This window comes from Veillonella sp. VA139, assembly GCF_003992005.1.
Taxonomy (GTDB): domain Bacteria; phylum Bacillota; class Negativicutes; order Veillonellales; family Veillonellaceae; genus F0422.
Genome location: NZ_RQVL01000010.1, coordinates 1 through 57,671, shown reverse-complemented (window position 1 = coordinate 57,671; position 57,671 = coordinate 1). Strand labels below are relative to the sequence as shown.

The following is a 57,671-nucleotide window of genomic DNA, read 5'->3' as shown; positions in this document are numbered from 1 at the left end:
TATTATATTCTGGTGGAGGACATTTCTATATACTATCACCTGCTACGGAAACTACTGTAGAGATTGTGAATTCTGTAGAAGCCTCTGTGAATCAATGGTTACTTGAGCATGTAGGTACAAAACTATATATCGCATTTGGTATGGCCACATGTACAGGGAATGATTTAATTAACGGAGAAAAACAGCATAAACTATTTGGTGATGTTCGACAGAATAGTGATAAAGGTAAAATATCACGGTATACCGAAGAGAATTTGGTTGATTTATTTAACCCTAATAGTTCTATTAATTTAGTGAAAGATGGAGATAAAGAATGCTCTATATGCCATACTTCATCAGTATATTTAAAACCTTATGTAGATACAGGAGCGTTGGCTTGCTGTATGTGTGATTCTTTATATAGGTTAGGAGAAGTATTGGTTCAACCAGAAGAATCTGTGCTAGGAATTGCAGAAACACAAGCTGTATTAGAGAAGACACCTTCGATTCCGATATATTCTAATTATGATGCGAATTTATATGTTATATCAAAACGTAATTTAGAAGAATTAGGTGACAGTGCAGAGTGGAAACGGTTATATGTTATTAATGGATCGGAAGTAGGCGGACCGGTTGCAAATCGTTTGTGGATTGCAGATTATGTAACTCGTAAACCTGATGGCTCTGTATATACTTTTGAAGAATTAGCAAATCTTAGTGGCTCAAAAACGGCAGGTATACAGCGCTTAGGGGTATTAAGAGCTGATGTTGATAACCTAGGAGCAGCCTTTATTAGTGGATTTATTAGTGATAACAAAGAAGCATTGTTTCAATTTAATAGATTTTCTAGATATGCTGATTTATCCAGAACTTTATCTATGTTCTTTAAAGTAGGGGTTAATAAAATTGTATCGGGTAATGTCAATGGTGTAGAAGATATAAAAGATACTTATCGCCTCTGGAGTGGAGATACTAGCGAAAAGGGGCATATTCATATTATCTATTCTGGCGGGGATGATGTTTTTCTAGTAGGACCTTGGGACGAATTGATTGAAGTTGCTATTGATATTCGAAATAGACTTAAGGATTTGACGGGTGGAAAAATTACAATGTCTGCGGGGTTAGGGATGTTTACCCATCACTTTCCAATCACAAAAATGGCAGAAATAACTGGTAATTTAGAGTCGACAGCAAAAGATATGCCTAAAAAAGATAGTATTGCCTTGTTTGGCTTTGATACACATAATGACGGACAGCCTTTAGTTTGTCATCATGTGTATACATGGGATCAGTTTATTAACTCTGTATTGGGAGAAAAGTTTAAACTACTACAGTCATTATTAGGTATATCTAAAGAAGGAATAGTAAGTGATATGGATAAAATTCCTTTTAGATTAAGTTTTATGTATCGGATTATGGAATTGCTAGAAGAGCTTGTAAAAGAGAATTCAGATGGAATTCACAGAGCAAGATTGCTATATACTTTGGCTAGAATGGAGCCTCAAAGAGCTAGTGAATTACAAAAAGAAGCATATCAGAAATTTGTTACTAAAATGTATGAGTATACTCAATCTAAAGAGGTAATCAAAACATCAGGAAAAGAGTTACTTACGGCATTGCATATATTGATTTATTGTTTGCGTGGTAAAGAAAAAATGGAGGAACAGAATGTTTGATTATGTAGCAGAAGCAGAATCAGTGATTAAGCAGTTGGGGAAAACAGATCAAGGCATAATTGCATTAAATACCAATCAACTTAGAAAAATTTTTTCTGCAATTACTGATGTAAAAAACAAGGTAACTGTTGAGGTAGCTAAAAATAAAGATCGAGTAAAGACTATTTCACCTGAATTACAGATGGAAATTCGTTTTCTTAAAACTTTATTTCGATATCAAGCCGGTCGAGAAATTGAAGAGAATAATAAAAAGTATAATGCAATTAATGCAGTTGATGACTTTATTGAAAAAGCAAATTTAATTCCTCTCTTAGAAGATATTAATGGAGATATTGAAAAATTTAATGAATATTGTAAATACGTAGAGGCATTAGTTGCTTTTCATAAGTATTATTCAGCAGTATCTACAAGAAAAAAGAAAAATAATTATACTAATCAAAATTATAATAAAAGAGGGAGTAAATAAGTATGAGTGAAACTACTAAGAATGCAATTCGAGGAAAAATTATTATCCAAGGAGATTTAACAATAAAAACAGGTATGCACATAGGTGGCGGTAGTGACTATGCTCCGATTGGAGCAGTAGATAGTCCGTTTATTCGCGATTCTTTAACACAAGAACCCATTATTCCGGGGAGTTCGTTAAAAGGGAAAATTCGTACCTTACTAGCTCGCTATAGAAGTGAAGAACATATTGTAAATTCAATAGATAAGGATGATGATGTTATTAAGAGATTATTTGGTTCTACAAAGCCACAAACTATTTCTCGATTGCAATTTCAAGATTTATTTATTTCAGAAGAAACCAAATTGTTATTTGAGTCGATTGATACAGATACCTATATGGGAGAAGTAAAATTTGAAAACACTATTAATAGAGTGACTAGTGTTGCTATGCCGAGACAAATAGAGCGTGTACCCGCAGGAACTAAGTTTGCATTTAAGCTTGTATATACTTTAATAGATAAAGATGAAGCGGAAGAAGATTTACAAACATTACGAACAGGTTTAGAGTTATTGCAATTAGATTACCTTGGAGGACATGGTACAAGAGGGTATGGACGTATATCTATTGATAATGTGACAATAAAAACATTCTCGGTTGATGCTGAATTAAGTAAACGTTGTGAACAGGTTTTACAAGGTTAAGGTGATGTAATGAAATATTATATATTTCCTTTTACATTTACAAGTTCCGTACACTTTGGAAATACGAGTGAAGGCGGTTCGTTAGATAAAGTGCAACTCACAATATCCTCAGATACATTTGTATCTGCCTGTGTGAATGAAATTGGTCATAATCAAGCAGAAATAGAATGGCTACTGCAATCTTTACGAGTGGATGATATAAAAATCTCTAGCTTGTTTCCTTTTACAAATCTACATAAGCAAATTGAGTTATTTGTACCACGCCCAATTTGTGAAACTCAGAAAAAACATATATCTATCATAGACAAAGATACGTTGCTAAAGCGTGTAAAAGACCAGAAAAAACTAAAAAAGATAGGATATATTCGTGCATCCAATTTGTATAATAAGGTTGGTGCATATTCACTATTTTCTATGATTGAAGATCCTTTTTTTGGACAGTATTTAACAGCGCATCGTGTGGCGTTGCGTGAAGAGAAGAGCAACCCATATGTTGTAGGTTCCTTTAAATTTGCTAAGAATGCGGGATTATACTGCATTGTGGGAGTTAAACGGATAGAAGATTTGGATAGAGTTAAAAGAATTTTTGAAAGTCTCAGTTATACCGGTATTGGAGGAAAGAGAAGTTCTGGTTTTGGACAATTTATTGTAGAAGACGAGTTTGAGTTAGATACAATACCTACATATGGAACTGATGCAGTTGCATTATATAATTTATTGCAGCAAAAAGGTTCTATGTATATGTCGATTAGCGCTATAACACCAAAAATAGATGAGATTAATATAGTATCAGAGGGTACGTATAAGATCATCAAAAGAAGTGGCTTTGTATATAGCGAATCTATTTCTGCACCATATAAACGAAATTCTTTTTATGCTCTACAAGAAGGTAGCTGTATGCCGTATCCATTAGAGGGACAAATGGTAGAATTGCACTACGATAAAAGTCCTCATTCAATTTATAAAAATATGAAAGGTTTTTGGTTAGGGGTGAATATTGATGAGTAAAAAATCCATGCCAACTACAGTTTCTTTTACATTAGAAACGATAACCCCAGTATCCATAGGAAGCGGGCGAGATGTGAATGTACTTGACTACATTTTAGATACAGCTAATCGTGATGTATATATTTTAAACCACAAAAAATGGTTTCAATATTTATATTCAATTGATAAACTATCTGACTATGAGTCGTATGTAGAAAACCATACAAAAGGACAAAAAGAGACTATTTACGAATGGATGGAACGAACAATAGGTATTCCTGAAGATAGCGTATTGTTGAGTGTTTCTAAACGTCAATTGCATTGTGTACCAAGTTCTATTTCAAAAATGTCATTGAATGATATAAAACTATGCATGTCATTACCTGATGGAACACCGTATATACCTGGTAGTTCCTTGAAAGGTGTCATAATCGCATCTATAGTAGCCCATATTATAAAGAATGATGAAGACTTTCGTAAAGAATGGAGAGATAAACTCGTAAAGGCTTTAAAAAATCAGAATGATCTTAATGGATGTATAAAAGCATACAGAAAAGGTCTGGATACATTGATACTATCTAGAATAAAGAAGTCTACTGGAAAAGATGTTCGAGATGGTATAAAAAAGTTGTTTCATGCTATTTCAGTATCAGATATTATGTTATCAAATAATGATAGTATGGCTACGTATATCTTACCTAGGTATGACTCTTTAGCAGATACAAAAGAAATAAAATCATTACCTATATATAGAGAGTGTATCATTCCAAATACTAAGCTAAAAGGCATGTTAAGTGTAAATCTTCATGAATTGAAAAATATTGGAATCGATTCTACATCTGATCTTATCAAAATTATTGAAGAACATACGCAACGACTAGTAAGACGATGGAAACTTGCATTTAAAGAGACTATTGAGGAATCATGCATACAAGAATTGGAACAGGTCACTTGTTTACTGGGCAGTAGTATTGGTTTTTTACATAAAACATTACTATTGCCACTATTTGATAATTCTAAAGATGAAGTTAATGTCGTGAAATCAATACTAAAATTGCAGAAGCAGTTTGAAGACCATCGACATAATGAAGACAAAATTATATCTCCCAGAACGCTAAAGCTAACGAAGTATAAAGGAAAAGATTATATATTTGGAGGAGTAAAGTTACATCTTGAAGAAAATTGAAATTAAAGTAATAGAATTTGATATTCACTTAGATAATAGGCAGAAAATTGTTCAATCATTAGGGAGTGTATTACATGGTGTGATAATGTCATGTATTTCTACGGAATATGCTACATTTCTGCATACTACACAAATACCACCGTATCATCAATATGTGTACTATGATAAAGAACGCAATACTAGTGTATGGAGAATTGCTGCTTTAACTAAAGAAAGCATAGAAGAAATGATTCATCCTTTGTGGAATATAAAGTCCAAGATAGGGCTAACACAAAAGAATGGTAGCTTAATCATAGACGATAGACGAGTTGTGTTAGAAACAGATTATGCCAGTATTGCAAAATCATTTTTAGGAGATATTAAGCAATATAAGAAAATAGATATTATATTTGTAACGCCAACTTCATTTAAGGTAAATCAAGCCTATGCTATTTTTCCTGATATTGAAAAAATTATGAGGAGTTTTCTAAAAAAGTGGAATGCATTCAGTTCATCAGATGTATATGATGATGAAGAGTTATTTCAGGTCATGTGCGACAACATGTATGTAGCAGAGTACCGTATGCGGTTACAAAAGTTTTATTTAGAAAAAACTAAGATACCAGGCTTTCAAGGGAGCTATACATTAATCTGTAAACGAAATATGATCCTTTCAAATCTAGCGGCTATGTTGTGCTACTTTGGCTCTATTGCTGGGTGTGGCATTAAAGTTGCCCTAGGTATGGGAGCCATGCAGGTAGAACTAGAAGAAAGCGAATAAAAACTTAATACATATGTAACAATATCCCCACATGGAATCACTTCTAATGTGGGGATATTTTATTAAAATTTTATTAGAATTCCCCCATTTCATGCTATAATAAATTCATACAGATATTTTTCTATCTATCACAAGGAGGAACTATATGTCAGCGATTGCTATTATTGGTGGTACTGGTGTGTACGACCCAAATATGTTTGAAACTATGACGGAATCGTTTTTGATGACGCCTTATGGTGAGATTCACTATGTGTGCGGTACCTATGAGGGCAAGACGGTGTATTTCTTAGCCCGTCATGGTCGAGATCATTCGATTCCACCGCACAAGATTAATTATCGTGCAAACATTTGGGGCTTGAAAAAGTTAGGTGTTAAGTTCATCGTATCTACTACAGCGGTAGGTTCTTTGGATGAGAACTTTGGACCGGGTCATTTTGTGTTGACGGACCAATTCCTAGATTTTACGAAAAACCGTGTGAATACGTTCTACGAAGGTGGCGATCGTCCGGTTGCTCATGTGGATGTTACAGATCCATATAGCCCTGAGTTGCGAAGTATTGTTGAAAGTGCTGCAAAATCCCTAGGCTTAACGGTTCACAATGGTGGCACCTACGTATGTACAGAGGGCCCTCGTTTTGAATCGCCGGCTGAAATTCGCATGTATGCTATGTTAGGTGGCCAAACGGTGGGTATGACGAATGTACCGGAAGTGACCTTAGCCAATGAAGCGGAAATGGCATATATGACAATTTCCATGGTCACAAACTATGCAGCAGGCATTTCCGAATCTGCTTTGACCCATGGCGAAGTGGTAGACATGATGAAAGAAATGGCTGAGCAATTACAAGCGCTTGTAAAAGAAGTTATCAAAGGCATTGATATGAATGCAGACTATCCAGCTCATCATCGTATGTCAGAATATGGTGGCTTTCAATTATAATCTATGGTGAAGAATCTAAAAGGAGAACGCCAATGCAATCTTTAATTCGAGATATTTCCTTAGCCGCTGAAGGTCGTAAAAAAATCGACTGGGTAGCTAATTTCATGCCTACTTTAAACACATTAGGTGACCGTTTTGAAAAAGAGCAAACTTTCAAAGGTCAAACCATCGTTGTGTCCGTTCACTTAGAAGCGAAAACTGCGTACTTATCTACTGTTTTAAAACGTGGTGGTGCGGATGTGATCGTCACAGGGTCCAATCCATTATCGACCCAAGATGATGTAGCAGCAGGACTTGTCGACATGGGTTTAACTGTATATGCTTGGTACAACTGTACAGACGAAGAATATACGATGTTCCTGAACAAAGCGTTGGATCATAAACCGCATATCATCATCGATGACGGCGGCGATTTGGTGAGCTTGTTACATACAACACGAACTGATGCAAAAGAACGTTTGTTGGGCGGTAGTGAAGAAACTACAACAGGTGTACACCGTTTGAAAGCCTTGGCTGAAGCGGAACAGTTGACATTCCCGATGATCGCTGTGAACGATTCTAACTGTAAATACTTATTCGACAATCGTTATGGTACTGGTCAATCTGTGTGGGACGGTATCATGCGTACCACGAACTTAACAGTAACAGGTAAAAACGTGGTGGTTGCTGGTTACGGTTGGTGCGGTAAAGGCGTAGCACTTCGTGCAAAAGGCTTAGGTGCCCACGTGTATGTCACAGAAGTGGATCCAATCAAAGCCATCGAGGCTGTATTCGATGGTTTCAAAGTATTACCAATGGTAGAAGCAGCTAAAATTGGCGATATTTTCTGTACGGTCACAGGCTGTAAAGACGTCATCACAGAAGAGCATTATGCAGTGATGAAAGACCGCGCTATACTTTGTAATGCAGGCCATTTCGATTGCGAAGTGAATGTAAAAGATTTAGAAGCGATGGCTGTATCTCATGAACGAGTGCGTCAAAATATCGAGGCCTACCATATGCAAGATGGTCGTCAATTGTATGTACTAGCAGAAGGTCGCCTTGTGAACTTAGCAGCAGGGGATGGACATCCGGCAGAAATTATGGACTTGTCCTTTGCTATGCAAGCACTAGCAGCAGAATATATCTTGCACCATGGTGCAGACATGGCAGATGATGTGCATGTATTGCCATATGAAGTGGACGCAGAAATTGCGAAATTGAAATTGCAATCCATGGGCTATGACTTAGATACATTAACACAAGAACAATATGATTATTTGTATACAGTGAATTAACATCTTACATAGGTAACTAAAAAAACTAATCTACACATAATTTGGTGATGAGAGTGTTAACTTTCATCACCAATTTTATTACCCACTAATATTAAAATAGACAGCAAAAGGATAATCGTATAATCACAGAACATGAGAGCCCAGTAGGCGTATATCCCAGTGGTAGTGGTGATACATTGACAACAAATGTTTAAAAAGATGTTTGTCCTCCTTAAAAATACAAAAATAAGGAAAATATACGTTATAGGTTTACTAAAAAAACTCATAACTAAATTCTTATATTTATATTTGACAATGTGCTCATGTTACATTCATAATAGGAAAGCATAGATTTTCTATAGGAGTATATATTTCTCCTATGCTAATGAAGTGAAATGGTAAAGGTGACTTTCACGGTGAGAAAATCCAAACGAGGAGTTTTTAAAAAGAAAGGGTGTAACATGAAAAAATCCATGTTCAAACGTGCACTAGCATTGGGTGCTACGGCTATTTTGGCTGCGGCGATCGCTGGTTGCGGTGGCAATAGTTCATCAACAAACAATGCAAATGAAGCAAAAGTAGCCTTATTGACGACTACGTCTGGCGCAGCAGCTGCCTATGGCGAGTCTATTAAGAATGGTGCAGAGTTAGCGGTAGCACAAATTAACGGCGATGCTAACAATGTAAAAATTAATTTGTTAGTGGAAGACACAAAAGGTGACAAGAACGAAGCCATCAACGCGATGAACAAAGTGATTGCAAAAGATAAAGTCGTAGCTGTCATTGGACCTATGTTATCTGGCGAAATGATGGCAGCAGGACCGATTGCTAATAAAAATAAAGTGGTAGCATTGGGTACTTCTACAACTGCAGAAGGCATCACAGATATCGGAGATTATATTTTCCGTAATGCTGTACCAGAATCTTTGGCAGTAGACGCAGCGATTCGTCAATCTCATAAAGTATTAGGTTTCAAAACAGCAGCGATTATGTATTCCAACAACAACGACCAAATGGTTTCTGTAAACAACACAGCGAAAAAAGCATTGGAATCTGAAGGGGTTCAAATTGTAGCCACAGAAACGTTTGCTGATAAAGATACAGATTTCTCTGCACAGTTGACTAAAATTCAACAAGCAAAACCTGATATCATCATCGTTGCATCCTTGTACCAAGAAGGGGCATTGATTATGAAAAAAATGCGTGAACTTGGCATGAACCAACCAGTAGTAGGTTCCAATGGTTTCAACAGCCCAGCTTTCATTAAAAATGCAGGTGCCGCTGCTGATGGTGCGATCGTAGGTACACCTTGGTTCCCTAACAAAGATGACCAAAAAGTTCGCGACTTCCGCAAAGCTTATGTAGAAAAATATGGTCATGAACCAGATCAATTTGCAGCACAAGCATATGATGCTGTGTTCTTGTACGAAGCCGCTTTAAAAGCAGCTGGCTCTACAACAGATCGCGAAAAATTCCGTAATGCCTTAAAAGGTATTACAGACTTCGTAGGGGTAACTGGTAAATTCCAATTTAACGAAAAACGTGACCCATCTATGGAAGTTCAAGTTTTACAAATTAAAAACGGTCAGTTCGACGCATTACAAAAATAGGAGTTACACGATGTTTTTACAGCAATTAGTGAATGGCCTTACTTTAGGCAGTCTCTATGCAGTATTAGCGATCGGATTGACACTTGTGTTTGGTGTGTTGAACATCATCAACATGGCTCACGGAGGCATCTTTATGATAGGTGCCTTCGTGGGTTTATTTATGGTGACAGTCTTTGAAGCTAATATATTCGTAGCTATTTTTGTGGCTATGCTGGTAGGGGCAATTCTTGGATATCTATTAGAGTTTGTGGCACTTCGTCCACTTCGCAAAAAAAATGTATCCCATTTGGCGCCATTGATTTCCACAATTGGCGTATCTATTTTTATTGAAAGTGTAGCCTTACTTGTGTGGGGTCCACAAACACGTTCATTTCCACCAGATTTCATTGGTGGACTCATCGATTTTGGTATGTTCAAAATTTCCATGGTTCAAATCATTGGACTTGGCGTATCCATTGTGTTAATGTTGATTTTAAATGTACTCATTAAAAAAACTAAAATTGGTAAAGCTATCCGTGCTGTATCCTTGAGCACAGAAACGGCATCCTTATTGGGTATCAACCCGACACTAGTTATTTCTGTAACAGTGATGCTCGCTTCTGCATTAGGATCTGCCGCTGGTGTGCTGGTTGGTTTATCCTTCGATGCCGTAGAGCCTATGATGGGTGTTGTTATCGGATTTAAAGGATTAGCAGTGTTAATTCTTGGCGGGCTTGGAAACATCACTGGTGCGATGGTTGGTGGATTCATCTTAGGTGTATCTGAAGTATTCTCCGTAGCCTATGGGGCATCTTCTTACCGTGATGCTGTAGCCTTTGGGTTAATCATTCTCTTATTGTTCTGGAGACCACAAGGGTTATTCGGATCCAAAGATAAGGGGGGACGACCATGAGTGAAATTTTAAATCCATATTATCTACAAATTGTGATGTTCTTCATCATCAATGCTATTATGGGTATTTCCATTTTCTTCACCCTTTCTACAGGACAGTTGACATTGGGTGCGGCTGGTTTTATGAGCGTGGGTGCCTACGTGGGTGCTTTGCTCACTCTGAAAGCTGAGTTACCGATTCCGATTGCTATCTTCATTGGTGGTGTCGTGGCGGCCTTAGTAGCTATTGTGATTGGTTTACCAACTACACGCTTGAAAGGTTTATACCTTGCCATTGCTACCTTGGGCTTTGGTGAAGTAGTACGTGTTATCTTTTTGAACTTAGAAGTGACCAATGGAGCCTTGGGCCTTTCAGGAATTCCAGCGATTGCTCAAGAATTGACGAACTATATCTATGAGTTTGATATGGACGGTTTGTTAGACATTGATGCATTAACATGGGGTAACTTGTTGACCATCATTATTTTGTTGGTGATTTTAGCACTAGTGATATTGTTCTGCTTACGCATCCACAATAGTCGTGTAGGGCGTGCATTCCAAGCCATTAAAGCAGATGACCATGCAGCAGAGTTAATGGGTATCAATGTGGTGTATTACAAAATGTTAGCCTTTGTCATCGGTGCTTTCATTGCTGGTATTGGCGGTGGTTTGTATGCACATATTACAAACTTCATCAACCCTACAGATTTTAGCTACCACAAAGTAGTGCAAATTTTATTGTTCCCTGTGTTTGGTGGTTCCAATGTAGTATGGGGGTCTGTACTAGGCTCTTTCATTTTGACATTGTTACCAGAAGTATTGCGTTTCTTAGCAGATTACCGGGATATTATTTATGGCGCATTACTAGTTATCTTGATGGCTGTTCGCCCAGATGGTATTTTGACAGAAGATTTAATGGACAAAATTTATCGCAAATTGGGTGTGAAAAAGAAAGCATATATTCCAGAAACGCAAGTATTAACAGAACGCTTTGAAGCTTATAAAACACAAAGCAAGTCTGGTCAAGAATAGGAGGTAACCATGCTATTACAATTAGATGATGTAAGTAAAAGCTTTGGCGGTGTGGCTGCCTTGACAGGGGTTACCTTCCAAGTGAACCAAGGGGAAGTCTTTGGTGTCATCGGACCGAATGGGGCCGGTAAAACAACGCTGTTCAACTTGATTACTGGCGTATTCCCTGTCAGTACTGGCAATATTGTCTTCGATGGTATGAATGTAGTGGGCATTAAACCACATCGTACGGTGGAGATGGGGATTGCGAGAACGTTCCAAAATATCCGTTTATTCGGTAATATGACGGCCTTGGAAACTGTATTGACCGGTATGCATTGTCGTACAGGTTCTGGTGTGTTGTCTAGCTTCTTCCGTACAAAACGCCAACGCATTGAAGAAGAGCGTTGCCGTGGTATTGCCTATGAGTTTTTAAAACTGGTTGGCTTAGAAGAAGATGCGGAAGAAGTAGCTACATCTTTACCATATGGTAAGCAACGTCGTTTGGAAATTGCTCGTGCCTTAGCAACGCATCCACAATTGATTTTATTGGATGAGCCTGCGGCAGGTATGAACGATAGTGAGACAGAGGTGTTGCGCCAATTGATCGGGAAAATCCGTGATTTAGGTATTACCGTGGTGGTCATCGAGCATGATATGGCGTTGATGATGAATATTTGTGACCGCTTAGCAGTGTTGAACTTCGGCAAAAAGATTGCAGAAGGAACTCCACAAGAAATTCAAAACAATCCAGATGTAATCGAAGCGTACTTAGGAAAGGAGGAATAATATGTTAAAAATTGAAAATGTAGTAGCTGGTTATGGTCATATAACAGCCTTAAAATCTATTAACTTAGAAGTTCCTCAAGGTTCTATTGTATCTTTGATTGGTGCCAATGGTGCTGGTAAATCGACAACCATGCGTTCTATCATGGGTTTAGTAAAACCTACAGAAGGTCGCATTACCTTTGAAGGTAAAGATATTACATCTATGAAAACCCATGATATTGTGAAATCTGGTATTTCCCTCGTCCCAGAAGGTCGTCAAATATTACAAGATATGAGTGTTTACGAAAATCTAGAAATGGGAGCCTATATTCGTAAGGATGCTGAAATCAACGATGATATTAAAAAAGTGTTCAAACGATTCCCTATTCTTGACGAACGTAGTTACCAATTAGGTGGTACTTTATCTGGTGGACAACAGCAGATGCTTGCCATTGGTCGTGCTTTAATGGCTCGTCCTAAACTGTTGTTACTAGATGAACCATCCATGGGTTTGGCGCCGTTGGTAGTGAATGAAATTTTTGAAGTTATCAAAGAGATTAGCGCCGAAGGAACGACAGTATTGTTAGTAGAGCAAAATGTACGTCAAGCTTTGAAAATAGCTGACTATGCATATGTATTAGAAACAGGTAAAATCGTTCTTTCAGGACCAGCCGAAGAAATTCGCCACGACCCTAGAGTCATGGAAGCGTACCTAGGGGGTAGAGTAGAATAATGTCAAGGTTCATTCCTGACTATTCTAGATAGTAAAAGGTACATATAGGATCAAATACAAGGATATTGTCTTTGATAGATAACTGTATAAAGATAGACAGCAGATATACAATCCATTGTGGTTGCGTATCTGCTTTTTATTTATATACTTTGAATGTATAGATGCTACATATAGAAATGGCGTATACCTGAGTATAAATACTATCATAAGAATGTACAGAAATGACTGTATAGGGGTGCAGACTTTCATAATGTAAGACATCTTGTATGATGATATACTTTCATAAGATAAAAATTGAAAAGCACTAAAATCTATTGTGTATACATGAGCTCTATGCCTTGTAGGAGAATCAAATTTCTTGTAAACTAATAGTATACCAACATAATATATTTTTATATTCATATAGGAAGGTGTAACTATGAGTATAGCAGCAAAACAAGCCCGTGGAAAAAAAGCAAATGATGTGATTTTTGCGATTAACTCACAGGCACAAGAAGCAGCGAAACAATATGGCAAAGAAAATGTGTTAATTGGTACGGTAGGATCAATTTTAGATGAAGAAGGAGAAATTGTATTCTTAAAAACAGTAGAAACAGAATTTCGTAATTTGCCAAAAAATGAATATGTTGCCTATGCACCGATTGAGGGGTTAGCGGATTTTGTGGAGGCTTGCAAGCAAGAGTGTTTTGGTCAGTCTAGACCAGATGCCTATATCGAAGGGATTGCCACAGCAGGAGGTACAGGTGGAATTCATCATTTAGTGCATAACTACACTGAGCTAGGTAATAAGGTTATCACTGCCGATTGGTATTGGGGTGCTTATAAACAAATTTGCAATGACAATGGTCGTGAATTGGTAACATATCCATTATTTGATGAGAACTATGGATATAACTTTCCAGCCTTGGAAGAATTAGTTCGTGCCACAGCACAAGAACAGGAAAATGTGTTGATTATTTTTAATACACCTGGGAATAATCCTACAGGTTTCTCCCTATCTGAAAGTGATTGGGATAAGGTATTAGATTTAGTGAAAGAGATAGTAGACACAGGTAACAATAAAGTAATTATTGGAGTAGATGTGGCATACATTGATTTCTCGGGACCTAAGGAAGATGTACGTCGCTTCTTTAAAAAATTTGAACACTTGCCTAAAGATATTTTAACAGTCGCATGCTATAGCATTTCCAAAGGATTTACAATGTATGGTCAACGTGTTGGTTGTATGTTAGGCATTACTTCTGATAAAGAAGTGGCACAGGAGTTTTTTGATATTAACCAAATGACATCTCGTGGTACTTGGTCTAATATTAATCGACCAGCTATGCGTACGGTCGCTAATATCGTGCTTGATCCTGAAAAATTAAAACGCTATGAAGAAGAACGTAATTGTTACTCGCATCTTGTAGAAGAACGGGCAGCTATCTTAGAATGTGAAGGGAAAGGAATCAACTTACCAATGTTGCCATACATGGGTGGTTTCTTTGTAACGATTCCAAGCGATAATCCAAAAGAGTTATCAGATGAATTGAAAAAAGAAAATGTGTTTTTAATTCCTGTAGCAGGTGGTGTTCGTATTGCTGTATGTTCTATTCCAAAGCGACAAATTACAGGGTTAGCACAACGTATTTATGATGCAATGAAACGAGTAGGGCAATTGTAATACCTTGAAAGTTAATAAATAAAATAGATGTATCATGAGAATATAATGATAAGAAAGGGGCTGTAATACCACAGCCCTTATATAATAGAGAGGGAATTTGATTAAATAGCATCAATTTTTCTCTCTTTTTTTATATAAAGCGAGGCTATAACTAAAAGTACTTTTTACTTTTTTGTTATAGTCACTTTTTTTTGCTGTAGTTGGGTTATCTTACCAAATGATAAGAGTAGATTCTCACATTGTAAATTTATTTTGGTGAAAAGTGGAAAAATTTACCCACTTTTTACCACAGTTATAAATACCTAAAAATGTTTGATATAATCGTTAAAGATACGAACAAATATATAATTATTGATATATACATTTGCTGTTACTGTAGAGTTGAAATATTTTTGTATAAATATCTATAAATTGGGTGGTTATTTTGTTGTGAAAAGTGGGGGAATGTGGTAAAATTTACCATATAGTGGTAATGAGGACAAATAGGTGAGAGAAAAGGAGGTGTCCTTGCTATGTTTAAAGGTGAATTTTCACATACAATCGATAGTAAAGGACGCATGATCATTCCCGCCAAAATGCGTGAACAACTAGGAGAAACTTGTGTTGTGACACGATATTTTGATAATACCTTAGCCATTTATACCCAAGAAAAATTTGATGAAATTGCAAAAAAATTAAGTTCTCAAAGCTCAAATAAAGCCAATCAACGTGGGCTAGTTCGTTTTTTTGTAGGGGGTGCAGCTGACCTTGAGTTTGATAAACAAGGTCGAGTGTTGATACCTAGTAATCTACGTGCCCATGGTGAACTAAAAAAAGATGTAGTTGTGGTTGGTAATGGTGAACGCATCGAAATTTGGAGTAAAACTCGTTGGGAAGCATATAACAACGAAATTTACGGCAATATTGAGGCCATGGCAGAAGAACTTGATTTGGATGATATTGGATTTTAAGTGAGGAATTATGGACTTTCATCATGTGAGTGTATTACTCAATGAAACGCTAGAAGGATTGGCGATTAAACCAAATGGAACCTATGTGGACTGTACATTAGGTGGTGGTGGGCATTCCCATGCCATCGGTGAACATTTATCTTCAGAAGGTATGATGATTGGTTTAGATCAAGACGTAGCGGCATTAGAGGCGGCATCTCAACGATTATCTGATTTGTCTTGTCAGGTGAAAGTCATAAAAACTAACTTTTCCAACTTAAAACAAGCTTTGCAAGAGACTGGTATTTATGAAGTGGATGGATTTGTCTTTGACTTAGGTGTATCCAGTCATCAATTAGATACGGCGGAAAGAGGATTTTCTTATATGCAAGATGGTCCTTTAGATATGCGCATGAATCAAACTGGTACGTTGACCGCAGAAACGATAGTAAATACCTACTCTAGTGATGACTTATATCGGATTATTTGGGACTATGGTGAAGAACGATGGGCGAAACGGATTGTCCAATTCATTATAGAAGCTAGAGAGGAAGCACCTATCGTAACTACCTTTCAGTTGGTGGATATCATTAAACGTGCCATACCAGCAAAGGCTAGACAAGATGGACCACATCCAGCCAAACGAACCTTCCAAGCACTTCGTATCGAAGTCAATCAGGAATTGCAGATATTGCATGATGCTTTCGTAGATGCTGTATCTATGTTACACCCAGGTGGAAGAATCGCGGTGATTACTTTCCACTCCTTGGAAGATAGAATTACCAAGCAAACATTTAAAGAATTAGCGCAGGGATGTACCTGCCCACCGAATTTACCAGTTTGTGTGTGTCATCATGTACCTACAGTAAAAGCAAAAAATAAGGCTATAGAACCAAGTAATAAAGAAATAGAAGAGAATCCACGATCCCGTAGTGCCAAGTTGCGGGTGGCTGTAAAATTATAGTTAGGAGGAATACTATGTTAGTACGAAAGTCTACGTACTGGGAGCAATCAGCTCCTTATGTAGAGCCCGTCAGAAGAAAGAAAGTAAAAACACAAGCGTTTATTTGGGATTTAACTCCCGATATGCGTCAGTGTTTATTAACTGTATTACTGGCGATGGTATTAGGTATGACTTGCTTACTCTTAACAGGTGTAACAGAAAATGCACGTAAAGAAACAGTTAATTTACAGGAACAGATTGTATTAGAAAATCGTACTAATTATGAATATAATCTAGGCTTAGCAGAATTAAAGTCTCCTACGCGCATTCAAAAAATTGCGCAAGAAAAACTTGGCATGGTATTACCAGATAATTTCGTTTACACTAGTAAAAATACAGTGGAAGAACGCAATGTGACGATGAAAAAGGATATTAGAGAATGATGAAGGCAGTCCTTTTTGGGCTGCTTTCACTATGATTGGAGGAATCAATATGAAACGAGTGGAAGAAATTGTAAAGGTGGTATCTCCTACGAAAGTGGAAGGTCCTTTGACATCCGTTGTTAGCCATATTACGGCTGACTCTAGAACTGTACAAGAAGGTAGTTTGTTTATTTGTTTAGTGGGTGCTACAGTGGATGCTCATAATTTTGTAGATAGAGCTGTAGAAGATGGTGCAGTAGCGATTATTGCGTCTAAACCTGTGACAGTGCCAGAACATGTAGCTGTACTATATGTTGAGGATACAAGACAAGCCTTGCAAGATGCTGTTCCATTTTTTTATGATTATCCAGCATCTAAAATGCGTATGATTGGTGTCACAGGTACAAATGGTAAAACTACAACAACACATATTATTGGACATATGCTACGATCCCAAGGTCACACAGTGGGAATTATTGGAACAGTACATATCTTAATTGATGACCAATCGTACCCAATTCACAATACGACTCCAGATGTAGCGGATTTACAGCAAATATTACAACAAATGGTGGATGCTGGCGTCACACATTGTATTATGGAAGTATCTTCTCATGCCTTAGCATTAGGCCGTACAGAGGGTGTAGAATATGATACAGCCGTATTTACCAACTTGACACAAGACCATTTGGATTTTCACAAAACATTTGAGAATTATTTAGCAGCAAAAGCTAAGTTATTTAAACAGGTGAGTGACTCCTATCAAGTGAAAGAGGGTAAAGGGGCTGTCATCAATATAGATGATGCCTATGGTCAAGCCATTGTGGATGTTACCACGGCACCTATGATTACCTATAGTACAGAAGATAAAGGTACAATGAATGCGTCTGACTTAGCGATTACGGCTAAATCTTCCCAATTCACTTTATCTTATGAAGGAAACACCTATCCGATTTCTACAAAAATTGCAGGTATGTTTAACGTCTATAATACCATGGCAGCCGTAGGAGCAGCGTTGTATGAAGGGTTGACGATGGAACAAATTGTAACAGCATTGTCTACTTTCACAGCCGTACCAGGACGTTTCGAGCTCATTGAAGAAGGACAAGATTTTGCTGTCGTTGTGGATTACGCACATACGCCAGATGGACTAGAAAATATTTTACAAACAGCAAAGAAGATTGTAGAGAATCGTATTTTAGTTGTCTTTGGTTGCGGTGGTGATAGAGATGCAACAAAACGCCCAATTATGGGGCGTATTGCAGCCCAATTTGGTGATCGTGTATTTGTGACTTCCGATAACCCTCGTACGGAAGACCCTGTACAAATCGTAAAAGATGTAGAGGTAGGTGTGAAAGAAGGTTTACATGATGGTGTAACCTATGAAGTGATTGTAGACCGTCGTGAAGCTATTCATAAGGCAATTAAAGAGGCCACTACGGGAGATGTGGTTATCATTGCAGGTAAAGGGCATGAAGATTATCAAATTTTAAAAGATGAAACTATCCATTTTGATGATCGTGAAGTGGCAAGAGAAGCCTTGAAGGAGAGATAATATGGCACAATTTACAGTGCAAGAAGTACTAGAGGCAACACAAGGGATCTATAGAGGAACAAGTACGTACACCTTTGCTGATGTATCGACAGATACAAGAACAATCGGAGAAAATGGTCTGTTCGTGGCATTGGAAGGAATGACATTTAATGGTCATGATTTCTTAACAGTAGCTAAAGAGCGTGGTGCTACCGGTGCTGTAGTGAAACGCGGTAAAACGATAGAAGGCTTAGTTTGTATTGAAGTAGAAGATACATTACGAGCCTATCAACAGTTAGCAACCTATCATCGTAGACGCTTTCCAATCCCTATTATTGGAATTACTGGTTCTTCTGGGAAAACAACCACAAAAGAAATGATTAGCTCTGTGTTGGAAAAAGCTTTTACAGTATTAAAAACAGAGAAGAACTATAATAATGAAATTGGCGTTCCAAAAATGCTATTGCAATTGACGGAAGACCATGATGTATGCGTTCTTGAAATGGGGATGCGTGGACTTGGTCAAATTGCTGAATTAGCGGAGATTGCAGAGCCAACAATGGGTGTTATCACCAATGTAGGTACTAGTCATATTGAACTATTAGGGTCTCAAGCCAATATTGGAAAAGCGAAACGAGAATTGATTGAAGCATTACCAAGCACAGGAGCAGCTGTTTTGAATCATGATGATCCATTTGTTTTATCTATGAAAGAGGTAACGGATGCAAAGGTGATGACCTATGGTATGCAGGAGGGTTCTAACGTACAAGGAACTCAATTAGAATACACATCGAAAGGGATTACCTTTACTGTTCATGATATGTCTGGTGACTGGAATGTATTTTTGCCGATGATTGGGATTCATAATGTGTATGATGCGTTATCGGCGATTGCAGTAGGGACGATTTTAGGCGTACCGAAAGCAGAAATTGTGGAGGCTTTTAAAGAGTTTCTTGGCATACCTATGCGTCAAGAGATTGTAGCTTTTCCAACTTTCACAGTATTAAATGATGCGTACAATGCAAATCCCAATAGTATGGCAGAGTCCATTCGAGCTATGGGACAGTTGCAAGGGACACGTAAAATTGCTATGCTAGGAGATATGTTAGAATTAGGTGAGCATTCCAAAATAGCTCATGAAGAGATTGGCAGGATTCTCGGAGAAGAGCACTATGATATGGTGTTTACTTTCGGCGATATGATGAAGATAACTGCCTCCGTAGCAAAACAGGCAGGTGTTCCCTATGTCTATGTAGGAAAGAGTCATCTCGATATTGCTAATGCCTATTATGACGTAAAACAAGAAGGCGATGTGATTCTAGTGAAAGGATCCCGTGGTCTAAAAATGGAACGTATTATTGAAGATTTTAAAGAACGACATGAATAAGTAAGGAGACATGTGACATGAATATGGACTATGCATTAGCCTTTGGCTTAGCCCTAGTAAGTACATTAGTATTCGGTAAAATAGGGATTCCTCTATTGCAGCGATTGAAAGCACAACAGTCGATTCGTGAAGATGGACCTCAGGCACATTTAGCGAAAGCTGGAACACCAACTATGGGCGGGTTATTTATGATGCTAGCTTTAGTCATCACAGTTTGCATAGTACCACCCTATTCTGTAACATTGTGGATGCTATTATTTTTAACATTAGGTCATGGTCTATTAGGATTTAGTGATGATTTCATCAAGGCTGTGAAACGCCGTAATTTAGGTTTAACAGCAAAACAAAAATTATTAGGTCAAGCAGTGTTAGCTGTTATATTTTGCTATATTTCTATTGCTTATGCAGCATTGCCAACTACGTTATGGATTCCATTAGTAGATATCACTATAGATCTTGGTTATGCCTATTATGTATTGGCTTTTATTATTATTTTAGGGACAACAAATGCGGTTAACTTAACTGATGGCTTAGATGGATTGGCAACTGGTATTTCTGCTATTGCAGGGGCTGCCTTCGCAGTGGTAGGATTATTAGTAGGCTCCTTAAGTGTTACCTACTTTGGTATTGTCGTGAGTGCGGTTTGCTTAGGATTCTTATATTTTAATGCGAATCCAGCGAAAGTATTTATGGGAGATACAGGTTCCTTAGCACTAGGTGGGGCTTTTGCAGGGATGGCCATTGCTACAAAAACAGAATTGTTGTTAATTGTCATAGGCTTTGTCTTTGTAGTAGAAGCATTATCTGTTATTTTGCAGGTAGCATCTTTTAAAACTAGAGGAGCTCGTATTTTTCGTATGAGCCCCATTCACCATCACTTTGAATTAGGTGGGTGGAGTGAGCGAAAAGTGGTATATGTCTTCTGGTCCGTTTCTTTGGTAATGGCGTTATTAGGTATTGCACTTCTTAGTATGAAATAATATAGATTACGGCTCTACTAGTAAGGGCCGTTATTCTTGCATATAGAGTTAAGGTGGTTAGAATGGATTATTCAGGTTCTCATGTATTGGTATTAGGTGCAGGTCTTAGTGGTATTGGTGTAGCCCACACATTGGCTAAATTAGGCGCAACAGTGACCCTTAATGATTATAAAAAAATTGATTTTAATCCTGCTGAAAGTCAGCGTTTTGCAGAAAATTATATAGAAGTGATTACAGGGCAACAAGATTTTGTGTTGCTTGATACGGCTACGAGAGTGGTTGTCTCACCTGGTATTTCTTTAGAGATACCCATCATTCAAGAAGCGAAAAAAAGAAATATTCCTGTAGTAGGGGAAGTAGAAATTGCCTATGAAGTGTCAAAAGCTCCTATTTTAGGTGTTACAGGTACGAATGGCAAAACAACGACAACCTCTTTGTTGGCAGACGTATTGAAAGAAGCTAAATGGGATGTCTATGTGGGTGGTAATATTGGGTACTCTCTTAGTGAGCAAGCCTTAGTAGTGCCTGAAACAGGTGTGTTAGTGGCTGAGCTTTCATCTTACCAATTGGAGAGTATTGATAAGTTTCGCACTAAAGGGGCTATCTTGCTAAATGTGACACCAGACCATTTGTTGCGTCATAAAACGATGGAACGATACCAAGAGGCTAAGGAAAATATCTTCCGCAACCAAGAGTTAGGGGACTGGACCGTATTAAACTTTGATTATCCTATTGTGGCTGATATGGCAAAACGAGTAAAAGGACATGTGCTAGGAATTAGTCAAGAAAGACCTGTCACAGATGGCGCTTATTTTGAAAACAACACGTGTTATGCCGTGATGCATGGAAATGCTGTACCAGTGATTACGACAAAAGATATCCATATTCCAGGATCTCATAATATTGAAAATATTCTGAGTGTTATTGCTTTAACGTATGCGTTGGGTGTACCAGTAGAAGATATCTATCGGGCTATTGCAAAATTCCATGGTGTGGCACATCGTTTAGAACGCATTCGTACCTTGCATGGAGTTACGTATTATAACGATTCTAAAGCAACTAATACGGATTCTACCATTAAAGCTTTAGAGTCTTTCACTGCACCTCTTGTGTTGATTGCAGGTGGTAAGGATAAAATGACAGACCTAGAAGAAATGATGGAGTTAGTGAAAACGAATGTAAAAGAATTAATTCTTATTGGTGAAGCAGCACAGCGCTTTGCAGAAGCAGCTGTAATAGCCGGTGTAGCACATATTCATCGTTGCGAATCTATGGAAGAAGCTGTATCCTTAAGTGCTCGTATTGCAGAAGAGGGGGATGTGGTGTTATTATCTCCAGCCTGTGCAAGTTTTGACTGGTATGCACGATTTGAAGATAGAGGCGACCATTTCCGAAGATTAGTAGAACGATTGTAAGGGGTCATACATGAATATCATGATTTCAGGTGGGGGTACTGGAGGTCACATTTATCCAGCCCTCACGATTTATAAAACACTAGAAACGATGGTGGACGGTAAGTTTCTCTATGTAGGCACGGAAAGAGGGTTAGAATCAAGAATCGTGCCGAAAGAAGGGATTCCTTTTACTACATTACCTGTACAAGGGTTGCAGCGTAAATTATCTTTAGATACATTGGTAACAGCAGGTAAAACAGTATCCTCCTTATGGAAAGCAAATCAATTAATATCTGATTTTAAGCCAGATATTGTTATAGGTACTGGGGGATATGTATGTGGTCCGTTACTATTAGCAGCGGCTTTGCGTGGCATCCCTACATTAATTCAAGAACAAAATGTAGTGCCAGGCATTACGAATAAAATATTAAGTCAGTTTGTCGATGTAGTAGCTGTAGGATATGAAGAAGCGATTCCACATTTTCCAAAGGCAAAACAAGTGGTATATACAGGAAATCCCGTGCGCCCCAATGTGGTGACTGCGAATCGGGAAGAGGCTAGAGCATACTTCGGTTTACAAGAAGGACAAACAGCTATTTTAGTAGCTGGTGGATCCCGTGGTGCACGGAGTATTAATACAGCTATGCAAGCCGTTCATGAACACTATAAAGGCAGAGAAGATATTAAAATTATCCATGCTACAGGTACGGATGAATACAGTCGAGTTTGTGAAAGCTTGGGTATACAAGAGGGAGAAGTTTACAGCTCAACATCACATATTGTTCCTTATTTAGATAATATGGATACGGCTATGGCTGCATCAGATATGGCGATATTTAGATCAGGAGCCATAGGGCTAGCAGAATTAGCGGTGCGTGGTATACCATCTATTTTAATCCCTTATCCTTATGCAGCTGCTGACCATCAAACATTTAATGCGAAAGCATTTGTAGACGCTGGTGCGTCTACGATGATAGTAGATAAAGAATTAAACGGTACAAGGTTATTGCAAGCGGTAGATGCAATGTTAGAGGATCAGGGATGCTGTCAACGTATGGGTCAAGCTACATTACAATTAGGAAAGCCTGAGGCAGCTATAGAAATTGCTAAGTTGGCACTATCTATTAAGAAATCATAGGAGGGAGTATCTCTATGTTAGATACCTATCAACGTATACATTTAATCGGCATCGCCGGTTCTGGCATGCGTGCCATTGCGCATGTATTGATTGAAAAAGGATTTATTGTATCTGGTTCCGATATTCAAGAATCTGCGATTACAGAAAAATTTAGAAATGCAGGGGCTACTATTTTTATGGGCCATGATGCTACTCATGTAGAAGGAGTGGATGTGGTTATTCGCTCTACTGCGATCCATGATGATAACCCTGAAATTGTAGGGGCTAGAGAGCGAAATATTCCAATTTTACACCGTTCCGACGTGGTAAAAGCAGTGTTAGATGAAACCTATGGTATTGCTGTGGCAGGTGCACATGGTAAGACTACAACGACGTCTATGATTGGACAAATCTTTATGGAAGCACAGCAAGATCCTACTATCATCATCGGTGGAGAAGTAGATTATTTAAATGGTAGTAGCCATGTAGGTAAAGGTAAATATAGTATCGCTGAAGCTGATGAAAGCGATGGGTCTTTCCTGCACTTAAATCCTAAGCGCATTGTCATCACGAATATTGAAAATGACCATATGGACCATTATCGGACAGTGGAAAACTTGTTGCGAGCTTTCACAGAGTTTTCCATGAAATTACCAGAAGATGGTATTGCTGTGGTATGTGGTGATAATCCTTCGATTCGACGGATTATGCCAGATATTAAACGTCAATGCATTACGTATGGTTTAGGAGCAGGCAACGATTATCGTATTGACAACTTACGCATTGAGCAAGGCATAACTACCTTTGAAGTAATCCATAAAGATGCCGTATTAGGTACGTTACGACTAGCGGTACCAGGTCAACATAATGCGTTGAATGCACTAGGTGCACTTGTAGTGGCTTTAGGAGAAGGAATCTCCTTTGAAGTGGTTGCCAGAGCATTGCATAAATTTATCGGTGCGAAACGTCGCTTTGAGACAAAAGGACATGTAAAAGACGTTTGGGTGGTAGATGATTATGCGCATCATCCTACAGAAATTGCGGCTACAATTAAGGCAGCAAAATCTTTGGAAGACCATCGAGTAGTAATTTTATTCCAGCCACATCGGTATAGTCGTACTAAATTGCTACTACGTGAATTTGGTACAGCTTTCAAAGAAGCTGATCTAGTATTTATTACAGACATTTACAGTGCTGGTGAAAAACCAGAAGCAGGCATCGATGGTATGTCCATTCCATTGATGATTAAAGAATTAACAGGTAAAGAGATTCATTATGTGGCGGATGTGAATACACTGCCAGAAACTGTACTAGAGTTCATTCAACCTAATGATTTAGTCATCACTATGGGGGCAGGTAATATTAATCAATTTGGACCTAAACTTTTAGCTTTATTGGAGGAAAAATAAAGTGAAGGATAAACGTATTATTGTCCTCATGGGAGGACCATCAAAAGAAGCTGATGTATCGAGAAGAACGGCTGCTGCTATTGCGGAAGCATTACAAAGAAAAGGGTATGCAGCTACAACATTAGAATGTAATCCGAATACAGTAGTACAAGATTTACAAGATTTAAACTGTGATGTTGTATTTAATGCCATCCATGGCAAATATGGGGAAGATGGCGCCTTACAAGGGGCCCTTGAAATGGCAGGTATTCCTTATACAGGATCTGGTGTAATGGCGCATGCGGTAGGAATGAATAAAAAAATGAGCAAACATGTATTTATAGGGGCTCAGATTCCTACAGCTAATTCAAAATCCTATGATAGTCAATTACAACCTGTGGATATGATTTTAGAAGATATTCATGCTAACTTTACAGTGCCATTTGTTGTGAAAGCAGCTAGTCAAGGTTCTAGTATTGGGGTAGCAATTATTAAGGATGAAGCCACTGTTGATGCGGAAGTAAAACAAGTATTAGACATAGACCATGTCATCGTAGTGGAAGAATTTGTTGATGGTAGAGAATTTACTGTATCTGTATTAGATGGTAAAGCATTACCAGTGATTGAAATTCGACCACATTCGGGTGAATATGATTATGCTTCTAAATACACAACTGGTGCTACTGACTATTTAGTGCCAGCACCGATTACAAAAGAACAAGCTACTACTATGCAACGCATTGGCGAAGCTGTATATCAACAAATGCAATGCGCTGGTGTCATTCGTGTGGACATTATGATGAACAGCACAGATGACATGTTTGTACTGGAATATAATACAGTACCGGGTATGACGGCTACATCTTTGGTACCTAAAGCAGCAAAAGCTATGGGGATTGAATTTCCTGAATTGTGTGAACAAATTCTTCATTCAGCTGGATTGCATAAATTTTAGGAGTCACTATGAATGTAAATGGGTTTCAAACGCAAGAGGAGCAGAGTGTTCCTCCATTTGAGGAACAACCAACGAATGAAAGACAGAGCCATCCTATAGAAGATGGTTGGGAAGTTGTGACCATAGATACACCAGAAGGACCTAAACGTGTACGGCGTAGGCGAAAGTTAAAACCACGTAAACAATCAAAGCCAGCGGTCTGGAAGGTAGTCGTTGGTGCCTGCATATTAATCGGTCTCTTTACATTCCCGTTGCCAATTGGTCAAATTCAGGTGACAGGAACTAGTCAATTAACGTCAGAAGATGTGGTACACATAGGTGATTTAGGGTATCCTGTCAATATTTTACGGGTTAGAACGGGCGCTTTAGAAGAGCGTTTACAAAAGGATATACGTGTGGATACGGCACATGTATCCTATGCATTACCACTTACTTTGCAGGTAGATGTGAAAGAACGGAAAGCTATGGTTGTGGTTCCCTCTCAATTTGGGTTTGTTTCCTTGGATCGACATGGTATGGTCATTGCTAGTAGTGCCACCATTCCTGATACAACGGTACCCATTATTTCTGGAGTGCGGTTAGGGAATGCATTATTAGGTGATACTGTCGAAGCTGAGGGAATCCGTGGACCCATTGCGTATATGGAGGCTTTCACAGAAGATAAACGAAAACAAATTGGTGAAATCAATGTAGGTGATGCCGATAAAATGATTGCCTATACAGTAGAAGGACTGCCAATTCATATTGGTGATCGTAATAATTTAGAAGAAAAAGCAAAAATAACTGCAGATATGCTTGTGGATATTGCACAGCGTCATGTATCCGCTGAGTTTATTGATGTAAATATTAAGTCGCCCTTTATAAAAACGCAATGAGTATATGATGTGTAGAAATATAAAGTCTTTTTGACTTTCATTGAAAAAATATAAAATATATTGTAAAATAAAAGCAAATTATAAATGATAAGATACACTAGTAGAGTAATGTCATTGTATAGTATATGAAATATATCTCTAGTAAAGAGGAGGAGCATTCGATGTCAGAGTTTGCAAAAATTAAAGTTATTGGTGTTGGTGGCGGCGGTGGAAATGCCGTATCTCGTATGATTGGTAGCGACTTGGAAAATGTTGATTTCCTAGTAGCTAATACAGAAACACAAGCATTAGATGGTACGAATGTACCTGTTCGCATCCAAATTGGTGAGAAGGCTACTAAAGGCTTAGGCGCTGGTGCGAATCCAGAAGTAGGTCGTGAAGCAGCGGAAGAAAGTCGCGAAGATATTTTGAAAGCATTACAAGGTGCTGACATGGTATTCGTTACTGCTGGTATGGGTGGTGGCACTGGTACTGGTGCAGCTCCTGTAGTAGCAGAATGTGCTCGTGAAGCTGGTGCATTGACTGTTGGTGTTGTAACAAAACCATTCGGTTTCGAAGGTAAAAAACGTAAAGAACAAGCTGAACGTGGTATTGAAGCATTAACTGGTAAAGTGGATACTATCATCACAATTCCAAATGACCGTTTGTTGGGTATCATTGATCGTAAAACTTCCTTGAAAGATGCGTTCTTAACAGCTGACGAAGTATTGCGTCAAGGTATCAAAGGTATTTCCGACTTAATTACAAAACCAGGTTTAATCAACCTTGACTTTGCTGACGTAAAAACTATCATGACGAACCAAGGTGAAGCATTGATGGGTATCGGCGTAGGCGAAGGTGAAAACCGCGCTGTAGATGCTGCGAAACAAGCAATCAATAGCCCACTATTGGAAACTTCCATTGACGGTGCAAAAGGCATCTTGTTAAACATCACTGGTAGCGAAGAATTAAGCTTATTTGAAATCAATGAAGCAGCAGAAATTATTTCTGAAGCAGCAGATCCAGAGGCAAATATTATCTTCGGTTCTGTTATCGATGAAAATGTAGGCGACAAAGTGTACATCACTGTGGTAGCTACTGGTTTTGGTGACCAAGGTTCTTCTAATGGTTTTGCTCGTAAAAGCCCATTCGGTGCTACTGGCAACTCTCCAGACGTACCAGCTTTCATGAAACGATAAGATTCTCAAAAAGGAGGATATTATGAAGAAAATCATAGTAGCCACAGCGGTATTAGCTGCCTTTGGTGTTTCCGCGTTTGCCGCATCTGTGCCTGTAACTGAAGTGACTAATGGTGAAACAAAAGTAGCAGTAGAGTATTCTGTATCTAAAAAAACAGCTCATGACACAAAACGTAAAGATGGCTTTGGCGTATCTGCTCAACAAGGATTATCTGATAATTTAGCGGCACAATATTCTTTCAATAAAGTACATCGTACAGGTGCTGATATTAAAGATCATCAATTGGCTGGTGCTTATGCGGTACATCCTAATATCAATATCTATGGTGCTGGTACCTATGTAGATATGGGACCTAAACAAAACGGGTTTGGTTATCAAGCGGGTGTGATTGGACATACTCAATTAGCTGATAAAATTGAAGGCTTTGCTAAAGTGGGCTTTGGTAATGATATTAAAGGAACTTACCAAGTGGGAGCTTCCTATGGATTACGTCCAGATATTGATTTAAATGTGTACTATCAATATGATCAATACAATATGAACCAAAATAAGACTGATGTAAAAGGATTACATGCAGGTGTAGGGTATTCTTTCTAATTTGAAAGTACCCTATCTGTAGTACGGGTATGCATCATGTGGGGACTGTAGTGTAAGAGATTAAACTCTGCATTACAGTCCTTTTGATTCCTTTATATGACAAATATGAGCAAGCAATCATTATATGTAAACAATAATTTGAAAAATAAGTTGACTATAGGCAGTTTGATTAATTATAATAAAGGTGTAACAGAATGTAAGAATCATGTAAGCTTGTAAGAACCAGTATACCCATACCATGGGGAGGGGAGGCACTATGCATACACTATGTAAGGGCTTAACAAGTGTAAGGGAAATTCCTAATACCGTGTTTGTACGTAATGTGCAATTTAAACGAACTACAAGATCACCACAGTTACAAATTAACTATACCCCAAGAAAGCAAGAACATATAGTGACGGTTTGTAATTCAAAAGGCACCTTAGTGTCCACGATGTTAGAACAGTTTGATTCCGAACGGAATCACCATGATGAAGTTTCATTGGGGGAAATGCCAAAGGTTTGGCCAGGAGAGTTAAAAGACAGAACAAGAACAAAGTTTGTGTTTACACCAGAATCGATTCTTGAGTTTGTGGATGCCATTCAAGATGATAATCCCATCTATCGGGAAGAAGTTCCTATAGTACCAGAATTAATGGTTTTATCACATATGGCCCATCACGTGTTGGATGAATCGATGTTACTTCAATTAGATATTACGTTTTCTGCACCATTTTATGGTGGAGATGTTATTTCTGTAGAAAAACTTGAAATCCATTCAGAAAAGCATACGCAAATTGGTGAGTGTGAATTAGTCGGTACTCATGGAGGGCGTGCTCGTTGTAAATGGATTTATGAAGAGGAGTTAATGAATGTTAAAGACTAGAGATTTGACAAAAATGGCGTTACTCGTGGCATTAGCTTGTGTAATGGCTCAATTATCGGTTCCAAACCCAATGGGGGTAGGAATGATTTCTTTAATTACCGTTGCACTTTGTTTGATTGGTCTATTATTGCCACCAAAGCAAGCATTTTTGACAGTATTAGTCTATGTTTTATTAGGAGCAGTTGGATTACCTGTATTTACTGGATTTACCGGTGGTATGGGAAAAATACTGGGACCTACAGGCGGATTTATTCTAATTTGGCCGATTGCATATACAGCTGTTAGTTGTCTGAAAGGAACTGAAAAGCGGTTTCTTAGATATGCTGTCGTAGCGACTGTGGTAAGCATAGTCATTACCTATGTAGCGGCAGTACCTTACTTTATGTCTGTTGCCAATATACCATTTACAGTTGATGGATTACATAAAGCCTTGGGGATTTTATTTTATCCATTTGTGTTGGGTGATATATTGAAAGCCATCCTATCTGCATGGATTGCTACAAAAATTAAATTATAAGACCTAGGTTATGAAAAGCGATTAGATCCTGTTGGATGTAGTCGCTTTTTTGTGTTCGGTGTATTGTATCTATTGCTGAGGGACGAGAGATTGCTCTTGAAAGATTAGGGGAATGTCAACGCATGTCCTATATCAATTAGTCATTCGTTGAAAGCCCTTTATCCATGCAATTTATTGATTCACAAAGTGTGGTAGTTCTCCGAAATTATATGATTCTATGATTTTTTACAAGTTTACTATATCTAATTGGTATACATGATATAGTGGTTTGGATTGAAATTACCTACAAGATGTTGTAAACTAAAGTCAATGATACCCATGCAGGGTAGTCTCTAGTGAAACATCTAACACTATACTAGATGATTAGACACATGAGTAAGTTCTTGAAAACAATGGTCCTAGAACTTATCGAATGCCTAGACACTAAAAATTAAGTAAGAATACTCTACAAGTGTAGACAAACTATAGACAGGAGCAGAGACTGCTCTTTTTATATGTCTACATTTTGATTTAACTATGCAATGTATATGCAGTAAGTGTATCTGTTATATATTGCGTATAGTTCATACTGAATCGAATGTCCATCGTGCTCATACTGGCATAGGGGGCATGAGTCAATAGGAGGTTATATTATGATACAGGTAATAAAACGGGATGGCAAAGAGGCTGCCTTTGATAAGGAAAAGATCATTGTAGCTATCGAAAAGGCTATGCATAGTAGTACGGGGGTGTATACGCCAGGATTGGCATTGCAAATCGCCAATGAAATCGAAGCCTATGCTGAAAAAATGGGACGTAATATTACCATCTATGCCATTGAAGATCAAGTGTATTATAAGCTCCTAGAAAATAATAATCCTGCCACCGCTCGTGCTTATGAAAATTATAAAGCAGTACAAGCTTTCAAACGTGTGGAAAATACAACGGATAAAGATGTCTTTGGTTTGCTTAATCGGTCTAATGTAGCAGTTCTAGATGAAAATTCTAATAAAGATGCATCTATTGTGTCCACACAGCGCGATTTAATTGCAGGGGAAGTGAGCAAGGATATTGCTCGTAGAAAGTTGATTCCTACGGATATTGTACAAGCTCATGACAGCGGTGCCATCCATTTCCATGATATGGACTATATCATTCAACCTATGTTTAATTGCTGTTTGGTCAACTTAGAAGATATGTTGACGAACGGCACCGTTATCAATGGAAAGCGCATTGATACGCCTAAATCCTTTCAAGTGGCATGTACGGTAACAACACAGATCATTGCGCAGGTGGCGTCTGGTCAATATGGCGGGCAAAGCATTAACGGCATCGATCGTATATTGGCTCCTTATGTACGGAAATCCTATGATAAATATTTGGAGTTAACACTGCAAGAACAAGTGGAAGTGTATGGCATGACTCCAGATGTGAAAAAAGCAGAAGAAATTGCCTGGAACCGCACGAAAAAAGAGGTAAAAGACGGCATACAAACTATACAGTACCAAATCAATACCTTAATGACCACCAATGGACAAGCGCCTTTTGTAACCTTGTTTATGCACTTTGATCCCAATAGCGAACTAGCAAAAGAAGCTGCGTTAATCGATGAAGAAATTTTGAAACAGCGTATCCAAGGCATTAAAAATGAAGCTGAGGTGTACATTACACCAGCTTTCCCTAAGTTGATTTATGTGCTAGATGAACACAATGTACATCCAACTAGCGAATACTACTATTTAACAGAATTGGCAGCACAATGTACGGCGAAACGCATGTACCCAGACTATATTTCCGCGAAAAAAATGAAAGAAATCTATGAGGGCAATGTATTTGCTCCTATGGGATGCCGCTCCTTCTTGTCTCCTTGGAAAAATGACAAGGGCGAGTATGTATTCAATGGTCGCTTTAATATGGGCGTAGTGAGCTTGAATTTACCGCAAATTGGAATTTTAGCACAAGGTAAGGAAGATGTGTTTTTTGAAATTCTTGAAAAACGGTTAGAATTAGCAGAAAAAGCCTTGTTATTCCGCTATGATTTATTGAAAGATGTGACCAGTGATGTGTCACCGATTCATTGGCAATATGGTGCCATTGCTCGCTTGCCTAAGGGGGCGCCAATTCGTCCTTTACTAGAAGGTGGGTATGCAACGATTTCTTTGGGCTATATCGGCTTATATGAGGCGACCAAGCTAATTGTAGGCGATTCCAATACATCGGACACAGGCCATGAGTTTGCCAGAAAAGTGATGGAACGTTTGCATAATGCGACGGAAACATGGCGCAGCAAACACAACATCGGATTTGCCCTCTATGGGACGCCAGCTGAAAGTTTGACAAATCGTTTTTCCTCCATTGATAGAGCACGATTTGGAGAAATTCCAGATATTACAGACAAAGGGTACTATACCAATAGTTACCATGTGAACGTTCGGGAGGAAATCAATGTATTCGATAAATTTGCTTTCGAATCGGAGTTCCAAAAATTATCCACAGGAGGATGTATTTCCTATGCGGAAATCCCTAATATGAATAACAATATTCCTGCGTTGTTGACCATGATGCAGTATATTTACGATACCATTTCCTATGCGGAGTTTAATACGAAATCTGACTATTGCCATGAATGTGGATTTGATGGTGAGATTATTGTAAATGATCAAGTACAATGGGAATGCCCTCGTTGTCATAATACCAATCGTGATACTTTGACGGTCATTCGTAGAACTTGCGGATACTTAGGGGAAAACTTCTGGAACGAAGGCCGTACGAAAGAGATTAAAGATCGAGTAATGCATATTTAATACTCTGATGAAAGAAGGTTGTACTATGCGCTATGGTCAGCTTAGACAATACGATATTGCCAATGGTGAGGGCATTCGTACATCCTTATTTGTCACTGGGTGTACCCATGGCTGCTACAATTGCTTTAACGAGGAATATCAAGATTTTTCCGCTGGCAAAGAATGGACTGAAGACGATACACAGCGATTGTTATCTTATATAGCAGCTCCTGCATGCAGTGGATTAACCTTGCTGGGAGGAGAACCGTTTCAAAATATTGACGGATTGGTACCCTTAGTGGACAGAGTATTAACAGTAGCACAGCAGAAACCAATTTGGGTGTACTCGGGATATACTTATGAAGAAATATTGGCGTGCCCTAATAAACGACAATTACTAGAGCGGTGCCATATCTTAGTGGATGGGAAATTCGTGGATGAGTTACGAGATCCTGGGCTGGCATTTAGAGGCAGTAGCAATCAGCGGATTATTGATATACAAGCGTCCTTGGAACAGGGCGATGTAGTTTTGTATATGGAATAGAATGCTTTAATTAACTGAAAATTATACAATGACGGATGTTTGATTTAAAGAGTTAAACATCCGTTTTTGCATTTTAATAAAGGACAAAATAAATCATATGTTGACTAGGGGGGGACATTTGATAATATAAGGGTAATTGTTATATCTGATTTTATATACAGGGGGAAAACTATGGGAAATGTTTTTATTACTTTTGCTGTTGTAGTGGCAATAATTGAAGGTTTAATTAGAACTTTTTCTAAAAATGTAACGGGAAGCTTTAGATATCTGTTCTATATATTAACTACATTATGTATTATTTTTATTCCTAATGAGTCACCTACCTATACAGACTCTTTTGGACATACTTTTGCAAGAGCTTTGGGAGTGTTGATTTTTTATTTCGTGATTTCAGGCGTTGGTACTGCTATTGCATGGGGGATTGCAAAACTATTGGGTATAGCAAAAAAGAGAGGTTAATATAAAAAAAATAATGCTGATACTAGTGCTTGTTTTTATGTCAAGTTTGTCATATGCTCAAAATTGGACATATGTTGGAATTGATAAAGAAGGAAATAGTTATTATGTAAATTCAAGTAGCATTAAGGTTAATGAGTCATATGGGGGAAATTCAGTTACAAATATTAGTGCAGAAATAAAGTTAGATAATAAAAATAATTCAGAAAGTTATATTATCAGCAGAGTTCGTTTTTATGAAACTGGTTGGGAAGAATTAGAAAGCTTATATGTTTATCATAGAGGAACTGGTAAAGTAATCCAACGAGAAGATTATTATGATGGACCGAAAGAACAAATGGACCCTAATTCAATAGATTACAAAATATCAAACAACTTATTTGCTCAATATAAGGAAAGAGTAAAGAAGGAGAAAGAGGAAATGAAGAAAAAAGCTAATGAATATAAACATCCAAAGCCAACTTTTATAGGAGAGTTTGTTGCAGGTTTATTTTTTAGTATAATCGGGTTTTTGTTCTATTTGTATAAAAGAAAAAATAGTAAGTAAAATAATGTTTACACATTTATGTTCTTAAATTTTTATAGACTCAAAAAAATAGTTAATAAATAAAACAGAGGAAAGTTGATGGGTTGATATCAACTTTCCTCTGTTTTCTTTTTAATTAAAATTTAGAATTGTATTGCATTACACGATAGTTTGGCTAGGATCCCATACCTCGCCGTCAGCATCTGGCAAGAATCCGTATTCTTTTGTCCACAATGTTTTGTATTTTACAGCTTGGTTGTGGATTTTTTCAATCATTTTTTCGTCAGTGCGGATGACTTTTGCAGGGCTACCTACCACAAGGGAGTAGGGTGGGATTTCTGTGCCTTCTAAGACGAGTGCGCCTGCGCCGATGATGGAGCCACGGCCGATATGACAACGACTAAGAACGATGGCTCCCATGCCTACTAATACGTGGTCCTCTAGGGTAGAGGCGTGGATGATAGCGCTGTGACCAATGGTAACGAAGTCACCAAGGATACAAGCGTGATCGTCGTCTACGTGAAGTACAGAATTGTCTTGTACATTGGAGTAGCGACCTACAACGATTTTATTGACGTCTCCACGAGCAGATACATTTTGCCATACAGAGGCATATTCTTTTAATTCTACATCGCCAGCTAGTTCAGCACCTGGCATAGCGTGACTTTTTGGATCTAATTTTGGATACTTTCCTTTAAATGGTAGCATAGTAACCTCCTAGATGTAGCTGTAAATAACTACAATATATGTAACGTATCTTCAGCAATAACAGGATATTAGTTCAAGAAATAATTTGTATCGATTAGCATAAAAGAAAAACAGGAATGCTATAGAAATATATTGGAACTTATGATATCTAATGAACTATCTTCGTTTACTGACTAATTTATAAATTTGTAGATATATTTGGTTTAGATAAATTGTTGTGCCTTCTTAATAGCCTCTTTAGCCTCAGCTACTACGGATTCTACGATAGTTTTCGCTGGTTCTACTTGTGTTAAGCGGTTCAGACCTTGACCAACTTGCACAACGCCGTTCACAGTGTCCCCGTCAACAGCAGCTTTTTTATTAGTGCCAATAGCCATAGCTGTCAAATCGCTTTTTGGAGCACAGCTGTATTCAGCTTCTAAATAACGGGCCGTAAATTCACTTTTTAGACCACGTACACCATGGTTGAAAGTAAGACCTGTTACAGTAGAATCAGTGTCGGTAGCATTGATGATGGCATCTTTACAATTTTGATGCATTTTACATTCTTCTGCCAAAATGAAACGAGATCCCATTTGCACACCAGAAGCGCCCATAGTAAGACCGGCAGCGAGTCCACGACCATCAACGATACCGCCAGCGATGACCACAGGGATATCAACTTCTGGTACAACGTTTTCCAACAATGCCATTGTGGTTTGTGTACCGATGTGACCGCCCGCCTCTTGGCCTTCAATGATGATGGCATCTGCTCCAGCTGCTGCTACCCGTTTAGCTAATTTTACATTTGGTACCACAGGGATGATTTTGATGCCTGCGGCATGTAGTGGTTCGATGAAAGGAACTGGATTGCCTGCACCTAAGGTAACGAAAGCAGGTTTCTCTTCTACGATAACAGCTAAGATATCATCTAAGTTTGGTGCCATTAACATTAAGTTTACACCAAATGGTTTATCTGTTAAAGATTTACATTGGCGGATTTCTTGGCGAACCCATTCTGTGTCACGACCACCCGTAGCGATAATGCCAGTAGCTCCTGCGTTGGCAACGGCAGCTGCTAAGGTATGCTCAGATGTCCAAGCCATAGCACCTTGAATGATAGGATAGTGAATGCCTAATAATTCTGTTAACTTAGTTTTCATAATACCTCCTATATAGAGTAGTGACTCATCCTTCTGAATCACTGGGACTTTCAACATGCTTTCATTATAGCCTAATGGAATGAAAAAATATAGTTGCTATAAAAGAAGTCTAAAACAATGTATAATATAAGTAATCTTATTATTAAATTATATCTGTGAAAGTTTGTGATAGGTTATTCTTGATAGGTGTAGAATTAATAGAAATGTAATTTTGTAAACACTCGGTATGAACCTAAGTATACACATAAGGATAGACATAAAATAGCGATATCTCGTATAGGGATACATCAATTAAATAACTTATGGTGATGCAGGTACATACATTAGGAGTACAAGTTGTAAAGGAGGACTTATGAAAAAGTCATGGTTAATTGGTTTAGGTATTGTAGGTATTCTTTTAATTTGGATATTTAGTTCCTACAATGGATTAGTACAAACGGAAGAACAAGTGAATGGGCAATGGGCACAAGTGCAAACACAATTACAACGCCGCTCTGATTTAATCCCGAACTTAGTGAATACGGTGAAAGGCTATGCGACCCATGAAAAAGAAACCATCCAAGCGGTAGCAGATGCACGTGCTAAATTAGGCGGTGCCAAGACAGTAGAAGAAACAGCAAAAGCAAATCAAGAGTTGAGTAGCGCCTTAAGTCGTTTGCTAGTGGTAGTAGAAAATTATCCTAACTTAAAAGCAGATGCAAATTTCAGAGCTTTACAAGATGAATTAGCGGGTACTGAAAATCGTATTGCGGTGGCACGTAAAGATTATAATGGCAGTGTACAAGCCTACAACATGAAGATTCGTACCTTGCCTACATCCTTAATTGCTAGTCCTATGGGCTTTCAAGTAAAACCATATTTTGAAGCAGACCAAGGGGCGCAAAGTGCACCGAAAGTACAGTTCTAATGTTGCTATGGAATAGAATAGGATGAGGAAGTAAAGGAATAAGAAAGGTGGGAGGCTGATGAAAAAATACGCATGGTCTGCTTATATCAGCTGTGCAGTGGTCGCCATATGGATGTGTCTGGCGAGTCTATCTGTGTTTGCTTTAGATGTGCCTAATCCCCCTAAAAATGGATATGTCTTAGATCAAACACAGACCCTGACAAAAGAAGAAATCAATTCGATGAATCGCATGGGCTTGGAACTGCAAAAGAAAACGAAAGCGCAAATAGCTGTTTTATTGGTTCCCACATTGGACGGAGAGGATGTAACAGACTATGCAAATCGTGTGTTTCGGTCCTGGGGTGTTGGACAGAAAGACACCAATAATGGCATATTGTTCTTAGTGGCATTGAAAGATAAGCAAATGCGCATCGAGATTGGCTATGGCCTAGAAGGTGCTATTAATGATGCGAAAGCAGGTCAAATCTTAGATGACTATACGATCCCACATTTTAAACAAGGGCATATAGGTAAGGGTGTAGTCAATACCTATGCTGTATTAGTTGGTGAAACCGCTAAAGAATATGGGGTTACCATTGATGGTAGTCAAACATATACAGATAAGAATGTAGTGGAGCTAAGCCCCTTTGAAATGCTATTAATTGGTGGCGGCATTTTGTTATTGCTAATCCTTGATTTCACAGTGTTTGGAGGGTCTATTACACAATCCTTGTTGTGGATCCTTGCTTCAGGACGAGGAGGCGGTGGATCTGGTCGTTCTGGCGGTGGTGGATTCGGAGGGTTTGGTGGCGGTGCCTCTGGTGGTGGCGGTGCCAGTCGACGCTGGTGATACATAGGCATTCGTTGATGGGATTCACCATGTTGTACCACTTATTTGCTATGCGTAGTTTGCAAATAGGTATACAAAAATAACATAGAAAATGATTGAGAATATATTGAAAGTTTTCGATTGTAGTGGTATACTGTTTACAGATGAAGTATCTGAGACAAATCTTTTAGTACGAAAGGTGGTGCACATAATGGATAAAAAATACGTTTGCGTAGTATGCGGTTGGGTTTACGACGAAGCTGTTGAAGGCGTTAAATTCGAAGATCAACCAGCTGATTACCTTTGCCCAGTTTGTGGGGTTGGTAAAGACCAATTCGAAGAAATGTAATTAATTTTCAATAAATTAATCCACATACATAAGGGCTCTCCATAAGGAGAGCTCTTTTTCACATGAGAGTTGAGTGCTATGTCTTGTATGAGTTTTATGAAAACTTAACAACATATAGGGGCTAGCATTTGACAAAGATAGTATAGGTAGCTATAATAGTATAGTCGAGGTAAAATTATGAAACTGCAAGTAGAGCAAGCAAAAGAACAGATTGGACGTATTGTCCCTTTTCTATGTACGACATCAGGTAATGATCTTGGTGACGTATCTGCTTTTCCTTGGAGCCGTCATGATATAACCATTAGTGGTGAGCTTCGTTATGATGGTCAACATTATGTGGTGAATGGTACCATAACAACAAATGGACAATATGAGTGCTCAAGATGCTTAACCGATACTAATTATACCCATACTGTTCCATTTGAAGAGATTTTTGGTGTTACACATTCCAACAATGGAGACGATGATATCATTTCTTTCGATGGGGAAGAAATTGATTTAACGGAGACCATTCGGGAAACATTAATCATCAATGAGCCCTCTCAAGTGTTATGTCAGGATGATTGCAAAGGATTGTGTGTTCAGTGTGGAGCAGATCAAAATGTTTCACCATGCTCTTGTGAATCCTTTGTAGTAGATCCTCGATTAGCAGTGCTAAGAACATTGCTGAAGGAAGAAAATGATGATTAATGCCTAGTGATTATGTTAAGGAGGTGCAGATAATGGCAGTACCAAAGCGTAGACTTTCCAAATGCCGTCGCGATCGTCGTCGTGCTAATTGGAAATTAGAAGTACCTGGTTATGTAGCTTGTCCACAATGTCACGAACCAATGATGCCGCATCGCGTTTGCCCAACATGTGGTTCTTACAAAGGAGAACAAGTAGTTTCTAAAAATGCGTAATAGGAACGAATGAGAAGACCTTGTAAACTGTTGTTTATGGGGTCTTTTTTGCATGCATTTTATGGCTGATTATGGTATAATAAAGAAACATTGATATATAACTCAAGTGATGATTATAAGAGGTGACATTATGTTAAGAGATACAATTTTAGTAACAGGGCATAAGAGTCCAGATACGGATTCTATTTGTTCTGCAATTTCTTATGCAAATTTAAAAAATCAAATGGGCTTTTCAGCACAACCAATTTGTGCAGGTCAAGCCAATAAAGAAACATCTTTTGCGTTAAAGTATTTTGGCTTTGAACATCCAGAAATCGTAACTTCTTTTGCTGTAACAGTAGAAGATGTTTTAGAAACAATTCCCGCAGTTGATGCAAAAGCAACGTTACAAGATGTGTTAGCATGGCGTAAACAATATGAAATGAACCGCATTCCAGTGGTAGAAAATGGTACTGCCTATGTAGGTACGATTACGGCACAACGCTTAATTGATGCTTTAGAAGCTGCCATGGGTGGTAACTCTGGTGTAACAGCTGGTGAGATTTGTACAAAAACTTCTTGCCAAGTGATTAGCAAAGAAACAAAATTACGTGACTTCAAAGCGAATTCCCACATCGGTGGCTATCCAGTAGTAGACAATGGTACATACTTAGGTATCATTCGTTCTAATGTGGAAGCGCCAAAACAAAAAACTAAAGTAGTGTTGGTAGACCACAATGAAAAAGTACAAATTATCGATGATATTGAAGAAGCAGAATTAATCGAAAATATCGATCATCATCGTATTGGTGGTTTGGTAACAGACAATCCTATTTTCATTCATTATGAAACTGTAGGATGTACTTGTACAATTCTTGCTAATTTATACTGGCAATATAGCCAAGAGATTCCTAAAAATATTGCTGGTTTGATGCTGTCTGCCATCATTTCCGATACAGTATTATTCCGTTCTCCTACTTGCACTGAAAAAGATAAAGAAACAGCGAGAAAATTAGCAACTATTGCTGGTGTTAACTTAGAAGAATATGGTATGGATTTATTGAAAGCTGGTTCTGATGTATCTGATTATTCCGATGAAAAAATCGTGCGTACAGATTTAAAAGAATTTGAAGCGAATGGTAAAATTATCAGTATTGGTCAAATCCAAGTGATGGATACAACAGATATTTTGGGTCGTAAAGGATGCTTGTTAAAAGCTATGGAAACATTGCGCAGTGCTAATAACTATAGCGCATCCTATTTGATGATTACCAATATCTTAACAGAAGCAACAAACTTAATCTTTGTTGGAGATGCGAATGATGTGGTAGCAGCCGCATTTAATGCACAACCTGTGGACAATGAAGTATATTTAGAACATACATTATCCCGTAAAAAACAAGTAGTACCACCAATCGTGGGTGCTATGAAAGGCTAATTTATCATAGGGGGTGCGTTGTAGTGAAACACAGCGCACCCTTGTTATATGCAAGAGAGGTATTATGATATTTGACGGTTTAAATAAAGAGCAACAAGAGGCAGTATACGCAACTGAAGGGCCTCTTCTTATATTGGCTGGCGCTGGATCAGGTAAAACACGAGTGTTAACATATCGTATCGCCTATTTGTTGACACAAGGGGTAAGCCCCTATGAAATTTTAGCCATTACATTTACCAATAAAGCGGCTAAAGAAATGAAAGAACGTGTGGAAACCTTAGTAGGGGATACAGCACACCGTATTTGGCTTAGTACATTCCATTCTTTTTGTGCTAAATTTTTGCGTTTTGAACTAGATTCCTTCATGGGATACAGTAAAAACTTTTCCATCTACGATTCTAGTGATTCTCAAGCAGTGATTAAACAAGCAATTAAAGCACTAAATTTAGATGATAAGTACTATCCTGTGGGCGCCATGCAAGCACAGATTAGCGATGCAAAAAATAGAATGAAATTAGCTAAGGATTTCCGCAGTGAAGCTCGTGATTTTTATTCACAACAAGTGTCTAAGGTGTACGATTATTATGAAGCCGAATTGCGAAAAAATAACGCCTTAGATTTTGATGATTTATTGCTAGTAGCTGTTAAATTATTACAAGAAAATCCAACGGTACTAGAAAAGCACAGTCATCGTTTCCGTTATATTATGATCGATGAGTATCAAGATACAAACCATGCACAGTATACATTGGCGTCTTTATTAGCTTCTAAATGGAATAATTTATGCGTTGTAGGTGATGTGGATCAAAGTATCTATGCTTGGCGTGGTGCTGATATTCAAAATATCTTGGATTTTGAAAAAGATTACCCTAACGCAAAATTGATCAAGCTAGAACAAAATTATCGATCTACAAAAACCATATTAGAAGCTGCGAATGCTGTTATTGATTATAATGAAGGTCGTCCTGAAAAAGTCTTGTGGACAGATAAAGGTGATGGAGCAAAAATCCGTCATTTTGAAGCCCAGTCGGAGCAAGAAGAAGGAGCTTTCATAGGAGATACCATCAAAAAACAAAAGGAAATTCACAATCGTAGTTATGGAGATATGGCTATTTTATATCGTACTAATGCACAGTCTCGTGTGCTAGAAGAATCCATGATTAAACGGGGTATTCCTTATACAATGGTAGGAGGCACCAAGTTCTATGATCGTAAAGAAATCAAAGATATTTTGGCGTACTTGCGTATTTTAATCAATCCATTTGATGATATCTGCTTACAACGTATTATTAATGTACCAAAACGTAGTATTGGATTAACTACAGTAGGAAAGTTGCAAGATTTTGCAAGAGAAACAAATAATTCTTTATTTATGACATTAAGTCAATTGAATCAAATTCCTACGATAAAAGGTAAAACGAAAGAAAAGTTAGAAGGTTTTATGGGTTTAATTTTTACCTTAGTTAACGAGGCTACAGAGCTTTCCGTACAAGGTATTATTGAGGCCGTATTAGATCGGACTGGATATGTAGTAGAGTTGGAAAATAGTACAGACCCACAAGACCAAGCGCGATTGGAAAATATTGGTGAGTTGGTATCGGTAGCCAAAGAGTTTATGGATACAAATCCAGAAGGCACACTGCAAGACTTTCTTGAGCAAGTGGCGTTAGTGAATGATGTAGATTCCTTTGAACAAGAGGAATCCAAAGTGACCTTAATGACGTTGCATGCTGCAAAGGGACTAGAGTTCCCCGTGGTATTCTTAGCTGGTTTAGAAGAAGGATTATTCCCTCATAGCCGTACGTTGATGAATCCAGAAGAAGTGGAAGAAGAGCGTCGTATTGCCTATGTAGGGATTACTCGAGCGGAAGAAGAGTTATATGTATCGAATGCCACAACACGGACTGTATTTGGTAAAACTACTGGGTATTTACCATCTCGTTTCTTAAAAGAAATTCCCAGTGAGCTTGTAGAAGAAGTACGTCAAAAACGAACTGTGAAGGAAGAATTACAACGAAATGTACCATTCCATCAATCTGTAGCGAATCGACCTGTTACAAAACCTATGATTCGTAATCCACAGGTAGTAGATTGGACTGTGGGAGATACTGCTATTCATGCTAAATGGGGTGAAGGAACGGTAGTGGATGTAGTCGGTGAAGGAGCCAATGTAAAATTAAAAATTGAGTTCCCTATGCAAGGATTACGACAAATTATGGCTAAGTTTGCTCCTATACGAAAAAAATAAGGAAATCACACAATGAGTATTCAAGAAGACATTCAACAATTACAAAAAGAATTAGCCCATCACGGGTATTTATATTATGTAAAAGATGCGCCAGTTATTTCAGACTATGACTATGATGTACTATATCGAAAATTAGTAGAGTTAGAAACAGCACATCCAGAGTATATTGTACCGACCTCTCCTACGCAACGTGTGGGATCCAAGGTGGAAGGTAGCTTTGAAAAAGTAGTGCATGGACAACGAATGCTGAGCTTAAGTAATGTATTTAATGATGCTGAAGTAGAACAATTTGACGGGCGCTGTCAAAAGGAACTGGGGCATGCACCGAAGTATGTAGTGGAATTAAAGATTGATGGTTTAGCGGTTAATTTGCATTATGAAAATGGGCTCTTTGTACGTGCTGTCACACGTGGCGACGGTCGTGTAGGAGAAGATGTAACAGCGAATGTAAAAACTATACAATCCATACCTTTAGTGATTGAAAATGCCCCACCTTTCATTGAAATTAGAGGAGAGGCCTACATGCCTCACAAGGAGTTTACTCGCATCAATGAAGAACGAGAAGAAGCAGGCTTGCAAACGTTTGTGAACCCTCGGAATGCCGCAGCAGGCTCTTTGCGACAACAAGATCCAGCTATTACAGCAAGTCGTAATCTAGATTTCTTTGCCTATGCGATTGGTTCATCAGAAGGATCTAACATACATACACAACAGGAATTATTAGAGCAACTCGAAGCTTTTAAATTTCATGTCAATCCTCACTATAAAGTGTGCCATTCTATCGCAGAGGTGGTGGAACACATTCATTACTGGGACGTAGAACGTCATCAGTTACCATATGATACAGATGGGATGGTCATCAAAGTGAATGATTTTGAAGACCAAGAAACCTTGGGCACCACAGCGAAGGATCCCAAATGGGCGACCGCATTCAAGTATCCACCAGAAGAAGTGGAAACGATTGTGAAGGACATTACAATCAATGTAGGTCGTACAGGTGTGCTCACGCCAACGGCAGAATTAGAATCTGTGTTCGTGTCTGGCACGAATGTATCACGGGCTACGTTGCACAATGAAGACTTTATTAAAGAAAAAGACATTCGTATCGGAGATACGGTACGTATTCATAAAGCCGCAGAAATTATTCCAGAGGTCATTTCTGTGGTGGTAGATAAGCGACAATCAGATTCTGTACCTTACGAAATGCCGAATGCTTGCCCAGTTTGTGAATCTCCTACGGTGCGCCGTGAAGGGGAAGTAGCCATCTATTGTAGTAATGAACATTGCCCAGCAGTAGAGAAGGAAGGTATCATTCACTTTGCCTCCCGTGATGCCATGAACATTGATGGATTAGGTCCTAGTATTGTGGAAGCGTTAGTGACGAACCATCGCATTGAAACAGTGGTAGATTTATACCATTTGAAAGAAGAGGATATTACATCCTTAGAGCGAATGGGGAAAAAGTCTGCCCAAAACTTACTAAAAGCGATTGACGATTCTAAAGAACGTGGCTTAGGTCGAGTGTTATTTGGACTGGGTATACGTTTAATTGGGGCGAAAGCAGGGCAAACCATTGCAAAATACTTTACTTCCATTGATAGCTTGATGAATGCCACCATAGATGAGTTAACTAGCATTGATGAAATAGGTCCTACTATGGCGAAAAGTTTGGTAGAATATTTTGGAAACGAACGAAATCGTCAATTGATTGAAGGATTACGTCATGCGGGCGTACGCTTAGAAGAGGAAGTACAAGAAACCGTAGGCAATGAACTAGAAGGACAGATCATTGTATTGACTGGTAAGCTCACTTCCATGGGTCGTTCTGAAGCAGGGGCAATCTTAGAAGCGCATGGAGCGAAGGTAACAGGGTCTGTCAGTAAAAAAACTACCTTGGTCATCGCTGGTGAGGATGCCGGTAGTAAATTAACAAAAGCAGAACAATTGGGTATCCCTGTGATGGATGAGCAAGGATTATTGGATTTAATCAAGGATTTCTAAGCAGGTCTATTGATAATGAGGTAGTCTTTCCTCTATAATAAAAAGATGAGCTTAGAAAGGTTAACTATATGGAACATAGAACATTATTAGAATACTTTCAAGAGCATACAAGTTCACATCCTTTTGAGGTGTTACATCATGTCACACTTAAGAATGTGTCACCAGGACATGTGGAACTAGACTTTCACAGTGAAGAAGCATTGCACAGTAATCCGCGAGGCGATGTGTACGGAGGTGTACATCTGAGTTTGTCAGATTATCTCATGGGATTGGCTTGTATTACACTAGGAAAGCAAGTGACAACGGCGCAAATTAATGGTAATTTTGTAAAATCATTGCCGAAAAATGCAAGAATCCGTGGTGTATCCAATGTGGAACACAAAGGTCAAAGTACGATGGTTACATCCTGTCGTTTATATAATGATATGGGAGAACTTGTCTATATGGGAAGTGGGACCTTTATGGTTCTTGACGATTTGGTATTACCTGAATTACCATGGTCGTTGTTAGATGAAGAATAGTTGGAGGATAGGAATCAATGAAAGAACAATTGCAAGCATTGCAAGAGAAGGCAATCGCCCAAATTCAAGGGGCTGCGAACTTGCAGGAATTACAAGATATTCGTGTTACCTATTTAGGTAAAAAGGGAGAAGTTACGTCCTTATTAAAAGGACTGGGGAAATTATCTCCAGAAGAGCGTCCTGCTATGGGGGCCTTGGTGAATACAGTGCGTGTAGCGTTGGAAGAAGCCTTAGATGCAGTACAACAACAAATGGAAGCTGCTGTACTTACAGCTAAATTAGAAAAAGAAACCATTGATATTACATTGCCAGGTCGTCCTGTTCGTAAAGGCCATTTACATCCATTAACAAAAATCAATGGAGAAATTGAACAATTTTTTGTGTCTATGGGCTATGCTGTAGAAGAAGGTCCTGAAATTGAGTCAGACTATTTTAACTTTGAATGCTTGAATTTAGCTGCAGATCATCCAGCTCGTGATATGCAAGATTCTTTCTATATTACCGATTCCGTATTGCTTCGTACCCATACATCTCCAGTACAAGCTAGAACATTACAACGTAGTGAAACAAATGCACCTATCCGCATGATCGCACCGGGAAAAGTATATCGTTGGGACTATGATGCCACACATTCTCCAGTATTCCATCAAGTAGAGGGACTTGTTATTGATAAAAATATTACCTTCTCTGACTTGAAAGGAACATTGGAATTATTCTTGAAATACATGTTTGGTGAAGATACAGCTGTACGTTTCCGTACAAGTTTCTTCCCTTTCACAGAACCAAGTGCAGAAGTAGATATTTCTTGTTGTATGTGCCACGGTGAAGGATGCCGTGTATGTTCCCATACAGGGTGGTTAGAAATTCTTGGTTGTGGTATGGTCCATCCCAATGTATTGAAGCTGAATGGTTACGATCCAAATGAAGTGCAAGGGTTTGCCTTTGGTATGGGCGTAGAACGTATTGCAATGTTGAAATATGGTATTAATGATTTACGTTTATTCTATGAAAATGATAAACGTTTCTTAACGCAATTCTAGGAGGTTATCGTGAAAGCTAGTTTACAATGGATGAAAGACTATGTATCTGTGAATTTTGGCGAGAACCCTCAAGAGTTTGCAGATGCCTTAACACAAGCAGGTATTCCAGTAGAAGAAGTAATCAACTGTGATACAGGTATTAAAAAAATATACACAGGAAAAATCGTAGAAATTACGAAACATCCTGATGCAGATAAATTACAAGTATGCCAAGTGGAATGCTTAACAGAAGAAGGGGAGCCTGTGACGAAACAAATCGTAACAGCGGCAACCAATGTGGCAGTGGGACAAATCGTTCCTGTAGCGTACCATAAATCTCGTTTAGCAGATGGCACAGAAATTAAAAAAGGTAAACTTCGTGGAGAAGTGTCGGAAGGCATGTTCTGCTCTGTGGCTGAGTTCGGCTTATCCACAGATGTAGTATTGCCAGAAGAAGCGACAGGTATTTACATTTTCCCTGAAGACACAGCTATTGGACAAGATGTAAAAGAAGTACTAGGTCTTAACGATGTAGTCTATGAATTTGAGTTGACGCCAAACCGTGCAGATTGTTTCTCCATGGTTGGTTTAAGCCGTGAATTTGCCGTATTAGATAAAACAGAAGCTACATTCCCAGAGGTAACCGTCCAAGAAGAGGGACCATCTATTGAAGGTCGTTTGAATATTTCTATTGCTGATACAGAGTTATGCTCTCGTTTCATGGGACGTTTGATTGAAAACGTAACAGTTCAAAAATCTCCATTATGGCTACAAAATCGTTTGCGTAATTGTGGTATTCGTCCTATCAATAATGTGGTGGACGTAACGAATTATGTGATGTTAGAATTAGGTCAACCAATGCATGCTTACGACTATGATCATCTTCATGGACATAGTTTAGTGGCTCGTAAAGCAACAGCAGGCGAAGTGATTCAAACCTTAGATAGCAATGATCGTACATTAACAGATACTATGCTTGTTATCGCTGATGCTACTCGTCCTGTAGGGGTTGCTGGTGTCATGGGTGGTGCGGATAGTGAAGTATCCACTGAAACAACAACAGTAGTGTTAGAAGCTGCTGTATTCAATGGTGCCTCTATTCGCCGTACATCTCGTGCATTAGGTTTACGCTCTGAAGCATCTGGCCGTTTTGAACGTGGTGTGAATAGCGAAGTGACACCACTAGCGTTAGAGCGGGCAGCACAATTGTTGTTGGATATTACACCAGGTGCTGTAGTAGCAAAAGGTGTGATTGATGTATATGCAGCGCCAAAAGAAGTGCGTACAGTGTCTTTCACAAGCGCAGCTGTGAATTCGTATTTAGGTACTAATATTGCAGAAGAAGAGATGATTACTATCCTAACAACTTTATCCTTCGCCGTGAAAGTTGATGGTGAGGCATTAGTGGCTACTATTCCATCTTGGCGTGATGATGTAACAGGCATGCCAGATATTGCAGAAGAAGTAGCACGCATTCACAACTATGATAATATTGCACCTACTACGCCATTGGCACGAATCCAAACGGGAACAGTATCTCCTATGCATGCATTAGTACATGATGTAAAACATGCTTTGGCTGAAGCTGGTTTAGATGAAATTATTACTTTTAGTTTCATGCATAAAGATAGTTTACAAGATTTGTTAATTCCTGAAACAGATAGAAGACATCAAACGATTCCTATTCTGAACCCAATTTCCGAAGAGTTCCCGGTGATGCGTACTACTTTGGTACCTAGCGTCTTAGAAACAGCAAAACGAAATGTAGCTCATAAGAATTTAGATTTAGCCGTTTTTGAAGTAGCTGCCGTGTACGAACCTAAGGCATTGCCGCTTACAGAATTGCCAAACGAACGCATGATGGCAGCAGGGGTTATCCTAGGCAAATGGGATCGCCAAGAATGGAATGTACCGGTTAGAAATGTAGACTTCTATGATCTAAAAGGTATTATTGAATCTGTATTAGTAAATCTTGGTGTTGAAAATTATGCAATTAGTAGAAGTAAAGAGTATTATTTACATCCAGGTGTGAGTGCTAGTATCTCCGTAGAGGGTGTTGAAATTGTACGCTTTGGTGAACTACATCCACAAGTAGCAAGTCATTATGACATTAGTGGTAAAGCATATTTATTTGAAATGGATTTAGAAGCATTGTTACAAGTGAACCGCAAAGGAATTTCTTTTACAGCAATTTCTAAATTCCCTGGCACAAGTCGTGACTTGGCCATTGTGGCACCAAACACAGTACAAGCGGGTGACATCTTGGCAGTGATGGAACAAGAAGGTGGCGAATATCTTGAAAGTGTTCGTATCTTTGACGTATACGAAGGGGAACATATTCAAGAAGGTTATCGTAGCTTGGCGTATACCGTGTCTTTCCGTTCTCATGAAGGTACATTAGTAGATGCTGATATTGAAGATAGAATCCAAGCGATGTTAGCAAAATTAGCAGACAAAGGTTGCACTTTACGATAATACGTAAATCCTACGGGATGTAACAATCGGTCATCTCTCTTTTGGGATGACCGATTTATTATAAGGAGTTATGATGGAATTATTAGCCCCAGCAGGGACAATGGAAAACTTCATGGCAGCCCTTGAAGCAGGGGCTGATGCCATTTATTTAGGCGGTAAGGTCTTTAATGCGCGCTCTCATGCAGGCAATTTTGAATATGATGAGTTGCGAGAGGCCTTACGTTTAGCACATATTCTACAGGTTGGTATCTATGTAACGGTGAATATTTTAGTAGGGGACCGTGAAAGCAAAGCCTTAGCAGAGCATCTACGTGAGTTAGAACGTATTGGTGTAGATGGCATTATTGTACAAGATTTAGGGGTTGCTAGGATGGCTCGACAAGTGGCGCCTACCTTAGAGCTTCATGGTAGTACACAAATGACAGCTACTAACTTGGAGACTGTACAATTTTTAGAACGATTGGGGTTTACTCGAGTTGTCTTATCTAGAGAATTGAGTTTAGATGAAATTCGGCATATTTGTAAACATGCAAAGGCGGAAATAGAAGTCTTTATTCATGGTGCTCTTTGTATTTCCTACTCTGGACAATGTTTGATGAGTAGCTTTATCGGTGGTCGTAGTGGGAACCGTGGATCTTGTGCCCAACCATGCCGCTTGCCATACCAATTGGTTACCGTAGATGGTGAACAAATTACTCATGACAAAGAAACTTATATCATGAGCCCTAAGGATTTAAATTATAGTGCGTATATGAAAGAGCTCATCGAAGCTGGTGTAGCCTCTTTCAAAATAGAAGGTCGTATGAAAAAGGTATCCTATGTGCATGAAGTCATCGGCACGTATCGGACCATTATTGATAGATCTGGACAAGCCACAGAGGCAGATTTTGCTCGCTTAGAAGAAGGATTTAATCGAGGATTCTCTACGGCTTATTTAGAAAATAATGGTTCTAAATCAATGATGACTATTAGTGCTCCTAATCATTTAGGAAAATATTTAGGAGAAGGGCAGGTCAAAGGACGTACGCTAGTCTTGCGTACTAAGGAGGCTGTGGCGGAAGGCGACTTACTGAAACTTATCGCCCATACGGGAGATGTGCACTATATTACGGTTTCCTCAGATATGACATACCACCATGATGTATACAAGATACCTCTCACTGAACGTATGGAATCTGGCAAGGTCTATCGTGCCAGCCAAGGAGGATACACCAAACAACGGGGCTTAAAAGATTTTACTCGCAAATACAAGTCCTATATGTTCTTACATGGCGAAGAAGGTAGGACTGTGTCATTAACGATGATGTTAGAGTCTGGTCAAACGGTAACAGTCACTGATGAATATGTATTACAAATGGCTAATCACAAGCCTACTTCTGTGGAGAAAATTACGGAACAATTAGGTCGTTTAGGAAATACTTTATTTGAGTTAGATCATGTGACGGTTCCCGAAGGTTCTTTCATGTGGCCTAGCAGTGTCTTAAATAGTCTTCGTAGACATGCTGTAGAGGCTATGGAAGAATTGCTAATAGAACAATACGAGGCATCATGGGAAGCACGTAAAGCAAACTTGCCCACAGGGATGGAATTATTAGGAGACATGACAAAAACAGTAGGACAGGTGTTAGGATTTACACAGGCGCATATCCTAGAATCTAATACAAAACAATTAGAAATCTTAGTGGATTCCTTAGAAGGCCTGCAGCAGGCTGTGATGACGCCAGTAGACCGTATTGTATTTGGCGATCCATTACACAGAATCCCAGTGGCATATCCTGTCTATCAAGAAGCTGTACAAATGTGTCGTGAGGCTAACAAAGAAATTATATTTAGCACCCCAAGGGTGATTAAGGATAATGAAAGTACAGCCTTTAGGGATATGGTAACCCATATGGTACAAGCCAATCCAGATGGGATTCGAGTACATTTCTTGGGCGCTTTAGAAGTATTACATCAACTGGGATATACAGGAATTGTGGAAGGTGATACAGGATTGCAAACCTTTAACTCTCACACCTTAGGCATACTGAATGACTTAGGATTTAGTACTGTCAATGTGTCCTTAGAGGCTACCTTGTATCAAATGAATACGATGGCAAGTAAAAATATTATGCCTATTGGAGCTATTGTGCAGGGCCGTGTAGAATTGATGATTTCTGAGTATTGTCCTATCAGCAGTTTTGCCGGTACAGGTTATAAACGAGGTTGTCCATTAGTGTGTACGAAACAAGACTATGCTTTACAGGATAGAAAGGGTGAACTATTTGCTATTTATACAGATCCATTCTGTCGTACCCATATTATGAATAGCCGTGAGTTAGATATGAAAAGCTATATCGATGACTTACGACGTTCTGGATTACAACGTCTAGTCCTTGACGGAAGACAACGAAGTCCTAAATGGATTGCTAACGAGGTAAGTATGTATCGTCAATTACTAGAAGGGACTGTGAAAGCACCGAGCAAAGAAGGAGCTACTCATATCACACGAGGACACTTTTTTAAAGGAATTTTAGGGGAATCATAATGAATAGTGAACAAGTCTTAGACTTTCAACATATACGGCAAAAGCTGGCAGATGTGTGTTCCTCTGCCATAGCTAAAGAATATGCACTGAATTTGCAACCTATGCACAACCGTCAAAAAATTGAAGATGCCCTAGATGAAACTGTGGAAGCTATGCGCTCCTTAGAGCAAGAAGTGGAGCAACCCATCAGTGGCACGAAAGATATTCGTACAACTTGTACGAAAAGTCGTAAAGAAATTATTTTGACTCGTGAAGAGCTTTGGGACTTGCATACCACTATCTTGGCATATAATCGGATGCATCGGTTTTTTAAAGAAAAATATTTGCTCTATCCATTACTATCTTTATGGGTACAGGATTTGCCTAGTCACGATAAGCTGACCAAGCGCTTTGAACGAACTTTTGATGCCTACGGTATATTATTAGATAGTGCTACACCGAAACTACAACAGTTGCGTATGACCATGAGCCGCACCAAAAATGCTATCAAAAATGACCTACAAAGAATATTGCAGGACAAGGACAATCAAAAATACTTCCAAGAAGCTATCGTTACTATGCGTAATAATCGTTACGTGATTCCTGTTAAACAAGAATATCGAGGAGCATTTCCTGGTCTTATCCATGATAGATCAGCTACAGGTGCCACATTATATATTGAACCTATGCGATTGGTAGACTTAAATAATGAATTACAGGAAACTACCTTGGCAGAGGAACAGGAAGTACTGCGCATTTATAAAGAATTAACGGAACTCGTGCGAGCTCATGCAGATACATTATTAGATGCATGTAAACGTGTATCCCATGTGGAATTTGTCTATGGAAAAGCAGAATTAGCCATACGGATGAAAGCCGCCCGTGCCATCATCAGTCAAGGTCGAGAAGTGAATTTACTACAAGCCCGTCATCCTATGCTAGCTCCGAATGTGGTAGTTCCTACTACCATCACTTTAGGGACGAAGTATCGTATTTTGTTGATTACAGGTTCCAATACAGGTGGTAAAACAGTGTCTCTAAAAACATTGGGATTGTTGGCATTAATGAACCAAAGTGGATTATGTATTCCAGCTGACAGCGGATCTACATTACCAATCTTTCACCATATCTATGCAGATATTGGAGATGAACAAAGCATTGAAGCCAGCTTGAGTACATTCTCTGCCCATATGTCACAGGTAATACGGATACTGAAAAAGGTAGGACCAAATGATTTAGTATTACTAGATGAATTAGGTTCTGGTACGGATCCAGAAGAAGGAAGTGCCTTAGGGATTGCAATCATTGAATACTTCCGTAAAAAAGGAGCACTCATGATGGTGAGCACGCATTATAATGAGTTGAAAACCTATGCGTATCAAACGGAAGGCGTCGAAAATGGTCATGTAGAGTTTGATGAAAGAACATTACGTCCTACGTACCGTTTACATATTGGTGTAGCAGGTAGTTCACATGCACTTAGCATTGCAGCACGCTTAGGATTACCGCAAGAAGTGGTGGACTTAGCACGCAAACAGTGGGAACTGAATGGACGCAGTGCTATGGAAGATATGCTTCGTGAGTTAAATCAAGAACTTAGAAAAACGCAAGAGCGAGAACGAGCTTTGAAAAAGGAACAAGAAGAAGTGCGCCGTATGCGCACTCAAGTGATGCGTGATAAAAAAGCGTTGCAAGATAAGAAAAAGATCATCTTAGAAAAAGCTCGCGAAGAAGCACAAAATATGAAACGATCAGTTCGTATTGAAAGTGAACAAATCATTAAAGAGTTAAAAGGTTCTTTCAATGAAGCGGATAAACAAAAACGTCAGGATGCCATATCTAAAGCTAGAAAAGGCGTATCCAATGTGGCGGTTCCTACAGGTGTGATAGAAAAACGAGATTCTTTAGATGTGACTAAGGTAAAAGTGGGAGATGTTGTGTTCCTAGATAATTTACAATCGTTGGGCACTATATTGGCTATTCAAGGAAAACGGATTCAAGTCGATATGAATGGACTGACAGTGACTGTGAAAGAAAAAGACCTATTAGCCGCCACCCGTGAAGAAGCTAGTGCCTTATTGCGCAAAGAAAATCCTACACCTATGTCCAATCGTCAACGGAAACGGTCAGGGATGGCTGTGGTTCGCCAGCAACAAGCCTCTACAGAGCTCAATATTATTGGTAAAACTGTAGATGAAGCCGTTGTAGAAGTAGGTCGATTTATTGACCAAGCTATCTTGGCAGGGCTGAACTCTGTTCGTATTGTCCATGGCAAAGGAACGGGAGCTTTGCGTGCGGGTGTTCACGATTATTTACGAACCTTGCCAGGTATACAAAGCTATGACCTAGCTAGTTTAGATGAAGGTGGGGCAGGTGCGACCACAGTGTTGTTGAAATAACGAACCCTATACGGTTTTGTTTTGAATACTTTCATATTTTCTAAATTGTGGTGATATACTAGGAAGATAATTGGATTTGTACAAAAATCTGCAAATAGAGTATAATTAAGTAAGTTCTATCGGAAATAATGAGCTTTAGAGAGGTGACATATGAATCCTAGTTCATCAAGACCCGTTCCTCCTCGGAGACGAGTTGTGAAAAAGAAACCAGTGAAGAAGAAATCATCATGGAAGCGTTCCTTTTGGTTGTTTTTCATCTTATTTATATTGATTGTAGCAGGAGCAGGCTGTGGCTTTTTAGGGGCTACTATGTCTTCCCTGCCGGATGTGGGCAATGTAAAGCCTGCCGCATCATCCCAAATTTATGACGCCAATAATGAATTGATAACTACCGTTCATTCAGAAGAAAATCGTGTGCCAGTAAAATTGGCCACAATTCCAAAGAATCTACAAAATGCATTTATAGCGACGGAAGATAATCGGTTCTACAGTCATCATGGAATTGACCCTATTGGTATCTTGCGTGCTGTGTGGGTTAATATCGTTCACGATGGTGTGGCGGAAGGTGGTTCTACCATTACTCAGCAATTAGCTAGAAATGCTTTCCTAACGCAAGATCGTACTTTCAAACGAAAGATTATGGAAGCCTTGTTGGCTTTACGTATTGAACAACGCTATACTAAAGATGAAATCCTAGAAATGTATATGAACCAAATTTACTTTGGTCAAGGGGCGTATGGTGTGCAAACTGCATCTCATGTGTATTTTGGTAAGGATGTACAAGATTTATCGTTATCGCAAATGGCGATTTTAGCGGGTTTACCACAAAGTCCTAACTATTATTCTCCATTTAATAATCTGAAAGCAGCGAAAGCTCGACAAGCCGTTGTATTGGGGCAGATGGTAAAATATGATTACTTGTCCCAAGCTGATGCAGAAGAGGCGAAACAAGCAGATATCCACTTGTTGGATAAGCCTCAATCCTCTAATGGATATGGAAGTATGGGATATTTCGTTAACTATGTCATCAATGAAGTATCGGAACGCTATGGAGACAATGCTATCTACAAGGAAGGTATGAAAATCTATACCACTATTGATATGAAAGCACAACGTGCGGCAGAAAAAGCGATGGAAAACTTACCAGATTATTACACGGATGAAAATGGGCTACGTCAGCCTCAAGGGGCATTGATTTCAATCAATCCTCACAATGGTCATATCGTAGCCATGGTAGGTGGTCGTGGTACAGATTCTTTCAACCGTGCCACCATGGCGGTGCGTCAACCAGGTTCGGCCTTTAAACCATTTGTATATTTGGCCGCCTTAAAACATGGGGATAACCCAGGTACCATCTATGTGGATAAGCCGTCAGAGTTCCATGGATGGAAACCGCAAAACTATTCCCGTAAACACTACGGTGCCATGACAATGCATAATGCTGTGGCTCATTCCAACAACATAGTAGCTGTATTGGCTGCAGATAAAGTGGGTATGTCCAACGTGCTAGACTTAGCAGAAAAAATGGGTATTACCACATTGGATAAAAAAGGTGATAATAACTTAGCTGTAGCCTTAGGTGGTTTGACCAATGGGGTTACACCGATAGATATGGCAGTAGCCTATGGTGTACTTGCTAATAATGGTGTGAAAGTAAAACCTGTATCAATTACAAAAATCGTTGATCGCAATGGAAATATTGTAGAAGAAGAGTCCTTGGACGAAACTCGTGTTGTGGAACCAAAATATGCGTATATGATGACAAATATGTTGGAATCTGTTATTAAATACGGTACAGGTGGAAACGCGTACTTTGGTCGACCAGCAGCAGGGAAAACTGGTACTACCGATGAAGAAAAGGATGCTTGGTTTGCAGGATATACACCTGATTTAGTGACAGTGGTTTGGATGGGTGACGACAGTGGTTCTGAAACATTACATGGCACTACAGGCAGTCAAACACCAGCGATTATCTGGAGACAATATATGCAAGCAGCTTTGGCTGATACACCTGCGTCTAATTTCACGGTGCCAGACGGAGTAGGACCAGAGGCATATGCAGGTAATACAAACCCAGCTACAGATAAGAAAAAAGATGACAAAGATAAAAAAGATAAAGATAAGAAAGATGGAGAAGGAGATTTAGATAACGATGATGGTACAACATCAAATGATGAGAGTCCTTCTAAATCAAAAAGTAATAAAGGGAAAGACCCCGTTATTACTCCTAAATCCTCTAAAAGTTCACAGTAATATAGGAGATAATTATGATTAGTGCAGCAGAACAGTTTCGCCTCATTTCCTATGGGGTAGCTGATCTTTTACCGGAAGATGAATTTAAAAAGAAATTAGAGAAGGCTGTAGCAACCAATACGCCATTGATTATTAAATTGGGCTTGGATCCAACAGCACCAGATATCCATTTAGGTCATACTGTTGTGTTGCGCAAGCTAAAACTGTTCCAAGATTTTGGTCATAAAGTCATCATCTTAATTGGTGATTTTACAGCTCGTATTGGTGACCCTACGGGTAAAAGTGTAACACGTCCACCGTTGACGGAAGAACAAGTCATTACGAATGCAAAAACATACCAAGAGCAAATTTTCAAAGTCTTAGACGCAGAAAAAACAGAAGTTCGTTTCAATAGCGAATGGTTGAGTAAATTAGATTTTGCTGATGTTTTGAAATTAGCGTCTAAATATACTGTAGCTCGTATGTTAGAACGTGATGATTTTCATAAACGATACACAGAAGGTCGACCAATTAGCATTCATGAGTTTATGTATCCATTGATGCAAGGGTATGATTCTATTGCTTTGAAAGCTGATGTGGAATTTGGTGGTACTGACCAAACTTTCAATTTGTTGATGGGTCGTCATCTACAAGGCGAAGAAGGTATGCCAGAACAAACGATCATCACGATGCCGATTTTAGAAGGTCTTGATGGGATTCAAAAAATGAGTAAATCCCTTGGCAACTACATTGGTATTAGCGAGGCACCTTCTGAAATGTATGGTAAAGCTATGTCGATTCCAGATGAGTTAATGATGCGTTACTTTATGTTGGTAACAGACATGAGTATTGAAGAACAAGAACAATTGAGCAAAGATTTAGAGTCTGGTGCAGCACATCCAAGAGATGTTAAAATGAAATTGGCACATACCATTGTTCGTTTATACCATGGTGAAGAAGCTGCTAACTTTGGTCAAGATGAGTTTATTCGTGTGTTCCAAAAACATGCGATGCCAACAGATATTCCTGAATATAAAGTGGCTATTACAGCAGAACCTGTTTTCGTGCCACAATTATTATCTGATGCAGGATTAACAGCAAGTAATGGGGAAGCGAGGCGATCTATTAAAGCGGGAGCTTTTAAAATCGATGGTGAAAAATGCAATGAAGAGCATATCATTTTGAAAGATGGGATGGTATTGCAAGTTGGGAAACGGAAATTCATCAAAATCGTCTCTTGCTAGTCTATGTAGCCTGTGGCGATTTAACTGAATATGATAAAGGGAAGAGCACCACATATTCCTTCTCAAACTGATACAGTGGTTAGGTTTGTTCAGGAACATGTGGTGCTCTTCTTGCGTTTGTGTGAGTTAGGTAGTAAGGACCGCCACAAGGCTACTACGTCTAAATGCGTTCCTCTGGGGTTTTAGAGCACCACATATTCCTTCTCAAACTGATATAGTGGTTAGGTTTGTTCAGGAACATGTGGTGCTCTTCTTGTGTTTGTATGAGTTAGATAGTAAGGGACCGCCACAAGGCTACTACAACTAACTGCGTTCCTCTAGGATTGTTAGAGCACCACATATTCCTTCTCAAACTGATACAGTGGTTAGGTTTGTTCAGGAACATGTGGTGCTCTTCTTGGGTTTGTGTGAGTTAGGTAGTAAGGACCGCCACAAGGCTACTACGTCTAACTGCGTTCCTCTGGGATTGATAGAGCACCACATATTCCTTCTCAAACTGATACAGTGGTTAGGTTTGTTCAGGAACATGTAGTGCTCTTCTTGCGTTTGTGTGAGTTAGACAGTAAGGGGGCGCCACAAGGCTACTACGTCTAACTGCGTTCCTCTGTGGAGAAGCGTGTGGTTCGACTCCCACCTAGTCAATCTATTCTTAGCACCCGTATAGGGTGCTTTTTTATTTGTACTATACTAATTATGGTATATCATTTATAAGATGGTTGAATGCGCATTTAACCTTAACTTATCCTATTATATGGAGTGGTACTGTCAAGAATTTTGTGTAAACTCTTTAAGAAATAAATGCTCTAAGCAATTAAATGGATGAAAGTAAGTGAGC

The 57,671-nt window shown here is 38.8% G+C and carries 50 protein-coding genes (1 of these 50 running past the window's edge); 48 read left to right on the top strand and 2 right to left on the bottom strand.

The features are described 5' to 3' along the window. The 33 genes from cas10 to EO125_RS04935 form a co-directional block, all read left to right on the top strand. On the top strand, positions 1-1,655 hold the 3' portion of the coding sequence (cas10, locus tag EO125_RS05095; protein WP_127147960.1) for a type III-A CRISPR-associated protein Cas10/Csm1. It extends 886 nt beyond the left edge of the window; 1,655 of the gene's 2,541 nt are visible here — the last part of the coding sequence; its start codon lies beyond the left edge, outside the window; it ends in the stop codon at positions 1,653-1,655. Next, the gene (gene csm2 / locus EO125_RS05090) at positions 1,648-2,121 is read left to right on the top strand and encodes a type III-A CRISPR-associated protein Csm2 (protein WP_127147959.1); all 474 of its coding nucleotides are present in this window, start codon (positions 1,648-1,650) and stop codon (positions 2,119-2,121) included. Before cas10 ends, csm2 begins: the two co-directional genes overlap by 8 nt. A gap of 2 nt (positions 2,122-2,123) precedes the next feature. Beyond that, the gene (csm3, locus tag EO125_RS05085; RefSeq protein WP_127147958.1) at positions 2,124-2,804 is read left to right on the top strand and encodes a type III-A CRISPR-associated RAMP protein Csm3; all 681 of its coding nucleotides are present in this window, start codon (positions 2,124-2,126) and stop codon (positions 2,802-2,804) included. 9 nt (positions 2,805-2,813) lie between these two features. Beyond that, entirely contained in the window at positions 2,814-3,812 is a 999-nt protein-coding gene (gene csm4, locus EO125_RS05080; protein ID WP_127147957.1) for a type III-A CRISPR-associated RAMP protein Csm4, read from the top strand. Continuing rightward, the gene (gene csm5 / locus EO125_RS05075; RefSeq protein WP_127147956.1) at positions 3,805-4,977 is read left to right on the top strand and encodes a type III-A CRISPR-associated RAMP protein Csm5; all 1,173 of its coding nucleotides are present in this window, start codon (positions 3,805-3,807) and stop codon (positions 4,975-4,977) included. Before csm4 ends, csm5 begins: the two co-directional genes overlap by 8 nt. Next, the gene (cas6, locus tag EO125_RS05070; RefSeq protein WP_127147955.1) at positions 4,964-5,737 is read left to right on the top strand and encodes a CRISPR system precrRNA processing endoribonuclease RAMP protein Cas6; all 774 of its coding nucleotides are present in this window, start codon (positions 4,964-4,966) and stop codon (positions 5,735-5,737) included. The genes csm5 and cas6 overlap by 14 nt, the downstream gene beginning before the upstream one ends. 145 nt (positions 5,738-5,882) lie before the next feature. Next, positions 5,883-6,677: an S-methyl-5'-thioadenosine phosphorylase gene (mtnP, locus tag EO125_RS05065; protein WP_127147954.1), complete on the top strand. Its 795-nt coding sequence runs from the start codon at positions 5,883-5,885 to the stop codon at positions 6,675-6,677. A 32-nt stretch (positions 6,678-6,709) separates the two neighbouring features. Beyond that, positions 6,710-7,954, top strand: a complete 1,245-nt coding sequence (locus tag EO125_RS05060) for an adenosylhomocysteinase (protein WP_127147953.1) — start codon at positions 6,710-6,712, stop codon at positions 7,952-7,954. A gap of 440 nt (positions 7,955-8,394) precedes the next feature. Beyond that, the gene (locus EO125_RS05055; RefSeq protein WP_127009454.1) at positions 8,395-9,543 is read left to right on the top strand and encodes an ABC transporter substrate-binding protein; all 1,149 of its coding nucleotides are present in this window, start codon (positions 8,395-8,397) and stop codon (positions 9,541-9,543) included. A gap of 10 nt (positions 9,544-9,553) precedes the next feature. Continuing rightward, the gene (locus EO125_RS05050) at positions 9,554-10,435 is read left to right on the top strand and encodes a branched-chain amino acid ABC transporter permease (protein WP_127147952.1); all 882 of its coding nucleotides are present in this window, start codon (positions 9,554-9,556) and stop codon (positions 10,433-10,435) included. Then, positions 10,432-11,445, top strand: coding sequence for a branched-chain amino acid ABC transporter permease (locus EO125_RS05045; protein ID WP_127135444.1), 1,014 nt, complete (start codon positions 10,432-10,434; stop codon positions 11,443-11,445). The genes EO125_RS05050 and EO125_RS05045 overlap by 4 nt, the downstream gene beginning before the upstream one ends. A gap of 9 nt (positions 11,446-11,454) precedes the next feature. Further along, positions 11,455-12,213, top strand: a complete 759-nt coding sequence (locus EO125_RS05040; RefSeq protein ID WP_126937350.1) for an ABC transporter ATP-binding protein — start codon at positions 11,455-11,457, stop codon at positions 12,211-12,213. Position 12,214: 1 nt separating this feature from the next. Continuing rightward, positions 12,215-12,925, top strand: coding sequence for an ABC transporter ATP-binding protein (locus EO125_RS05035; protein ID WP_127147951.1), 711 nt, complete (start codon positions 12,215-12,217; stop codon positions 12,923-12,925). Positions 12,926-13,343: 418 nt separating this feature from the next. Next, entirely contained in the window at positions 13,344-14,588 is a 1,245-nt protein-coding gene (locus EO125_RS05030) for an aminotransferase class I/II-fold pyridoxal phosphate-dependent enzyme (RefSeq protein ID WP_127147950.1), read from the top strand. A 512-nt stretch (positions 14,589-15,100) separates the two neighbouring features. Next, positions 15,101-15,538, top strand: a complete 438-nt coding sequence (gene mraZ, locus EO125_RS05025; protein ID WP_127147949.1) for a division/cell wall cluster transcriptional repressor MraZ — start codon at positions 15,101-15,103, stop codon at positions 15,536-15,538. A gap of 10 nt (positions 15,539-15,548) precedes the next feature. After that, positions 15,549-16,481 (top strand): 16S rRNA (cytosine(1402)-N(4))-methyltransferase RsmH, encoded by a 933-nt coding sequence (gene rsmH / locus EO125_RS05020; RefSeq protein ID WP_127147948.1) that lies wholly within the window; start codon positions 15,549-15,551, stop codon positions 16,479-16,481. 14 nt (positions 16,482-16,495) lie between these two features. Continuing rightward, complete coding sequence (locus tag EO125_RS05015) at positions 16,496-16,903, top strand: cell division protein FtsL (protein WP_127147947.1); 408 nt, start codon at positions 16,496-16,498, stop codon at positions 16,901-16,903. A 49-nt stretch (positions 16,904-16,952) separates the two neighbouring features. After that, positions 16,953-18,437, top strand: a complete 1,485-nt coding sequence (locus EO125_RS05010; protein WP_127147946.1) for a UDP-N-acetylmuramoyl-L-alanyl-D-glutamate--2,6-diaminopimelate ligase — start codon at positions 16,953-16,955, stop codon at positions 18,435-18,437. A 1-nt stretch (position 18,438) separates the two neighbouring features. Further along, on the top strand, positions 18,439-19,803 hold the full coding sequence (gene murF, locus EO125_RS05005) for a UDP-N-acetylmuramoyl-tripeptide--D-alanyl-D-alanine ligase (RefSeq protein ID WP_127147945.1): 1,365 nt from the start codon (positions 18,439-18,441) through the stop codon (positions 19,801-19,803). Between the two features lie 17 nt (positions 19,804-19,820). Next, on the top strand, positions 19,821-20,783 hold the full coding sequence (mraY, locus tag EO125_RS05000; RefSeq protein WP_127147944.1) for a phospho-N-acetylmuramoyl-pentapeptide-transferase: 963 nt from the start codon (positions 19,821-19,823) through the stop codon (positions 20,781-20,783). Positions 20,784-20,845: 62 nt separating this feature from the next. Then, positions 20,846-22,198: a UDP-N-acetylmuramoyl-L-alanine--D-glutamate ligase gene (gene murD, locus EO125_RS04995; protein WP_127147943.1), complete on the top strand. Its 1,353-nt coding sequence runs from the start codon at positions 20,846-20,848 to the stop codon at positions 22,196-22,198. A gap of 10 nt (positions 22,199-22,208) precedes the next feature. Next, the gene (gene murG, locus EO125_RS04990) at positions 22,209-23,315 is read left to right on the top strand and encodes an undecaprenyldiphospho-muramoylpentapeptide beta-N-acetylglucosaminyltransferase (protein ID WP_127147942.1); all 1,107 of its coding nucleotides are present in this window, start codon (positions 22,209-22,211) and stop codon (positions 23,313-23,315) included. A 14-nt stretch (positions 23,316-23,329) separates the two neighbouring features. Continuing rightward, positions 23,330-24,703, top strand: coding sequence for a UDP-N-acetylmuramate--L-alanine ligase (gene murC / locus EO125_RS04985; RefSeq protein ID WP_127147941.1), 1,374 nt, complete (start codon positions 23,330-23,332; stop codon positions 24,701-24,703). A 1-nt stretch (position 24,704) separates the two neighbouring features. Beyond that, entirely contained in the window at positions 24,705-25,637 is a 933-nt protein-coding gene (locus EO125_RS04980; RefSeq protein WP_127147940.1) for a D-alanine--D-alanine ligase, read from the top strand. Positions 25,638-25,645: 8 nt separating this feature from the next. Continuing rightward, on the top strand, positions 25,646-26,512 hold the full coding sequence (locus EO125_RS04975) for a cell division protein FtsQ/DivIB (RefSeq protein ID WP_127147939.1): 867 nt from the start codon (positions 25,646-25,648) through the stop codon (positions 26,510-26,512). Positions 26,513-26,673: 161 nt separating this feature from the next. Further along, positions 26,674-27,690: a cell division protein FtsZ gene (gene ftsZ, locus EO125_RS04970; RefSeq protein ID WP_240630441.1), complete on the top strand. Its 1,017-nt coding sequence runs from the start codon at positions 26,674-26,676 to the stop codon at positions 27,688-27,690. Between the two features lie 22 nt (positions 27,691-27,712). Further along, positions 27,713-28,288: an outer membrane beta-barrel protein gene (locus EO125_RS04965; protein WP_127147937.1), complete on the top strand. Its 576-nt coding sequence runs from the start codon at positions 27,713-27,715 to the stop codon at positions 28,286-28,288. Between the two features lie 256 nt (positions 28,289-28,544). Next, entirely contained in the window at positions 28,545-29,153 is a 609-nt protein-coding gene (locus EO125_RS04960) for a hypothetical protein (protein ID WP_127147936.1), read from the top strand. Continuing rightward, the gene (locus tag EO125_RS04955; RefSeq protein ID WP_127147935.1) at positions 29,140-29,670 is read left to right on the top strand and encodes a biotin transporter BioY; all 531 of its coding nucleotides are present in this window, start codon (positions 29,140-29,142) and stop codon (positions 29,668-29,670) included. The genes EO125_RS04960 and EO125_RS04955 overlap by 14 nt, the downstream gene beginning before the upstream one ends. Positions 29,671-30,302: 632 nt before the next feature. After that, positions 30,303-32,453, top strand: coding sequence for an anaerobic ribonucleoside-triphosphate reductase (nrdD, locus tag EO125_RS04950; RefSeq protein WP_127147934.1), 2,151 nt, complete (start codon positions 30,303-30,305; stop codon positions 32,451-32,453). 25 nt (positions 32,454-32,478) lie between these two features. Next, entirely contained in the window at positions 32,479-32,976 is a 498-nt protein-coding gene (nrdG, locus tag EO125_RS04945; RefSeq protein ID WP_127147933.1) for an anaerobic ribonucleoside-triphosphate reductase activating protein, read from the top strand. 171 nt (positions 32,977-33,147) lie between these two features. Beyond that, positions 33,148-33,435 carry a hypothetical protein gene (locus EO125_RS04940; RefSeq protein ID WP_127147932.1) on the top strand — a complete coding sequence of 96 codons (288 nt, stop codon included), beginning with the start codon at positions 33,148-33,150 and terminating at the stop codon, positions 33,433-33,435. 37 nt (positions 33,436-33,472) lie between these two features. Next, positions 33,473-33,979, top strand: coding sequence for a hypothetical protein (locus tag EO125_RS04935; protein ID WP_127147931.1), 507 nt, complete (start codon positions 33,473-33,475; stop codon positions 33,977-33,979). A 138-nt stretch (positions 33,980-34,117) separates the two neighbouring features. Here EO125_RS04935 and EO125_RS04930 read toward each other — a convergent pair whose 3' ends face one another. Continuing rightward, entirely contained in the window at positions 34,118-34,666 is a 549-nt protein-coding gene (locus tag EO125_RS04930) for a gamma carbonic anhydrase family protein (RefSeq protein ID WP_126940236.1), read from the bottom strand. A 203-nt stretch (positions 34,667-34,869) separates the two neighbouring features. After that, positions 34,870-35,808, bottom strand: coding sequence for a nitronate monooxygenase (locus tag EO125_RS04925; RefSeq protein ID WP_127147930.1), 939 nt, complete (start codon positions 35,806-35,808; stop codon positions 34,870-34,872). Positions 35,809-36,160: 352 nt separating this feature from the next. On the opposite strand from EO125_RS04925, the gene EO125_RS04920 reads away from it, so the two are divergent. From EO125_RS04920 to tyrS, 15 genes are all read left to right on the top strand, one after another. Further along, complete coding sequence (locus tag EO125_RS04920; protein WP_127147929.1) at positions 36,161-36,715, top strand: LemA family protein; 555 nt, start codon at positions 36,161-36,163, stop codon at positions 36,713-36,715. Between the two features lie 58 nt (positions 36,716-36,773). After that, entirely contained in the window at positions 36,774-37,544 is a 771-nt protein-coding gene (locus EO125_RS09830; RefSeq protein ID WP_164726440.1) for a YgcG family protein, read from the top strand. Between the two features lie 190 nt (positions 37,545-37,734). Further along, positions 37,735-37,872: a rubredoxin gene (locus EO125_RS04910; protein ID WP_009354175.1), complete on the top strand. Its 138-nt coding sequence runs from the start codon at positions 37,735-37,737 to the stop codon at positions 37,870-37,872. Between the two features lie 177 nt (positions 37,873-38,049). Next, positions 38,050-38,562, top strand: a complete 513-nt coding sequence (locus tag EO125_RS04905) for a DUF177 domain-containing protein (protein WP_127147928.1) — start codon at positions 38,050-38,052, stop codon at positions 38,560-38,562. A 32-nt stretch (positions 38,563-38,594) separates the two neighbouring features. Further along, positions 38,595-38,774: a 50S ribosomal protein L32 gene (gene rpmF / locus EO125_RS04900; RefSeq protein WP_009354192.1), complete on the top strand. Its 180-nt coding sequence runs from the start codon at positions 38,595-38,597 to the stop codon at positions 38,772-38,774. Positions 38,775-38,904: 130 nt separating this feature from the next. Beyond that, positions 38,905-40,191: a manganese-dependent inorganic pyrophosphatase gene (locus EO125_RS04895; protein WP_127147927.1), complete on the top strand. Its 1,287-nt coding sequence runs from the start codon at positions 38,905-38,907 to the stop codon at positions 40,189-40,191. 64 nt (positions 40,192-40,255) lie between these two features. After that, a complete protein-coding gene (pcrA, locus tag EO125_RS04890) occupies positions 40,256-42,439 on the top strand; it encodes a DNA helicase PcrA (protein ID WP_127147926.1) in 2,184 nt (727 codons plus the stop codon). A gap of 12 nt (positions 42,440-42,451) precedes the next feature. Further along, positions 42,452-44,440, top strand: coding sequence for an NAD-dependent DNA ligase LigA (ligA, locus tag EO125_RS04885; RefSeq protein ID WP_127147925.1), 1,989 nt, complete (start codon positions 42,452-42,454; stop codon positions 44,438-44,440). Between the two features lie 68 nt (positions 44,441-44,508). Beyond that, positions 44,509-44,961: a PaaI family thioesterase gene (locus EO125_RS04880; protein WP_127068763.1), complete on the top strand. Its 453-nt coding sequence runs from the start codon at positions 44,509-44,511 to the stop codon at positions 44,959-44,961. A gap of 17 nt (positions 44,962-44,978) precedes the next feature. Next, on the top strand, positions 44,979-46,001 hold the full coding sequence (pheS, locus tag EO125_RS04875) for a phenylalanine--tRNA ligase subunit alpha (RefSeq protein WP_127147924.1): 1,023 nt from the start codon (positions 44,979-44,981) through the stop codon (positions 45,999-46,001). Between the two features lie 9 nt (positions 46,002-46,010). Then, positions 46,011-48,455: a phenylalanine--tRNA ligase subunit beta gene (gene pheT / locus EO125_RS04870; RefSeq protein WP_127147923.1), complete on the top strand. Its 2,445-nt coding sequence runs from the start codon at positions 46,011-46,013 to the stop codon at positions 48,453-48,455. 73 nt (positions 48,456-48,528) lie between these two features. Next, positions 48,529-50,982 carry a DUF3656 domain-containing protein gene (locus tag EO125_RS04865; protein WP_127147922.1) on the top strand — a complete coding sequence of 818 codons (2,454 nt, stop codon included), beginning with the start codon at positions 48,529-48,531 and terminating at the stop codon, positions 50,980-50,982. Next, a complete protein-coding gene (locus EO125_RS04860; RefSeq protein WP_127147921.1) occupies positions 50,982-53,360 on the top strand; it encodes an endonuclease MutS2 in 2,379 nt (792 codons plus the stop codon). Before EO125_RS04865 ends, EO125_RS04860 begins: the two co-directional genes overlap by 1 nt. A gap of 150 nt (positions 53,361-53,510) precedes the next feature. After that, entirely contained in the window at positions 53,511-55,613 is a 2,103-nt protein-coding gene (locus tag EO125_RS04855; RefSeq protein ID WP_127147920.1) for a penicillin-binding protein 1A, read from the top strand. Positions 55,614-55,627: 14 nt separating this feature from the next. After that, a complete protein-coding gene (gene tyrS / locus EO125_RS04850; RefSeq protein ID WP_127147919.1) occupies positions 55,628-56,836 on the top strand; it encodes a tyrosine--tRNA ligase in 1,209 nt (402 codons plus the stop codon). The last annotated feature ends 835 nt before the right edge of the window (positions 56,837-57,671 follow it).

What these genes read in the sequence shown, in the direction of transcription:
- csm2 (WP_127147959.1), top strand. Translation starts at nt 1,648, where the DNA reads ATGTTTGATTATGTAGCAGAAGCAGAATCAGTGATTAAGCAGTTGGGG.
- csm3 (WP_127147958.1), top strand. Translation starts at nt 2,124, where the DNA reads ATGAGTGAAACTACTAAGAATGCAATTCGAGGAAAAATTATTATCCAA.
- csm4 (WP_127147957.1), top strand. Translation starts at nt 2,814, where the DNA reads ATGAAATATTATATATTTCCTTTTACATTTACAAGTTCCGTACACTTT.
- csm5 (WP_127147956.1), top strand. Translation starts at nt 3,805, where the DNA reads ATGAGTAAAAAATCCATGCCAACTACAGTTTCTTTTACATTAGAAACG.
- mtnP (WP_127147954.1), top strand. Translation starts at nt 5,883, where the DNA reads ATGTCAGCGATTGCTATTATTGGTGGTACTGGTGTGTACGACCCAAAT.
- EO125_RS05060 (WP_127147953.1), top strand. Translation starts at nt 6,710, where the DNA reads ATGCAATCTTTAATTCGAGATATTTCCTTAGCCGCTGAAGGTCGTAAA.
- EO125_RS05055 (WP_127009454.1), top strand. Translation starts at nt 8,395, where the DNA reads ATGAAAAAATCCATGTTCAAACGTGCACTAGCATTGGGTGCTACGGCT.
- EO125_RS05050 (WP_127147952.1), top strand. Translation starts at nt 9,554, where the DNA reads ATGTTTTTACAGCAATTAGTGAATGGCCTTACTTTAGGCAGTCTCTAT.
- EO125_RS05045 (WP_127135444.1), top strand. Translation starts at nt 10,432, where the DNA reads ATGAGTGAAATTTTAAATCCATATTATCTACAAATTGTGATGTTCTTC.
- EO125_RS05040 (WP_126937350.1), top strand. Translation starts at nt 11,455, where the DNA reads ATGCTATTACAATTAGATGATGTAAGTAAAAGCTTTGGCGGTGTGGCT.
- EO125_RS05035 (WP_127147951.1), top strand. Translation starts at nt 12,215, where the DNA reads ATGTTAAAAATTGAAAATGTAGTAGCTGGTTATGGTCATATAACAGCC.
- EO125_RS05030 (WP_127147950.1), top strand. Translation starts at nt 13,344, where the DNA reads ATGAGTATAGCAGCAAAACAAGCCCGTGGAAAAAAAGCAAATGATGTG.
- mraZ (WP_127147949.1), top strand. Translation starts at nt 15,101, where the DNA reads ATGTTTAAAGGTGAATTTTCACATACAATCGATAGTAAAGGACGCATG.
- rsmH (WP_127147948.1), top strand. Translation starts at nt 15,549, where the DNA reads ATGGACTTTCATCATGTGAGTGTATTACTCAATGAAACGCTAGAAGGA.
- EO125_RS05015 (WP_127147947.1), top strand. Translation starts at nt 16,496, where the DNA reads ATGTTAGTACGAAAGTCTACGTACTGGGAGCAATCAGCTCCTTATGTA.
- EO125_RS05010 (WP_127147946.1), top strand. Translation starts at nt 16,953, where the DNA reads ATGAAACGAGTGGAAGAAATTGTAAAGGTGGTATCTCCTACGAAAGTG.
- murF (WP_127147945.1), top strand. Translation starts at nt 18,439, where the DNA reads ATGGCACAATTTACAGTGCAAGAAGTACTAGAGGCAACACAAGGGATC.
- mraY (WP_127147944.1), top strand. Translation starts at nt 19,821, where the DNA reads ATGAATATGGACTATGCATTAGCCTTTGGCTTAGCCCTAGTAAGTACA.
- murD (WP_127147943.1), top strand. Translation starts at nt 20,846, where the DNA reads ATGGATTATTCAGGTTCTCATGTATTGGTATTAGGTGCAGGTCTTAGT.
- murG (WP_127147942.1), top strand. Translation starts at nt 22,209, where the DNA reads ATGAATATCATGATTTCAGGTGGGGGTACTGGAGGTCACATTTATCCA.
- murC (WP_127147941.1), top strand. Translation starts at nt 23,330, where the DNA reads ATGTTAGATACCTATCAACGTATACATTTAATCGGCATCGCCGGTTCT.
- EO125_RS04975 (WP_127147939.1), top strand. Translation starts at nt 25,646, where the DNA reads ATGAATGTAAATGGGTTTCAAACGCAAGAGGAGCAGAGTGTTCCTCCA.
- ftsZ (WP_240630441.1), top strand. Translation starts at nt 26,674, where the DNA reads ATGTCAGAGTTTGCAAAAATTAAAGTTATTGGTGTTGGTGGCGGCGGT.
- EO125_RS04965 (WP_127147937.1), top strand. Translation starts at nt 27,713, where the DNA reads ATGAAGAAAATCATAGTAGCCACAGCGGTATTAGCTGCCTTTGGTGTT.
- EO125_RS04960 (WP_127147936.1), top strand. Translation starts at nt 28,545, where the DNA reads ATGCATACACTATGTAAGGGCTTAACAAGTGTAAGGGAAATTCCTAAT.
- EO125_RS04955 (WP_127147935.1), top strand. Translation starts at nt 29,140, where the DNA reads ATGTTAAAGACTAGAGATTTGACAAAAATGGCGTTACTCGTGGCATTA.
- nrdD (WP_127147934.1), top strand. Translation starts at nt 30,303, where the DNA reads ATGATACAGGTAATAAAACGGGATGGCAAAGAGGCTGCCTTTGATAAG.
- nrdG (WP_127147933.1), top strand. Translation starts at nt 32,479, where the DNA reads ATGCGCTATGGTCAGCTTAGACAATACGATATTGCCAATGGTGAGGGC.
- EO125_RS04940 (WP_127147932.1), top strand. Translation starts at nt 33,148, where the DNA reads ATGGGAAATGTTTTTATTACTTTTGCTGTTGTAGTGGCAATAATTGAA.
- EO125_RS04935 (WP_127147931.1), top strand. Translation starts at nt 33,473, where the DNA reads ATGTCAAGTTTGTCATATGCTCAAAATTGGACATATGTTGGAATTGAT.
- EO125_RS04930 (WP_126940236.1), bottom strand. Translation starts at nt 34,666, where the DNA reads ATGCTACCATTTAAAGGAAAGTATCCAAAATTAGATCCAAAAAGTCAC.
- EO125_RS04925 (WP_127147930.1), bottom strand. Translation starts at nt 35,808, where the DNA reads ATGAAAACTAAGTTAACAGAATTATTAGGCATTCACTATCCTATCATT.
- EO125_RS04920 (WP_127147929.1), top strand. Translation starts at nt 36,161, where the DNA reads ATGAAAAAGTCATGGTTAATTGGTTTAGGTATTGTAGGTATTCTTTTA.
- EO125_RS09830 (WP_164726440.1), top strand. Translation starts at nt 36,774, where the DNA reads ATGAAAAAATACGCATGGTCTGCTTATATCAGCTGTGCAGTGGTCGCC.
- EO125_RS04910 (WP_009354175.1), top strand. Translation starts at nt 37,735, where the DNA reads ATGGATAAAAAATACGTTTGCGTAGTATGCGGTTGGGTTTACGACGAA.
- EO125_RS04905 (WP_127147928.1), top strand. Translation starts at nt 38,050, where the DNA reads ATGAAACTGCAAGTAGAGCAAGCAAAAGAACAGATTGGACGTATTGTC.
- rpmF (WP_009354192.1), top strand. Translation starts at nt 38,595, where the DNA reads ATGGCAGTACCAAAGCGTAGACTTTCCAAATGCCGTCGCGATCGTCGT.
- EO125_RS04895 (WP_127147927.1), top strand. Translation starts at nt 38,905, where the DNA reads ATGTTAAGAGATACAATTTTAGTAACAGGGCATAAGAGTCCAGATACG.
- pcrA (WP_127147926.1), top strand. Translation starts at nt 40,256, where the DNA reads ATGATATTTGACGGTTTAAATAAAGAGCAACAAGAGGCAGTATACGCA.
- ligA (WP_127147925.1), top strand. Translation starts at nt 42,452, where the DNA reads ATGAGTATTCAAGAAGACATTCAACAATTACAAAAAGAATTAGCCCAT.
- EO125_RS04880 (WP_127068763.1), top strand. Translation starts at nt 44,509, where the DNA reads ATGGAACATAGAACATTATTAGAATACTTTCAAGAGCATACAAGTTCA.
- pheS (WP_127147924.1), top strand. Translation starts at nt 44,979, where the DNA reads ATGAAAGAACAATTGCAAGCATTGCAAGAGAAGGCAATCGCCCAAATT.
- EO125_RS04865 (WP_127147922.1), top strand. Translation starts at nt 48,529, where the DNA reads ATGGAATTATTAGCCCCAGCAGGGACAATGGAAAACTTCATGGCAGCC.
- EO125_RS04860 (WP_127147921.1), top strand. Translation starts at nt 50,982, where the DNA reads ATGAATAGTGAACAAGTCTTAGACTTTCAACATATACGGCAAAAGCTG.
- EO125_RS04855 (WP_127147920.1), top strand. Translation starts at nt 53,511, where the DNA reads ATGAATCCTAGTTCATCAAGACCCGTTCCTCCTCGGAGACGAGTTGTG.
- tyrS (WP_127147919.1), top strand. Translation starts at nt 55,628, where the DNA reads ATGATTAGTGCAGCAGAACAGTTTCGCCTCATTTCCTATGGGGTAGCT.